Source organism: Plebeiibacterium sediminum (assembly GCF_026013605.1).
In the GTDB taxonomy this organism is placed as follows: Bacteria; Bacteroidota; Bacteroidia; order Bacteroidales; family Marinilabiliaceae; genus Saccharicrinis; species Saccharicrinis sediminus.
On record NZ_JAPDPJ010000049.1, the window covers coordinates 1 to 49,954 of the forward strand.

Annotated in this window: 28 protein-coding genes; 2 read left to right on the forward strand and 26 right to left on the reverse strand. The window is 34.7% G+C overall.

The features are described 5' to 3' along the window. Window positions 1-469: 469 nt before the first annotated feature. The 5 genes from OM075_RS17520 to OM075_RS17540 all read right to left on the reverse strand — a co-directional run bounded on the left by OM075_RS17520 (window position 470) and on the right by OM075_RS17540 (window position 11,047). Window positions 470-2,080, reverse strand: coding sequence for a hypothetical protein (locus tag OM075_RS17520; protein ID WP_301191835.1), 1,611 nt, complete (start codon window positions 2,078-2,080; stop codon window positions 470-472). Between the two features lie 170 nt (window positions 2,081-2,250). Continuing rightward, complete coding sequence (locus OM075_RS17525) at window positions 2,251-3,711, reverse strand: glycosyl hydrolase (protein WP_301191836.1); 1,461 nt, start codon at window positions 3,709-3,711, stop codon at window positions 2,251-2,253. A 1-nt stretch (window position 3,712) separates the two neighbouring features. Then, a complete protein-coding gene (locus OM075_RS17530; protein ID WP_301191837.1) occupies window positions 3,713-5,566 on the reverse strand; it encodes a RagB/SusD family nutrient uptake outer membrane protein in 1,854 nt (617 codons plus the stop codon). A 13-nt stretch (window positions 5,567-5,579) separates the two neighbouring features. Further along, on the reverse strand, window positions 5,580-8,711 hold the full coding sequence (locus OM075_RS17535; RefSeq protein ID WP_301191838.1) for a SusC/RagA family TonB-linked outer membrane protein: 3,132 nt from the start codon (window positions 8,709-8,711) through the stop codon (window positions 5,580-5,582). Window positions 8,712-8,860: 149 nt separating this feature from the next. Then, window positions 8,861-11,047, reverse strand: a complete 2,187-nt coding sequence (locus OM075_RS17540) for a cellulase family glycosylhydrolase (protein ID WP_301191839.1) — start codon at window positions 11,045-11,047, stop codon at window positions 8,861-8,863. A 593-nt stretch (window positions 11,048-11,640) separates the two neighbouring features. On the opposite strand from OM075_RS17540, the gene OM075_RS17545 reads away from it, so the two are divergent. Together OM075_RS17545 and OM075_RS17550 are read left to right on the forward strand one after the other, a co-directional pair. Then, window positions 11,641-12,198 (forward strand): RNA polymerase sigma-70 factor, encoded by a 558-nt coding sequence (locus tag OM075_RS17545; RefSeq protein WP_301191840.1) that lies wholly within the window; start codon window positions 11,641-11,643, stop codon window positions 12,196-12,198. Between the two features lie 62 nt (window positions 12,199-12,260). Then, window positions 12,261-13,250, forward strand: coding sequence for a FecR family protein (locus tag OM075_RS17550; RefSeq protein WP_301191841.1), 990 nt, complete (start codon window positions 12,261-12,263; stop codon window positions 13,248-13,250). Window positions 13,251-13,497: 247 nt separating this feature from the next. Here the strand turns inward: OM075_RS17550 and OM075_RS17555 are convergent, their stop codons facing one another. From OM075_RS17555 to OM075_RS17655, 21 genes are all read right to left on the reverse strand, one after another. Then, window positions 13,498-13,731, reverse strand: a complete 234-nt coding sequence (locus OM075_RS17555) for a putative signal transducing protein (protein ID WP_301191842.1) — start codon at window positions 13,729-13,731, stop codon at window positions 13,498-13,500. Between the two features lie 335 nt (window positions 13,732-14,066). Next, window positions 14,067-16,334 (reverse strand): beta-glucosidase BglX, encoded by a 2,268-nt coding sequence (gene bglX / locus OM075_RS17560; protein ID WP_301191843.1) that lies wholly within the window; start codon window positions 16,332-16,334, stop codon window positions 14,067-14,069. A 22-nt stretch (window positions 16,335-16,356) separates the two neighbouring features. Beyond that, window positions 16,357-18,111, reverse strand: coding sequence for a pectate lyase-like domain-containing protein (locus tag OM075_RS17565; protein ID WP_301191844.1), 1,755 nt, complete (start codon window positions 18,109-18,111; stop codon window positions 16,357-16,359). Window positions 18,112-18,127: 16 nt separating this feature from the next. After that, a complete protein-coding gene (locus OM075_RS17570) occupies window positions 18,128-19,777 on the reverse strand; it encodes an alpha-L-rhamnosidase-related protein (RefSeq protein WP_301191845.1) in 1,650 nt (549 codons plus the stop codon). Between the two features lie 20 nt (window positions 19,778-19,797). Continuing rightward, entirely contained in the window at window positions 19,798-22,050 is a 2,253-nt protein-coding gene (locus OM075_RS17575) for a beta-glucosidase (protein WP_301191846.1), read from the reverse strand. A gap of 593 nt (window positions 22,051-22,643) precedes the next feature. Continuing rightward, window positions 22,644-24,158: a RagB/SusD family nutrient uptake outer membrane protein gene (locus OM075_RS17580; protein ID WP_301191847.1), complete on the reverse strand. Its 1,515-nt coding sequence runs from the start codon at window positions 24,156-24,158 to the stop codon at window positions 22,644-22,646. 153 nt (window positions 24,159-24,311) lie between these two features. Further along, the gene (locus OM075_RS17585) at window positions 24,312-27,467 is read right to left on the reverse strand and encodes a SusC/RagA family TonB-linked outer membrane protein (RefSeq protein WP_301191848.1); all 3,156 of its coding nucleotides are present in this window, start codon (window positions 27,465-27,467) and stop codon (window positions 24,312-24,314) included. 712 nt (window positions 27,468-28,179) lie between these two features. After that, window positions 28,180-30,936 (reverse strand): substrate-binding domain-containing protein, encoded by a 2,757-nt coding sequence (locus OM075_RS17590; RefSeq protein ID WP_301191849.1) that lies wholly within the window; start codon window positions 30,934-30,936, stop codon window positions 28,180-28,182. A gap of 825 nt (window positions 30,937-31,761) precedes the next feature. Then, window positions 31,762-33,321, reverse strand: a complete 1,560-nt coding sequence (locus tag OM075_RS17595; protein WP_301191850.1) for a glycoside hydrolase family 32 protein — start codon at window positions 33,319-33,321, stop codon at window positions 31,762-31,764. A 155-nt stretch (window positions 33,322-33,476) separates the two neighbouring features. Beyond that, window positions 33,477-34,172, reverse strand: a complete 696-nt coding sequence (locus tag OM075_RS17600) for a T9SS type A sorting domain-containing protein (protein WP_301191851.1) — start codon at window positions 34,170-34,172, stop codon at window positions 33,477-33,479. 303 nt (window positions 34,173-34,475) lie between these two features. Beyond that, entirely contained in the window at window positions 34,476-36,056 is a 1,581-nt protein-coding gene (locus tag OM075_RS17605; RefSeq protein WP_301191852.1) for a glycoside hydrolase family 32 protein, read from the reverse strand. Between the two features lie 98 nt (window positions 36,057-36,154). Continuing rightward, the gene (locus tag OM075_RS17610; protein ID WP_301191853.1) at window positions 36,155-37,273 is read right to left on the reverse strand and encodes an SGBP N-terminal domain-containing protein; all 1,119 of its coding nucleotides are present in this window, start codon (window positions 37,271-37,273) and stop codon (window positions 36,155-36,157) included. A 2-nt stretch (window positions 37,274-37,275) separates the two neighbouring features. Beyond that, window positions 37,276-38,955 (reverse strand): RagB/SusD family nutrient uptake outer membrane protein, encoded by a 1,680-nt coding sequence (locus tag OM075_RS17615; protein ID WP_301191854.1) that lies wholly within the window; start codon window positions 38,953-38,955, stop codon window positions 37,276-37,278. Window positions 38,956-38,979: 24 nt separating this feature from the next. Continuing rightward, window positions 38,980-42,111 (reverse strand): SusC/RagA family TonB-linked outer membrane protein, encoded by a 3,132-nt coding sequence (locus tag OM075_RS17620; RefSeq protein ID WP_301191855.1) that lies wholly within the window; start codon window positions 42,109-42,111, stop codon window positions 38,980-38,982. A 542-nt stretch (window positions 42,112-42,653) separates the two neighbouring features. Further along, window positions 42,654-43,544: a carbohydrate kinase family protein gene (locus OM075_RS17625; protein ID WP_301191856.1), complete on the reverse strand. Its 891-nt coding sequence runs from the start codon at window positions 43,542-43,544 to the stop codon at window positions 42,654-42,656. 32 nt (window positions 43,545-43,576) lie between these two features. Next, on the reverse strand, window positions 43,577-44,917 hold the full coding sequence (locus OM075_RS17630; RefSeq protein WP_301191857.1) for a sugar porter family MFS transporter: 1,341 nt from the start codon (window positions 44,915-44,917) through the stop codon (window positions 43,577-43,579). Between the two features lie 675 nt (window positions 44,918-45,592). After that, window positions 45,593-46,660, reverse strand: a complete 1,068-nt coding sequence (locus OM075_RS17635; RefSeq protein ID WP_301191858.1) for a Kiwa anti-phage protein KwaB-like domain-containing protein — start codon at window positions 46,658-46,660, stop codon at window positions 45,593-45,595. Beyond that, window positions 46,660-47,214, reverse strand: coding sequence for an anti-phage protein KwaA (kwaA, locus tag OM075_RS17640; RefSeq protein ID WP_301191859.1), 555 nt, complete (start codon window positions 47,212-47,214; stop codon window positions 46,660-46,662). Before kwaA ends, OM075_RS17635 begins: the two co-directional genes overlap by 1 nt. A 217-nt stretch (window positions 47,215-47,431) precedes the next feature. After that, window positions 47,432-48,076, reverse strand: a complete 645-nt coding sequence (locus OM075_RS17645) for a Shedu anti-phage system protein SduA domain-containing protein (protein WP_301191860.1) — start codon at window positions 48,074-48,076, stop codon at window positions 47,432-47,434. A gap of 182 nt (window positions 48,077-48,258) precedes the next feature. Continuing rightward, the gene (locus tag OM075_RS17650; RefSeq protein ID WP_301191861.1) at window positions 48,259-49,242 is read right to left on the reverse strand and encodes a hypothetical protein; all 984 of its coding nucleotides are present in this window, start codon (window positions 49,240-49,242) and stop codon (window positions 48,259-48,261) included. Window positions 49,243-49,600: 358 nt separating this feature from the next. Continuing rightward, on the reverse strand, window positions 49,601-49,954 hold a 354-nt coding region (locus OM075_RS17655), incomplete at its 5' end, for a hypothetical protein (RefSeq protein WP_301191862.1).

Genomic DNA, 49,954 nt, shown 5'->3' on the forward strand with positions numbered 1-49,954 from the left:
ATTCTTTGAACCATATGATCAAAGTTAAGATTTTTAGAAGCTAAAGCAAGATGCACTAAAGTGCATAGTTTTAACTACTTTTGAGACCAATAAAACTATATATTGTTTATAATTAAGAATATACATTAAACAAAGCTTTTTACTAGATCCCAACCAAAATGCATACTTATTGATACGATTGAAAGTAATCATCAATATTAGTTCATTGTTAAAATCATCAAGTATCAATCCCCAAATTCAAAGGCTAAATTTAATAAAATCTCAAGCGAATATTTAAAAAGGTAAATAAATCTTAAAAAAAATATAATAGCTAATAACAAAGATAAGATACATAAACATAAACCACTATATAACAACACATTTCATTCACATCCTTATTTTCAAACATTAAGTTATTATAATACAAAAATCCACATGCATTGCTATAGTTGCATGCATGTGGATATCAATTAATGATCTAAAAGGGGATTTATTTTACAATAACTTTAGTTGAATTTACAATGTAAAAACCTTTATGTAATGGAATAAAAGTTTCTCCGGCTTTAATTGGGGCTTTATAAACCAAAGCTCCGGTAATAGAGTAAACATCAATATCTCCATCCTCTTCAGTGATAACTCTTATACCTCCATCTGTAGCAATAACAGTAAGTGGAAGTGTATATTTTTTAGAATTGAAACCAGTAGGAACATAGTTTGTAAAATCATAAGTTTCAACACTGGAAACGTTTCCGCTATAATCATATGCAGTAATATCAACTGAAGCTGCGAAAGAAGAAACTTCAAATTCTGGTAATAGAGAAACAATCAATCCATCCTCCTCACTTTCTGCTAAATAAAACACATCATCAGCATCTGTTGCAGTAACAGTAACTATAGTTTTTTCTCCTGATATGGTATGAGAAACATTTGTAATTACAGGAGCTGTTACATCTGATCCATCAGCACTATTGGCAACACCTACAGTATATTCAACTGTTTGTGTAGCGCAAGCTCCATCTACGCCTTGAATTAAACATAGGTTGTATATCTCTGTGATATTTTCATCAGGATACATTAAATTACCAATAGCAAAATTCATTGCATTGCCTTCCCATTCATCACCCTTTTTATTCCATCTTGTAGATTGTCCTTCATTTCCATTTGATAACCAATGTTGTGTAATACTTCCTTCTCCTGCGTTATTTCTTAGCTGACAACCATATGCATTACTATCAAAACTACCATTATCTAAATCTGTTTTAGCGTATACAATACCATTAACATCAACAATTCTGGTTGTTAAGGTATAACCAGTTACTGGTGATGATCCATTGGCATATTCTCCTTCTGCATTATAAACCTGAGCATTATCTATTTTCATTGAACCAATAGTTGTTCCAAAACTATAGGTTGCTTCAGCACTCTTATTACCAGAAAAATCAACAGCATAAGCCGTTAAAGAAGAAACTCCGGCTAATGAACTCAAGCTATAACGATTCTCGAATGTAACTCTGATTTCACCAGTATTATCTACAAAATAGAAAAAGCAATTACTTTCATCACAATCAAATACTAAATCACTTCCATCCACATACACCTCATACAGAGTTGGTGCTTCAGTATCCATAGGATCTTCTGGTTGAACCTGCCCTATTGCATAATCAAATGGAACAGTAAAATACATATCCCAAGGCCAGTCTCCTGGTAAAACATGCATCAAAAACAGACTAACCATACCATCCGAATTCTGATCATCGTATGCAAATCCATCGTTGGTCCAACGATTTGTTACATAACTGTCCATATGATCCAGCCAATATTGTCCAACTGAAGCATCTTCCTTTACTTCTCTTATCTGAGAACCAAAAGTTTCAGATAAAGTTGCCATTGAAGTTGTGGTCTTGGCATAAATTTTTCCATCAATATCAATAATTCTATAAGTAACCGTTTCTCCTGAAGCTCCATTAGCTGGATCTCCACCGGTTTCCTCCGCTCCGGAATAAAGGTCTACATTACTTTGTACCATAATACCAATGGTTTGAGCATTTATATTTAGACTAAGCAATACAATTGCCAATAGGGTAAAGATTATTTTTTTCATAATAATTAAAATTTAGTTTAACAATATATTATTTGATAATAAGTTTTTATTTGATCGTTATAAACAAGCACATTCAGCCAATATAAGTCTCTATTTACCTATACATTAAACCTTATAAATAACAGCTTATGCACTAAGCTTTATAAAAGATAGTTTCACAAAAATTCAGTTTAAATCACCTTTTCTGTATAAACCTGTCCATTACACTGAACTTTTAATATCAGAAATTGAGCTCCTTTTGATTGGTTGAATCTTACAACATTCCCTTCCTGATAATGAAGAAGTTTTCCACCAAGTGAATAGAAGTCTACTTTCATCGTATTACTGCTATTCAAAATGATTTCATCATTTGAACGAGATAATGTATAAGGCTTCTCTTCCGCACTATCAAGAGGATGAACACTAGTGTTAACAGTGGATTTTATTACGATATGATCGAGATTGACACCGCCCGTTCTGGCTTTAATTCGAAGGGTTGATTGTCCAGCCTGCAATGTGATTGTATTGGATACCGTAGTCCAGTTTTCCCATCCTCCTGTATTTGGTACTTCTATCAATGTAGTTGCTCCATCTTCTGCTGTTACTCTAAACGATGCTGCCTGAGTTGCTGCTACTTTAATTTCTATTTCATACTCACCATTATGCGGTACATCAATATTATAATCCATCCAGTCATCTCCATCAATATAACCTACATATACATCAGAAACATCAGTTGACAAATTACAAACAGAGATACCATTCATATTCAGATACTGTTCTGCAGGAATATCAGTATTTACCTGATGATAAAAGCTTGCATCATAAGATGACATTTTAGTATAAACGTATCCTAATGCTGTTAGCTGACCATAGGTTTGATCCAACAATGAAATGGATGGATAACCATCAGCTCTACCTAAGAACCATGCATAACGAAAAATATTTGGATTATTTTCAAGGTAATGAACTGCTTTAACAGCATAATCTCTTTGCTGATCAGCTGTTTCATCTGTTCCATTATCCATATTAAACTCTGTAAGCCAAATTTTCTTTCCGTATTTATAGAGCCTTTGAATGTGCTCATCCAATTGACTTTCGTTACTCATATAGTAATGAATACCAATATAATCCACTTTAGCTTCGGGATACAAGGCAAAGAAATCATCGTAGAAATCAACAGGATCATAATAAGTTACCCCATTTTCTGACACTGCATCTCCTGAATAATTCAATGCTGGCCCAACAAGTTCCAAATCAAAATCTTCAGCTATTTGCTCTAATGTTGGCCATAAATCAGCCACCTGTGAAGGCGTTAAATTAGACTGCGATAAAAAATTAGGTTCGTTAAATCCCAATAAATATTTTACATTGGGATGCGTGGTTAAAAAGTTACGCAGCGTTGTTTCATCAAAATTACCCCCCCATGTCATTGGAGCATAATCTAATCCATAACTTTCATAAGATCCACTAATTACACCTGCTGGTTGAACACCCCAATTATAAAACCAGGAAATACCGGTTGCTAATGCCCTTGCATCGCGGCTATTGCTTAAGTTATAGCCAACTCCTCGCTTGGGACTAACTGTTTGTCCATTGAGAGATAAACTCAACAGACAAACTGCTATTAAAAATATTATGTGATACTTCATGCTACCAATCCTTGTTTTGAACTAGTTGAGGATTATTGTTGATATAAGTCAACCTGATAGGCCATAAGTATTCTTTCTCCAGAAATACTTTTTTACCAGTATAGGCATCTGTTCTTTGGTAAAAATCGTCATCTGTTCTACCATAAACATTCATCCCAGTTGGAGTTTGACTAAATACCTCATCTGCAATCATCCAACGACGTAAATCATTGTATCTGATATCACGTTCGAATGCAAATTCTATTCGTCTTTCTTTGCGAATGTATTCTCTCATGGCATCCTGGTTACCGATAATTTCAGGATAAGTATCTTCAATAGAAGGAATTCCTGCACGCTCGTGGATTAAATTAATGTAATTAACAATCTCGGTATTAGTTGGATCTGATTCATTTAAAGCTTCTGCATAACCTAAATACATTTCTGCTAAACGAATCATGATACCCTGGTAATATGGTACATATCCATTTCTTGGTTGTGCATCATCATGTGTCATTTTAGAGATTAGATATCCACAAACCGGCATATCTAAACTTGGTAAACCATCTGCACCATTATATTTATAATTAACTCTGGTTCTTGTAAAAGGATAGTATCTTCCATTAAACATGATACTTGCATAAAATCGAGGCTCTCTGTTCACGTACATATTAAAGGTTCCTCGTGCAGCAACCAAACCAGGAGTAGCACTACTGTTTCCTCTGTTATACTCCGTTTCGGGACGGATATCATTGACAACAGATTTGCCAATTTCGGTATAAACCGAATTAGGATCATCAATTGCCAAACCATTTTTATCATAGAACTCATCAACAATCTCCTGTGTTGCACCGCAAAATCCATAACCACCACTACTTCGAGGTGCTGTTGCCATCATCCAGTCTGATATTGTTGCGGAAGGACGTGCCCAAACCACTTCAGGATTAGATTCAGATGAAGCAGTAAACACATGCATTAACGAAAGCAATGGATCTATTTCTCCCTGGCTATTATATTCTTTATATAAATCGTAAGTACTACCGGTTTCATCAAAGAATAGCTTAAATGCATCTGCCGCTTTTTGCCATTTTGTAGCATCATATTGCTGAGGAAATAATTTTGTTCCATCAGTATTCTCTACATCTTTATAATAATCAGAACCATTAAATATTGGACTGGCAGCAAATAATAACATATCTGCACGGATTGCTAAACAAGCCCCTTTTGTAGGTTTACCGTAGTTCGTTGCTTCCTCATCACGCACTAAAGGCAACTCTTGAGCAATTTCCAATAACTCAACATCTAAATAATCCACTATTTCTTCCAATGGAGTTCTTTCTGTCATTAAATCCTGTATAGAAGCATCTGTTTCAACCAGATCCTTAATCAAAGGAAAAGGACCATACATTTTCAGCATTTTAGTGTAATAGTACGCTTTAAGAAAACGAGCCTGCAGTTTCATATCCTGCAAACTATCAGCGGATAAGCCTTGTATAGGAAGTTCTTTGGCTTGTTGAATAAACAAGTTTGCAGAACGTACCGCTTTATAGGTATCGCCCCATACATCTGTTCCATAATTAGAATTGGAAGTCCAGTTACCTTGTTGAGCCTTTACTGCCCAACCACCCCATTCGGCCTGAGCTAATGGAATTTGTACATCATCAGATAAGGCTCCGTTACCATCATTATAAAACAATCCCCACATTGGGTCGCGCACATAACTATAAACCCCCATCAACCATTGTTCTGTCTGGTTTTTATTTTCAAAAACCATATCCATAGTCAATATATTATCCGGCTCATTATCGAGGTAGTCTTCACAAGAAGACATCGTAAGAGTTAAAATAATTACTCCTAATAAATATATAATCTTATTCATTTCTTCTTAATTTTTAAAATGTTAGTTCAACTCCAATAGTGTTGGTTTTTGATGTTGGATATGAAAATCCATTGCTTGATCCCAACTCAGGATCCCATAAATCAAAAGCAGCAAATGTTAACAGGTTAGTTCCGCGATAATAAATGCGGGCATTTGATATGAATGCTTTATCTCTCCATTTTTTTGGAATTGTATATCCAATTTCAAGATTTTTCAACCTTAAATATTTAGAGTCTTTTAACCACCAGGTAGACGCCTGACTATTATTAGAACTTTCTGTTGCAGCAAGCCTTGGCCAAAATACATCCTGACTTTCAGATTCCGGTGTCCATCTGTCATCTACATTATCATAGATATTACCAACACCACCTCCTCCACTACCAGGTATCAGGTATGAACCTGTTAGCATGTTAGTCATATTACCAGCACCCTGGAAGAAAAATCCAAAATCAACTGATTTATATCTTATTGAAGCTCCAAATCCATAAATTATTTCAGGTACCCATGGCTTACCTATAGCTGTTTTATCATTATCATCAATAGTACCATCATTATTTAAATCCTGGTATTTTATATCTCCAGGACGAACAACTCCATAACCTACTTCGGGTAAAGACTCAGATAGAATATATTCATTATTTTCTTCATCGATTGATGCGAAATCATCGTTTGTATAAAGACCTGTTGCAATTAATCCGAAATGTTGATTGATAGGATGACCGGTTTGAGCTAAAGTGGTATTTTTTAAAGCTGCAGGTTCATCAAACTCTGTAATTGTATTATGTGCATAACTGAAATTTGCACGAGCTGATACAAACCAATCTTTATTAATTGCTTTATTATAATCCACACTAACTTCAAAACCTTGGTTTTCAACTTTACCAAAGTTAGCGTATGGCAATTGGGTATAACCTGCAGTTTCAGGTATGGTTTTACGTTGCATAAAAATATCACTACGCCATTCTTTAAAAAGATCAACCTGCATATTGATGTCGTTAAATAAACCCAACTCAATTCCAATGTTAGCCTTTAAAGATTCTTCCCAGGTTAAATTATCAACAGCAGCATCACCTTCCTGATATCCATTTTTATAATATTGGGCTGTATATCCTAAGTTATAACCACCTATTTCATTAACAGTGGCTATATATCCAAACCTTCTGGAGTCGGAAATCTGATCATTACCTACTAAACCTAGAGACCCTCGGATTTTCAATTTTGATATTGTATTTGAAATACCCTGCATAAATTTTTCACCAGAGGCTAACCAACCAATGGCTGCCGAAGGAAAGAATCCATAACGCTGCCCCTTCTTAAAGTTTTCTGAACCATTATAACCAAAGTTAAACTCAGCAAAATACCGGCTTGCATAATCATAACCAATACGTCCTGCTAATCCTTGATTTCGATATGGAATTGCCATAATAGCATTACCTGCTTCTGAGTTTACATACTCACGGCGATTAAATAATAAAAGGGCATCAATAGTGTGTTTATCATTTATTAATCTATGGAAATTAGCCTGAGCTTCTAAATACTGGTTGTTATTACCGCCTGAAGCTCTTCCATATCCAAGAAATTCGCTTCCTTCAGAAATAAGAGAAGTAATCAGGTTTCCATTTTCATCTCTGGATGATGCCCAATAATAAGAAGGGCTTTTTGATCGGGTTAGACTGTTCCAGTTGTAGTTATCAAAAGAATAAGTGAATTTCACATTTAATCCTTCAAGACCTGACCAGATAGCACCCATATCCTGATTCACAGATAGCAATGACTGTACGGTATAGCTTTGTGTTTTAGCATACCCGGTTTGAGTAACCAAAGCATATGGGTTTCTACGATCGCCATATCTTGGAATCTGTCCGTTTGAATATACTGTTGGATGAAGAATTGGAGTTGATTTAAAAATGGCATCCATAATATCATTCGTTGAAGTTGCCGGAGAATTTTTCTCATTCTTATATCCACCAATACTAACGGTCATTAGAGTAGACGGCGTTAAGTTTACATCAACGTTAGATCTAACGTTAACTCTATTCAATGAAATAGCTGAATTGTAACCTACATTTGGTGCGGTTGCATAAATACCTTCTTCATCAAAATATCCTAAAATTAAACTATAACGTAAACGCTCTGTACCTCCATTAATATCAACAGAATACTGTGACTGAGGCACATTACTGGTGGTTAGTTCATTTAACCAATCCACATCAGGGTATAAATCCGGATCACTACCATTTCTGGTAATATCAATATCTTCCTGAGTATAAGTAGGTGCTAATCCGGAAAGAGTCATCGCATCATTCATTACTTCCATATATTTTGCCCCATTCACAAATTCGGGAAGTTGTGTAGGATTAGAAATACCGTGATTTGCTTTAAATGTTATCACCGGACGTCCGATTTTTCCTTTTTTGGTTTTAATTAAGATTACACCGTTCGCACCTCTCACCCCATATACTGCAGTAGCTGATGCATCCTTTAATATTGAAAAAGATTCCACTTCTTCACTGTTAATATCAGCCAGGTTACGCTCAATTCCATCAACTAAAACCAAAGGTGTTGCATTTGTTCCAAAGGTATTGATACCTCGAATCCAGAAGTCAGCGGCATCGCTACCCGGCTCCCCGGATTTTTGAACTGCAATAACACCGGTAATCTGACCTGCCAAACCATTTGTCATTGATCGGGTAGTGTTTTGAGTAAGTATTTTAGGCTTCATGGTGGCAATAGCACCAATAACACTTTCTCTTTTCTGACTACCATATCCAACAACAACAACCTCGTCCATATTCATCTTATCTTCTTCAAGCTTAATGTTGATGATTCTATTTTGAGGAATATCAACTTCAACTGCTTTATAACCAACATAGCTGAACTTAATTTTAGCATTAGAACTTTCAATGTTATAGAGGGTAAAATTACCATTAACATCAGTTATGGTTCCATTGTTTGTTCCAACAACCTGGATGGTAACTCCTATGAGGGTTTCATCGTTCCCTGCATCTAAAACCTGCCCGGAAATCTTAATATTTTCCTGACCATATACCGGAATAAAAATTCCAGCTCCTAATAACATAAACATGATCAATCGCCATGTTATATGACTTAAGAACAAATAATGACTGTTGATTTTTCTTTTCATGAGTTTATAATTTATTTAGATTGTCACATGTAACTCGCCCAATAACAAACCATAAGGCTCGTTTCACATTATCAATTGTTTACTGATTTATCCTTTTTAAGAAATAGCTAATCGTATCTTCTTAATTAATTCTGTAATTGATTTCTATTTTATTGAAGGATCATTTTTTCCTGATCAGTAAATCCTTCAGATTTTATATTGAGTATGTAATATCCTTTTGATAGACTTAATGCTGCACTTGAGTTTCCTTCGAGCGTAAGTTTATACACAAGCTGGCCCATATAATTATAGATACTTACCTCTTTAGAAGTAGACTCTAGATTTTTAATCATCCTGTCAAAAACAATAATTCCTTTTGGCTTATTTACTGAAGGAACTGCATTTACAACTTCTTCTGTCCATACAAATCGCTCCCAACCACTTAATGCAGTCCTGTCACAAACCAGACTGGCACCATTACCTCCCTGACCACATACAAAGCCAGAATGAGCAAACAATCCAAACTGATGATTTCCTAAATCAATCCATGTAAATCTCTCCCAGCCATCATAGCCATCTCTTGAACAGGTCATTGGTGCACTACCGCCTTCTGTGGATAAGTACTTATTATTAGAACCAATGATTACAACCTGGTTATTTTCAACTTTTTTAATGGTAAAAGAATTTGCCGATTGTATATCGTATGATGAGAAACCTAATTGTTCGTTATCCAATAATTCTAAATATTGATCATCATATTGCTGTATATAAATTTGTTTTCCTACAGGTAATTCTGGTTCTGTTGAAATGGCATTAGAAACTAAATTAATGAGAGTACTGTTTTCCATAAAATACTCTGATCCAAATTGATCCCACTTAGATTTTATGGTTGCTATGTCATCATATATTAAATCCGGATCTTGATTAAAATTGTCGGTATAAAAAGCAAAGTTATCCCTGCTGTCAATACTCTCTCTACATTTATACGACCAGTTTGTCCATGATATATTGGCAGAATTTAATCCTCGTAAAAACTTCTCCCATACATCCGTATGTTCCCAAAATGAAAACTCACCTGCAATAACAGGAACATTCCAATTGTATTGATACCACAGCATATTTGAAATGGCAGCCTCAGCGAAACCATCTTGTGAAGAATAATTATGATAGTCTGTATTATAATAATGCGCCTGATACATAACATTGGTCCATCCATGATTTGCAGGAGACGTTACATAATCAAAATTTGGAAATGCCTGAACACAAATGGTATGATCCGTATCTTTGGCACGAATTGCATCATACAAAACATCATAAAACTGATCTACTGTCATTTCAGCAGAATTGCTCCACGACTCGTTTAAAATATCGTAACATGCAATTGCTGGGTTTCCGGCATAATGCGTAGCGACTTCTTCCCATATCTTTGCGGTGAGATCCTGGTAATATGTATTTGACCAAAGATCGTTTGACACAGCCATTCCACTGGTAAAATAACCATCATTACCTCCAGGTGAACAGTGAAGATCAAGTATTATATAAATACCTCGTTGAGTACATTTTTCAACGAGCCAATCCAAATGACGAAAAGCATTAGATTTAATGGTTCCATCTTCTCTCATGATTTCCATCCAAAAGAAAGGAACACGGACCACGTTCATTCCCATCCCTTTAATTTGATCCAGATCACTTTCTGTGATCCACATTCTGCAATAATAATCAATTAGTTCATCGGCACCTTCTTCGCCAAATCTGTTTATCAGTGCTCGTCTAACATGAATATCATCGTTCATGCTTATATTTAATTCTGAAATAGACCAGTTTTCAATAACCTGTTGTGTTTGTACAATTCTTATATATCTGCAACATGCTACGTCTGTATATGCCTGTATGTCCCCGTTATTACTACTAAAACTTCCTAACAATGTCCACTGAACACCATTAGGAGACTGATAAATTTCAAATGCTCGAGGATATTCCGAAGTATTTTGAGTTGTTTTAAATTCAACACGATTAAAAATTTCAGCCTGGCCCATATCAATAGTTATCCACTGATTAGTGGTATATTGAGAACGCCCGCTATTCCATGCTGTATTTAAATCGCCATCTATTATGTTTGAGGCATTGCTCCCCACTTGAGAATATTGAGCTGTTACACTCCAATTAGTTCTATTAATAGCACCATAACCAGATGGTCCCATCCAATTTTCAAAAGAAAGCCATGCACCCAAATTGGTACCTCGAAGTAAAATAGTGTCTCCTTTTGTATTACAAAGAACCTGTCCGTTTGCAGAAAGAAAATCCTGTTCTGTTATTTGGGCAGCACCTATAAACGAGAAAAAAAGTAAAATGATCATTAACTTTACTCTCGCTGATATTATTAAAATCTCCTGTCTCATATACGTCTCTCAACTAATTTTAAACGCTTCTTTGTTTAATTGAATATGAATAACTTAAGAAAGCCTTAATCAAAATCAGGATTCAAAAATCTTCCTCTATCCAAATTGTATTACACGTTATTTATTTAGATCTTTTAACATGTGGTTACAATTATTAGTAAGTAATGACAGAAAACACACACAGTGGAAAATCAATATTTTTTTACATTCTTTAATTTTTAGTTTAGAAATAGGATATTTACCTCAACAACAAATAACCATAAATGACTGATTTAATGCTAATTTAACACTCACATACACTCACAAAAAAAATTTATCAAAAATTGTTTATTGATGACCATTGAGAATATTTACTAATCCCTTTTTTTTTAGCAAAAAAATCCCATTCTTTGCTTTTTATATTTAAAATACCATCATTTACTTTAATTAACTCTTGCTGCATTTAAGTTCAACGAGAGGTATTTATCCCCTTATAGAGACTGACACCATAGTAGTTTTAGATACCAGCATTTTGAAGTAATGATTAAGAATAAGTTTTTTTACTACAGAAAATGAAAGATAATTGGGAAGTTGATACATTAAAAGCAATTAGCAATGGTGATTCAAAAGCTTTTGAATTACTCTATCTTCATTACCAACCTAAACTACTATATTTTATAAACGGATTTATTAAAGATATGGAGGTGTCAAGAGATATGGCACATGATATATTTTTAAGTATTTGGAAGAACAGAAGTAACCTTAATCAGGTTAACTATTTTGGTTCGTATCTTTTTAAAATGGGTAAAAATGCAGTATGCAATTACTTTGACCATTCTATGGTTGATAAAAAATATACAAAAGAACAATTAACAAATCCGCTTGAAGTAGAAAACCTGGAAGAGAATTTATTTGCTAAAGAACTGCAATCATTAATTGATATAACAGTAAGCCAAATGCCTGCGCAACGAAAATTAATTTATACAATGAGTCGTGTTCAGGGGTTTAAAAATAGTGAAATTGCAGAAAAATTAGGTATCAATAAAAGAACTGTTGAAAACCACTTAACAGCGGCTTTAGCTGACTTAAGAAAAGTTATAAAAATGATTATTCTACTTTTTTTTATATAGATATAAAATATTACTGTGTGTAAAAAGCTCTTTAGCTTACTTATAGTTATAAAGGTATACAAATGGCTGAAACATTTTTTAAAAATATAATATCCCGGTTTACGAAGAAAAAATATTCTGAGGAAACGGAAATGAAGTTCAGATATTGGCTTTCGCAGAATAAAGAGAACGAGGAGGTTGAAAAAGCTATGTTTGAACTTTGGAACGAAACTCCAAATCAAATTACTGACCAAACTTTGGAAGATCTTGCTATTTTAAAATCAGAGATAGCCAACGAAGCTACACCTAAAAAGTCAGTTCGATTTTTACATAATCCAATACTTAAATATGCTGCTGTATTCCTTTTATTATTAACAACATCCATTATTACATATATTTCAACTCAGCCAAAAGAAATTGCGTTTACTGAATATACTGTGCCTAAAGGAGAAACTAAAAATATTACCCTTGCAGATGGTACTGTAGTAAGTATAAATGCAGGTTCGTCTTTAATTTATCCTAAAGAATTTGTGGCTAATACCAGATCAGTATTTTTAACCGGTGAGGCCATATTCAGAGTTGCAAAAAATCCTGATAAGCCTTTTATTGTGAATACCAATCACATTTCTGTTAGAGCATTAGGAACAGCATTTAATGTGCAGGCTTATGCCGAATTTGATAATACAACAACTACTCTTATTGAGGGAAAAGTAAGAATCAAAGACAACTACTCACCTGAGCATTATGACCTGGATCCAAATCAGCAACTTATATTTGATAACTCAAATCATAAAATTGAGTTAAAAAAGATAGATGCTGAAAAAGCAACTATGTGGGAAAAAGGATATTTGATTTTTGAGAATGTTGCTTTCTCTGAAATTATTTCAACTGTGGAACGTAAGTACAATGTGCAAATCAATTATGATGAAGCTCAATACATTGAATATGCCTGTAATGTAAAGTTTAAACCTGACGAATCGATATCTGATGTAATGTCTGTATTATGTGAGTTAACCACACATGCAGAATATGAAGTGAACAACAATCAAATTATAATACATTCGGTTGAATAAGAACAACCTTCTATAAAATACAAACAAAGCCTGCTTTGAGATGATTATCTGAAGCAGGCTTTGTGGTTTAAAACCAATGTTTTTATTTTCTGAAGGATTTCAGAATTTACAGGTAAGCTTTACCTTTTATAAAGCTTGTTTCATTATTGAAACAGAAAATCCTGTTCATCTTGTTAATCCTGTCCAAGTCCTAAAACCATTTACAAGTAAATAACCTTATGATTTTTTAAGGTATTAAAAATTATATTCAAATGCTTTTGATCAAGTCATTTATAATTGGAGTCGCTCGTTCAACATCTTTACTTTCAATATAGAGATCAATTGCAGATGGAACTCCACCAGAAAACCCTGCAGCTATACCTGATTTAAAATCACTTTTTATTAATGAAGATATTCCCTGATTTTCTAATTCTCCTTTAATCATAGCTACAGTTACTTCACTACCTGTAAAAACTTTTATCGTATCATTCATTTGAGTCATGTCAAGATTTTTTGATTTGTTAATAAAGATATTCTTTTTATCAACAATGCGTATATATATTAATCAGATGTATGATTTTTTTCATAGGCTAGTTATAGTTTTATAGGTACTATTTATTATCATACTCCTAACCTCCTGATATTATGTACTCAAAAAACAATTATCCTTAAAAGGATATAAACATATCTCTGGTATAAACACGTATTATTTCCTTGCCAATTAGATTACTTTTCTCGAACTAAAAACAATCCTTTCATTTGATAAAAATAAAAAAAATCAGACAACAACACTTAAAAAAGTACGTCATCTGATTTCTCATTACTAATAGTTAATTCTTATTTTAATTTGTAGTGGAAATTCTGAGTTTTTACATCTTCTGAATTAGGTCCTATTGATATTTGGAATTCTCCAGGTTCAACTAAATATTCTAGTTTATCATTAAAGAATTTTAAATCTTTATCAGAAATCTGAAATTCAATTGTTGTTTCTTCTCCTGGTTTTAAATACACTTTTTTAAAGGCTTTTAGCTCCTTTAATGGACGGGTAACACTTGCAACCAAATCTCTTATATACAATTGAGGAGTTTCTTCTCCTTCGTATTCTCCAATATTTTTTATGGTTATTGAGGCTGTAATTGTATCCCCCTGATGCATCACATTATCATGTATTGTTAAATCTCCATATTCAAATGAAGTATAGCTTAAACCATAGCCGAAAGGATAAAGTGGTTTGTTTGAAACATCGATAAACTGAGATGTATATTTTATTCCCGAAATCAGTGGGCGACCGGTATTTTTCATGTTATAATAAACCGGAATTTGCCCCACTTTACGAGGAAATGACATGGTTAACCTGCCAGAAGGATTATAATCGCCCCATAAAACATTTGAGACTGCAGGTGCAGTTTGCGTTCCTCCTGACCAACATTGCAGTATGGCAGCACAGTTTTCGGCCTCCCACTCCAAAGTTAAAGGCCGGCCGCCTACCAATACCAAAACAACCGGTTTACCCGTTTTGACTAATGCTCTTAATAACTGTTTTTGTGTGCGCTGTAAAGAAATATCAGCCATACTGGAAGCTTCGCCCGACATAGCAGCAGACTCTCCTAAGACAGCCACTACTACATCTGACATTTGCGCAGTTTGAACTGCTTCTTTCAACATTACTTCATCAACTTTGTTTCCTGGATTATAATTAATCAGCTTTCGTAATTCTTTATTATCTGTGAGTTTTGCTCCCTCGGCATAAAGAATATTACCCTTTTTTTGAGCCGCTTCTTTTATGGATTGTACTTTATCCATTTCTCCACTTAAAACCCATGTTCCTAATAAATCCTTTTTAGAATCAGCCAGAGGACCGATAACGGCCACTCTCTGGTCTGATTTTAAAGGAAGTGTATTATTATTTTTTAATAGGACGCATGATTTTTGAGCTGCCATCAGTGATAGCTCCATAAACTCAGTTTCTTTAAGCTTATTTACACTATCCTTTTTCAATCGAATAAATGGATCGTTAAATAACCCTAGTTTATATTTTGCTTCGAGCACTCTTTTACAAGCCTGATCAATTACACTTAATGATACAGCCCCTTCGTCTAAGGATGGTTTTAATGTATTAACAAAGCCCTCACTCACCATATCCATGTCAATACCGGCATCAATAGCCAGAGCCGAAGATGTTTTTAAATCACCAATACCATGATTGCCCATTTCGCTAATTGCTGTATAATCAGTGACAATAAATCCATTGAATCCCCAGTTTTTTCGAAGCACATCATCAATCAACCACTTATTAGAAGTTGCAGGAATACCATTAATGTCATTAAAAGAAGTCATCACAGAACCAACTCCGGCATCAACAGCTGCCTGATATGGAGGAAGATAATCCTGAAACATTCTGATTTTACTCATATCCACAGTATTATAATCTCGTCCTGCTTCAGCGGCACCATATAACGCATAATGCTTAACACAAGCCATCACAGATTCATCTGTTGCCATATTGGTACCCTGATATCCTTTTACCATTGCCTCTGCAATAAGAGATCCCAGATAGGTATCCTCTCCGGCACCCTCTGCAACTCTACCCCAGCGTGGATCACGAGATATATCAACCATAGGCGAAAATACCCAGTCAATACCATCTGCACTTGCTTCATAAGCGGCTGCCTTAGCTGTAAGTTCTATTAAATCCAAATCCCATGAGCACGATAAAGCCAACGGAATAGGAAAAATGATATGGTGTCCGTGTATCACATCCTGTCCAAACATAAGCGGAATACCTAATCTGGATTGTCTTATAGCTAACTCCTGAATTTTTCGTCGCTCTTGCAGGGATTCAATATTAAACAAACCACCTACTAATCCATTAGCTACTTTCTGGCTAACACCTGTATTTGCAGCTGCACCGGTAGTTAAACTACCATCCCAGGCTAATAAATTCAACTGCCCTAATTTTTCATCGAGTGTCATTTTCGACATCAAAGAGTCGATATAACTGAGCATTTCTTGAGCCACTTTACCCGCTTGATTCTGTGTTCTGTTACACATCGGCAAAAGCAAAATGATTGCTATAACTATAAAAATATTTATTAACCGTTTCAATTTGTATCCGAATTAAATTGTATTACCAAACAGCCTTTCTGTTATTTATATTTACAGATTGACCTTTTCCATTAATTACACTTCTAACTTCACTACTTTCATTTCCACCAAGCCAAATCGTTGTTATATGATTAAGTTTCTTTTCGATATGAGAAGGCGTCTCAACAGCCTGATCAACAATTACAGGACTCTTAAAAAACACATTATAGATTCCCATGCCCCAGACTTCATGATTATTTACATTTTCAGCAACTTTATAAGATGCGTAACCATTCGTTCCATCATGTTGCCATTCCTCTGGTGAAGGCACAAAATAGGGCATCTCACTTTGATAGAAAAAAACCTTTCCATTTTCTCCATTCCACACAGTATGGTATTCCTGAAAATGCTCATTAAACAAACCATAAGCTGTTACATCATCTCCATTTACGATAAGTCCGCTTGCTGCTTTATTTAAATCCCAACCGGCCCCATTTCCATGATCTGCTCTCCATAACCAAATATGATCGATTACAACATTGTTACTGTTTATGGTTAAACAATTGTGAGTAGTTCCCTGTATATATCCGCCAACACGTACAAAGAGATCAAAAATATAGGAAGGATTATTATTGTGGTTATGATTACTTTCCGGAGTTCCAAATTGAATCAGGGTTTCTGACTTCTGTAAACCTGCATCAACCAATAGTCCGGAAAGTGTTGTTCCATCAATATCAGCAATTTCCATAACAGCATTCCCATTTTCAGGAATTAAGGTTGGAAGTCCAATACCAATTAGCATTGTTTCTGGATTTGTAACCTGTAAACTTTCGTTCAGTTTATAAATTCCTGGAGTAAACAATACATGCTTGCCCTTTTGTAAAGCGGCATTTAAAGATTTTGAGTTATCTAAATTTGAATGTGCAATATAAAAATCTACAATATTTACTTCTGTATAATCCTTATCTTCTGAATTTAGCCAGCTTATCCCATGCATTCTCTTACGCTGAAGAGGCTTTTTAACAACCAACTCATTTTTCTTGTTAAGCGCTAAAAAAGGTTTTTCCCTAATTAAGAGTGTATCTTCAAGAGAAAGGTAAGGTCGTTCTGGCCATTGATGTTCAGGCGCACCCAATACATCTAATGAAACAATATTCCATAAACCTCCGGAACAACTATTCCATAGACAATTCCTGGAAAACCATTGTTGCTGCGGACCAAAATCTACTTTACCATCAACTTTTGAATCAGATAAATAACCTCCACTGGCAGCACCATGATCATGCAAACGTAAATTACCTTTGATATGAACACGCCTCATTGGGGCAGCTTGCGAAACCGCCCAAACATTTGTTGAATCTTTAGTTGGAACAATAGTTAAATTTTCAACTGAACGCCAAAAATTGATTAAAACACTTCCATTATAAGTTGGAGGAGCAAATGCTTCCACTCCTCCATTTATAATTACTTCGTTGGGTGTTTGCCCCAAACCTGCCACTGATGTATAATACCCAACCTTAATATTCAGATTGTATTCGCCAGGCATAAACAAAAGCGCAAATCGGTTTTCATTAAATTCACTGTGTTTATCGCTTTGCAATACATAAACAGAATCTGCAATATGTTGTATATGCTCCATCTTCATATCGGGAGAAAAAACATAAACATTTTTCCCAAAATCAATTTCAGATAAAACACTTTTGTTTTGAGTATTACAACCTCCTGTTAGAATCAATAACAACAGAAAATATAAATAGATACTATGTTTGGTAAATGAATTCTTATTTATCAAAATCATACAATCTGTATCTTATTTATTTTTGAAATATTTCAGGGTATTTTCTGATAAAATATACAGGAGTACAACTCCATGCATGACAATAACTGTTGATTGGAAAAAATCCATATGGAGATATTAAATCATTGGTAGGATCATATACTTCCCAAAATGTATCAGCTCCCTTATCAACCATTCCTCCCCAAAAATCTGTTAACACAGTTTTAGCCTCATCATACATATTTGATTTTACGAGAGCCTGTATAAAATAGTGATACATATAAGGACCTCCAGGTTGGAGCGCTTCCTGATGTTTCATAACATTAGCTAATGCTTTTTGACTGGCTTTTTCAGAAAGAACATCTCCCATAATCATCCATGCCTGAGATGCATAAGAAATCTGATGATCATCGCCACATTCAAACAATCCGGTTTTAAAGTTGTACATATTTTTTAATGCTGCTCGTTTCATCTTTTTAATTAAAGAAGGTACTTCACTGATTTCGTTCTCAACATTTAAAAGTTTAGCCAACTCATAGGTTTCATTTAACGCAAAAATCATTAATCCCTGTATTCCTGCAGCTTTATTTAAACCATCTTTCCAATCGAAAAATAACCACCATTCTCCATTAGCCCTTTCATAATCTACCAAACCATTATCAGAAACATATTGATTAATAATAGCCAATTGTCGTTTTGCTACTGGCCATAACTCCTTTGCCGTTTCCATATCGTTGGTAGCTGCTAAATACTCTTTTAATGTGGCATTATAAAGTAATGAATAATCCATTAATCGCTGACCAGCCTGAGCATGAGGCTCTGGCGCTTCAAAAACAGTTCCTAATACATATCCCTCATCATCACTTAAACCAGCTAACATATACAAACATCTTTTGGTTAATTCATGATTTTCAAATGAATATACATTGGCCAATGACTCCAGATACATATCTCCTACCCATAAACGCCGATCGCGTTTTGGTCCGTCTTCATAAACTGTTTGCATACATTCTTTCAATGTATTTAAACCAATCTTATCAATATTTTTAATCATTTCCGGTGTAGAAGCCGGCAATTCTTTTGGTGTATTTTTTGCCGAAGTAACTGCTTTAAACTTTAGATTATTGATTTTAAAATCGAAATAAGGAGAACTACCAATCAAATCAATTTTTATATATCGGCACGCCATTCGTCGATCAATTTTATAAGATCCTGGAAGATACATGATATTGTATTCCTGATCCTGCAACCAGGCACGACTAATACCGCCATTAAATGGCTCATAAGGAGTTACTAGCTCTGAAGGTACCTCACCAAAAGTAAAACGAAATCGAACCGGTGAATCGGGAGATCCCCAGATAGTTGCCAGATCAAAAGAAAAATATCCGGTATAATGATCTCCTAAATCAACGATTACACTATTTAGTTTACGAATAGATTGATCGTATAAAGAATCGATTGGGGCTACAGCTTTAGCCTCCCAACCTTGAAAAGCATCTTTATTTTTTACTATTTCAACAATACTTTTAGGCTCAATAATAGTTTCTTTTAAAACAGGTTTTAATGCCTCTGCTTTTGTAACCCAGGCCTTACCATTCTTATAGTAATTCTGTGCCGTTACCGAGCTAATTGCCAATAATATTGACAAAGCTCCAGCAGCTATAGTTTTTTTCAATAGAGTGTTCATATATCAGTTTTTATTTATTATTACTTTAGCTCAACATCTTTTGTAAACCAAATATTCTCACATGAATTTCCAATCATAATCTGATAAGATCCTGGTTGAACTTCCCAATGTTTTTTCTCGGCATTATAACTGGTAAAATCATCGTGTGTTAAAACCATATTTATTTTAGATGACTCACCTTTATTAAGCGTATTTGTTTTAGCAAAATCTTTAAGTTTTACTATACCTTCCTGATTTTTAATATACAGTTGAACCACTTCTTTTCCACTAAAATTTCCGCTATTAGTTATGGTAACATCACAATCATAAACTCCATCTTCTTTTGCAGAAACAGTAATATCTTTTGCTTCAAATGAAGTATAGGAAAGTCCGAATCCGAATTCATAGGAAGGTTTAATTCCTTTAGCTAAATAGTATTTATAGCCAACATGTAACCCCTCTGTATATGTAACTTTTTTAGGATCTTTTGAAGCATCAGGAAAGTATGTTGCTGAAGGTACATCAGTATATTTTTGTGGGAATGTCATACTCAATTTTCCTGAAGGAGATACATCGCCTTTTAAAATTTGAGTAATTGCAGTTCCTGCTTCTTGCCCTGGTTGCCATGCCAATAAAATTGCATCAGCATACAATTTCCACGATGCTGTTTCTACAACTCCACCAACGTTAAGAACTACAATTAATTTTTTATTTTTTGCATGAAATACTTTTGATAGCTTTTTAAGCATATTTTGCTCTTCCTGAGTTAATGCAAAATCATCTTGTATTTTTCTATCTGCAAATTCACCTGAGGTTCTTGAAATAGTAAATAAGGCAATATCACAAGTTTGGGCATATTTACTTAAATCAGCTGCAGACCAATCCTTTTCCTTTAACATGATGTCCGGTTGGAAATAAGAAGACTTTTCTCCTACTCGTTTTTTCTCGCTTTCAACATGAGCTTCGTATAAACCTTTTAACTCTTCAGGAATATTATAACCTTGAGCTAATAATCCTTCATTTAACGAAATGGTATAAGCTCTGTTTACATTACCACTTCCGGTTCCTACAGCTATGGTTTGGAACGTTCCTATTCCAAAAGCAGCTATGCTCTTAATATCATTGGTAAAAGGAAGAGCATCATCTGAATTCTTAAGAAGCACCATACCTTCTAATGCAATCTGTTCTGCAATTTTAGCATGAGCTTTTAAGTCTGGTGTTTCGGAATAAGTATAATGATTAAAACGTGGGGTTTTTTTAATGACATTTAAAATTCGGTCCACATTTCTATCCAATAATTTTTCATCTAAAGTTCCATTCTGCACTGCTTCAGCAATTTTTTCTGCGATATAAGAACTTCCCGGCATTAACAAATCATTTCCGGCAATAACTTGTTTTATTCTATCTCTCCCGGCAAACCAGTCGGTCATTACCAATCCATCAAATCCCCACGATTTTCTTAGGATGGAATCCAACAAATCAGGATTTTCAGAACAATAAACACCATTAATTTTGTTGTATGCCGACATCACTGTCCAGGGATGAGATTTCTTGACTGCTATTTCAAAACCTTTTAAATAGGTTTCATGAAGGGTTTTGTCATCAATTTTTGCATCAATAGACATACGGTTGGTTTCATTATTATTAGCTGCAAAATGTTTAATTGAAGTACCAACACCCATTGACTGAACACCATTTACCATGGCCGCAGCCATTTCTCCAGAAATCAATGGATCTTCAGAATAGTATTCAAAATTACGACCACCCAAAGGATTACGATGGATATTTAAAGCCGGAGCTAAAAGTATATCTACTCCGTACTCCAAAGCCTCGTTTCCCATACACTCTCCAACTTTTCGCACTGTAGCCGTATCCCAGGAACAGGCTAAAAGGGTTTCGATAGGGAAAGCAGTGGCATAATAGGTTTTAGAGGTATCCGGACGTTGAGGTGCTATACGAACTCCTGCCGGACCATCAGCTAAAACAATAGCTGGTATTCCTAATCTCGGAATAGGATATGTTGTTCCTGCTGCTCCCGGAACAATTTGCTTAGTTTGCCCAACTACAGGTGGTTCTGAATTAAATAAGGTATCAGCTCCACCAAAACCTGATGGGTATCCCCGGGGAAACCCGGGGTCGTTACCCACCAGTACCTGAGCTTTTTCTTTTAATGTCATTGCTGCAATCACATCCTTGTTTGAACTTGTACCTAATTCAATTTTTTTAGGACTACAACTGGCAATAACAAATGCGCCTAATAACAAATAAATATTCCTTCGGCTTACTAACTTCATCTGTTTATATTTTTAAAATGTGCGATTAAAACTCATCTGAAAACATTCCCCACATAATGAAATTGTGCTTTCTTTTGAGTTCTTTACATCTGTTTTAATTCAACTTCATATTCTTATTCTGTGTAAACGATATGGGCTAATTAATTCCATACTGCAATACATAAATGAATCTTAAAATCCCCATTTTATTGCTTCGCCACATTTATGATTGCTTTACAAGTGCTTACGTTTATTAGTAAGTTTTAACGACTATTACACACAGTTAAAAATCATCTTTTTTGATAATGATTTTGTGTAGTTACTTTATGATTATTTTTGTGTATATCATCAACACTAATGATATGCATTAAGGTATCCAAATTTGAAATTATTAAAATTACATTTCTTTTAACGCATGGTAATTTATTGGATTGGCTAATGCGTTATAAATTATAAATTGGGAATAATTTAATTCAGGGAATATCAAAAAGACGTATCAATTGGTCTTGACTGCAATGGACCAGAATATTACAACTCGTTTTTGTTTCAATTACATTGTGGATAATGCAATCCTGGTGCTTTTGATATGCACCAGGATTACAACCTATTAATATTTAATAACCATCATTTTGAGTTAACAAAGGATTGATTTCTATTTGTCCATTTGGAATTGGGAATAAAAGTCGGTGTGCATCAAACTGATAGGAATCAGCGGAAGGATAAACTCCTTCAGGATAATAGTAAGCCTGAGGATTAGCCAATACTTTAGCGCACTGTGCTTGCATTACCTGAGTAGCTCTTCCTGTTCTTACAAGATCTAACCAACGTTTGTTTTCAAAGGCTAATTCAAATTGTCTTTCTAACATAATCGCATCCCTTAACTCAGCTTGATCTGCAATGGCAAGTTCTGATAATCCGGTTCTGGAATGTGCATGCACTGCATTTAAATAAGCTAATGCTTCTCCTGCTCTACCTCCTTGTTCATTAACGGCCTCAGCTAGCATTAAAAGAACTTCTGCATATCTGTATACCGGCCAGTCTTCATCACAATGCGGAAATATTTCACATCCATGAGAAAACTTCTTCACATAAGGTTGATTTTCATAGATTTCTCCTGTAAAAAATGCAATTGAAGCTTCAAATCGTAAGTCATTTACATCAAATAAATCAACCAGATCAGGTGTTGGTGCATTCCATCCTGCATATTGATTGTTTCCACTATTTTCGGGATAACCTGCAAGAACACCGGGACTGCTTAATGAAGGTAAAAAGTTCACACCAAAATAACTGGATGTTCCCTTGGTATCATCTGCTGCATACTGAACCTCAAAGATCATTTCATTATTATTCTTGTTTGAAGGATTGAAAATTGAGGCATAATCATCCATTAAAGAATAACCGGTTACATTTAATAAGACATCCTCCGCATTAGCCCACTCTTCCAAAACCAGGTAAACATTTCCTAATAAAGTATAAGCTGCACCGTTTGCTACATAACCCGTTGCTTGCTCTCCAACAGAAGGCAATAATCTTGCAGCTTCAGTAGCATCTTTAATTATTTGCTCATAAACTGCACTGGCACTTGTTCTTCCTACAATGGTTTCATCATAGGTAGTTGGTGCTTCAATTACCAAGGGTACATCTCCAAAATACTGCACCAGGTCAAAATAAGCAAATGCTCTCAAAAACAAGGCTTGTCCCTTGTAATTATTTCGGGCACTTTCACTAATATCAGCCTCTTCAACGCGAGCTAAAATCTGATTTGCTCTACCAATGATGATATAGTTATTGGAGTATTTTGTAGAAACTCCTCCTCCATTAGAGTCATCAATAAATTGATCAATATACTCTCGATCAGCATACCCCCGGTTGTTCATGTTATACATAAAACAAGTGTGATCTGAGCGCATTTCTCCCATAGCCCATGCGCCATAATCAGCTACTCCATTTCCGTATAAGGTTCGTAAGGGAACGTACATTCCTACATTAGCCAATTCAAAATCGGACTCTGTTTGATAAAAACTTTCAGCTGATACTTTGGTCTCATCGAGGTTTGTTAAATATTCATCATTACATGATGAAAAACAAAGTGAACCAACTAATAATGATGTTAATATATATTGCTTCATATGTCTAAAATTTGCTTTTAATTGCCATAAGGAACGCGCCATGAAAATAATTATCCTTTTAGGTGTAAATATCTTCTCATGGCTCGTTTCATGTATATAAATTTTATAACTACGAGAACTTGATAGTTCTTTATTCTTAATTTCGAGAATCTTTTACAAAGTCACGTTTAGTCCAACAGTAAAAGTTCTTGGCACAGGGTAAGTGGTATAATCCACACCAGAATCAATTCCTCCTGCAGAAGAAACTTCAGGATTATTATCAGGGTAATCAGTAAATACATAGGCCTGCTGGATACTTCCGTAAATTCTTAGGTTTTTCACAACTTTACTACGGATAGGTAATTTATACCCTAACGTAATATTTTTAATCGTAAAGTAACTTCCATCGTATACAAATTTAGAACTCATCCAATCACGTTCCTGCCCTGTTGTTCCGGCAATTACTTTACCATATCGTCCATCACCAGGATTTTCTGGTGATCTCCAACGTCGGTCAACAGCTTTATAAGCATTAAAAGCTCCATCTAAGTTTGTTGTAAAACGTTCCTGATAATTAATAATATCATGACCAAAAGCACCAGAACATACAATCGACAAATCAAAATTCTTATATGAAAAGCTATTGGTGAAACCTAAAGTAAAATCCGGAGCGGCCTGACCAATTACAGTTTGATCTCTGTTATCATTAGTTACTTTACCATCACCGTCAATATCCGCATATTTAACAGTTCCGACTTGTGCTCCATCATGATGAGGAGAATTATCAAAGTCTTCCTGATTCATATATACACCTTCCCATTTCAATCCGTATAATTGACCGATTGGTTGACCAACTTCTGTAATGGATGCACCACCATAAATTGCCGCATTAGCAGTACCAAGTGCAACAGCTTTATTACGAGCAAATGCTATATTAAAATTGGTAGTCCAATTAAATTTACCAACCATATTCTTGGTTGTTAAAGCAAATTCATGTCCCCAAAACTCAAACTCCCCAATGTTTGTTATATAATTATAAAAACCGGACGAGATAGGAATAGATACAGAATACAATAAATCTTCTGTATTACGTTTGTAATAATCGTAACTTAAATAAATTCTGTCGTTATACAAACCAATATCAGCACCTAAATCAATTTCAGTAGTAGTTTCCCACCCTAGTTCTGTGTTATTTAAACCTTCCATACTTTTACCGTTGGTATAAATACCATTTACCGGATTGTTGGTTTCTGTCATATTTGCATATTGTGTATAGTTACCAATATTATTATTACCGGTAACACCATAACTGGCACGTAGCTTTAAGAAAGATACTTTTTCAAACTTCTTCATAAAGTTTTCTTCTGTAACTACCCAACCCACTGAAGCTGAAGGGAAAGTACCCCAACGATTATCTGAACCAAAACGGGATGAACCATCTCTACGAAAAGCTGCAGAAACAATATATTTACCATTATAATCGTAGTTAAGACGACCTAATACTGACATTAATGACCACTCTTCAATATCAGTAGATCCAGTAATTGTTGTTGCTGCATTAAATGTTTTCACATCGTTATTTGCATATCCTCTGGCTGTAAACGATCCGCTTTCTCCATAAGCACTTTGAGCTGAGGTACCAAATAAAACTTCGAAATTATGCCCTCCTGATAAAGTCTTTTGATACGTAGCTGTATTTTCCCATAACCATGAATATCCGAAATTACTTCCATGAGTAGCATAAATTCTGTTAGCATCAGATTCTGTTGGAGGATCAAAAATACCACCTGCTGTTGATGGATGCCAGTAATCAGATGTACTATTGGCTAAATCGATACCACCGGATGTTTTAAATGTTAAGCCCTCAATAGGTTCATACTCGAAAAAGGCAGTAGACATTAAGCCAATATTCTTCCCTTTGTTTTCAACTTCTTTTACCTGGCGGTACCAGTTTGGTCCTGCAGAAGCACCATAAGGATTATATCCCCAGTTACCGGCATCAATTGGAAGTGTACCATCTTCATTTTTATATGGCGCTAAAGGTGACTTTAATAATGCACCTTGCACCACACTTGGTGTTTCATACCAGGTTCCATCACTTTGAGGAGATTTATTGGTTGTAATTGTGTTAGCCACATTAACACCTATTGTCATTTTATCATTGAATTTATATTCTGAATTTACCCTCAATGAATAGCGTTTATAATCAGAATTTAAAAGTACCCCTTGTTGGTTAAAGAAACCTCCAACTACTGAGGATTTAAACTTATCTTTACTTGCACTGTAGGATACCGAATAATTTTCAATAACAGCATTACGGGTAACAACATCAAACCAATCCGTTCCTTTTCCATATTGTTCCGGATTCTGGAATGCTTCAGGTACAGCCCAACCATTTTCTTCTGCAATTTCCTTTTTAAACCTTGCAAACTCAGTGGCATTCATCATATCCGGTTTGGTTTCTTCAGGAATAACCTGAACACCACGGTACATATTTACTGAAAGTTGTGACTGACCCGCTTTTGCTTGTTTAGTGGTTATCATTACCACACCATTGGCAGCACGAGAACCATACAACGCTGTTGAAGAAGCATCTTTTAAAACTGAAATACTTTCAATTTCATCAGGGTTAATATTGGCAATATCCCCTGTAATAGGAAAACCATCCACCACATATAAAGGATCATTACCTGCATTAATAGAAGCCTGACCACGAACACGAATAGACATACCCTGTCCTGGAGTTCCTGTTGTTTGATTAATCTGAACACCAGCTAATTTACCTTGTACTTTTTGAGTTAACTGAGCAGTAGGTATATCATCCAGTTCTTCAGTCTCCAGACTTTGTACCGCACCAGTTACATTTCTTTTAGATAGTTTACCATATCCAACCGCAATCACTTCATCCAATCCTATAGTTTCCTGACTTAATGAAACATTGATCACACTTTTACCTGAAATAATAATTTCCTGTGATTTCATTCCTATAAACGAAAATACCAAAGTTGCACCTTGAGGAACATCTGAGATTGTATATTTACCATCTATATCGGTTATCGTTCCAATTGTTGATCCTTTTAAAACTACAGATACTCCTGGTATTACTTCTCCTTTATCATCAGAAACAACACCAGTAATTGTCATTAATTGCTGGTTCATTTCTTTACTATTCTTAATATTATTGGACACTCTTGTTTTTTGTGTATCCGATGATTCTGCAAATGTATTTGCAACTCCAAGAATTAAAAGCAAAACAACAACTCGCATCATTCTGAAGATTTTTTTTAGGGCATATGAATCCCATACCCATAATAAATGGATTTTTTTCATAAATTTGTAATGTTTAATGTGAACGAATAAAAAACTCTTTTTCAGGGAATTGTTGCCGCATTTCCCTGTTTTTTTTCCTAAGGATATCGTTGAGGTTTCATTGTTAATTTTTTCATAGATTTTTCATTTCTATATAATTAACATTAAGCTGCCAGCTAATTACTCAATATTAATTACATGTTGGATTTAACACTGATTTATTTACTTCTCAAAAACCACTCTTAATAAGTGGTTACATTTATTAGTAAGTTTTAACATATAACACACACAGTTGAAACTCACATTTTTTTTTATTTTTTTTAAAAATCTGTCCCAAATAAAAAAAGATTATCCTCCTTTAGTAGATTAAACATTATCCTCAGCCAATGAACAAATGAAGTTGGGTCTGTGTGTTCCACCTTTTAAATGAAATATTTTAGATAGTAATGAAATAAAATTGAAAAGTTCGTATTGTTATTGCATAAAAAAAGCCACTGTCAAACGTTCTGACAGGGGCTTTTTTATTGATTTATTGTTCTTTAATATAGAGATACAATATACCATTGGTCTTCAATGCTAAATCATTTCAAAATGAATAATACCTATTGTATATCAAGAACTATACATTTTAATAAAACAAGGAATCAAAAAAATCAATAGTGATTTTTTAACATATAAAATATTGTCTATTTATAATATAGTCCCAACAAGGTTATTTGCCATCTTATAAATTCTAAATGGATTCTCTGTAATCACTTGGTGATATTTCAAAATGATCTTTAAAACACTTGGTAAAATAAGATGGTGTTGAAAATCCTACTTTATAAGCAATCTCAGCAATAGTGCTATCTGTATTTTTAAGTAATGTCAGTGATTGCTTCAATTTAGTTTGAGTCACAAATTCACTTACCGATAAACCGGTTATCTTTTTGATCTTTCTGTATAAATGAACCCTTGACAGACCTACAAGATGACTTAATTCTTCAACATTAACTTTAGAATCTAATTTATTGTCTATGATTACATTGCTTATTTTAGAAAGGAAATTTTTATCCATCCTACTCATTCCTTTCTCTTCTTTAGCCAACTTTATGGGTTCCTGGTATTTCTCCCTCATCTTAGCCTCAGCTTGCAACAATTTTTTAACTCTTACTTGCAGATGTTCTTTATTAAAAGGTTTGGCAATATAACTATCTGCTCCTTCTTCCAACCCCTCAAGTAAATGCTCCAGTGAGGACTTTGCTGTTAACAAAATCATTGGAATATGACAATATCTGAGATCGCTCTTAACCTTTCTGGTTAGTTCTAATCCATCCATTACAGGCATCATTACATCCGAAATGATGATATCAGGACCTTCTGTTTCCACCAGTTTTAATCCTTCTTTTCCATTTTTTGCCTCCATTATGGAATACATTGTTGACGAAAAACATGATTTGATATATTTCCGGATATCAGGTTCATCTTCCACAATAAGCAGTAATGGTTTTTCCCCCTCTGTATTACTTGTTTCTTTTGTTATATCTTCTATTAGCTTGTCGCTCTGCTCAAATTCAGTAAAATCTACCATTACAGGATGCTCTTTCATTTTAGCATCTGACAGTATCTCATCCTGAGCAAAATGTTTCTTACCTAAAGGAAGTAAAATCTTAAAACTGGTTCCCTCTCCTAATTTACTTTCTACTGTAATTTTTCCCTTATGCAATAAAACCAGTTCTTTTGTCAAGGACAAACCAATTCCTGTTCCTTTATAGGAAACAGTGGAATCTGCCTGATAAAAACGATCAAATATTTTTTCAACTTCATGCTGAGGTATTCCTTCACCATTATCTTTAACCTCTATTTTTGCATAGTCTTCAGTATCATCTGCACTCAAGCGGTCTAAAATGATTTGAATGCTTCCTCCTTTAGCTGTATACTTAAATGCATTTGACATTAAATTAAACATCACTTTATCCATTTTATCCCAATCAAACCAAAGAGATAACTTAGCACTATTGTTGACAACCTCAACATCAATTTGTTTTTCTGTAGATAAACTGAGAAATGCTTTTTTTATGCTATGCATAAACTCATCCAGATTATAATGGCCAACCTTTAATTTCATTTTGGTTGTCTCAATTTTTCTGAAATCCATTATTTGATCTACTAATCGCAGTAAACGTAGAGAGTTACTATAGATAGTCTTTAATTCTTGATTTAAGACTTCATCCGTTTTATGTGTCTTTATAATGTTTTCGAGAGGTCCAACGATTAAGGTTAATGGAGTTCTGAACTCATGCGAAATATTGGTATAAAATTGCATTCTGGCCTGGGTTGCCTCCTTAAGCTGATCTGACATCCTGGTGAGTTCATTATTTTGTTTCGATATGGCTTCCTTTTGTTCTTCAAGACTTTGGTTTGCATTTTTTTTATTCTTGTAAGCTTTAAAAAGCAGAAAAATTAGAACAACCACTAATGCAAAAGAAAATAAGGTGATAAAAAGTAATAATTGCTGCTTTTTATATCTTCCTCCAAGCAGATCCAGCATTCCTTTAGATCGGGCAATATCATTTTGCAGGTTTTCAATATTATTATACTGCAAACGGGTTATCTTAACATTGCGCTCGTCAATTAAAGTGGTTGGTAACAGGTTATTTTTTTTGAATGGACTATCAGATAATATTTTAGATGCAAGGATGATAGCCTCTTTTCCTCCTGTAGGATAAATCAACGTAGCATCAATTACATGGTTTTCAACTAATTCAACTCCACCTCCAACACTAGGAGAACCATCAACACCAATAATTTTAATATTTCGATTTGAAAACTCACGGGTAATAACCTCACTGGCTGCAGCAGCTAAAAAATCAGCATGGGCAAATATGGCATCCACATTAGGATTAGCCTTTAAACAGGATGATAAACTATCCAATACTACCTGATTACTCCAATTTGAATAAATTCTATCAACAATAGATATTCCTGTATTTTGAATTAAAGCATCTTCAAAGCCTTGCATTCTTTCTTTTGCAGGGGAAGAACTTAAGGCTCCTAATATTTCAATAACATCACCATGTTTATTCAAAATATCTGCAATATACATACCGGCTGTATAACCAATTAAAAAATTATTTCCTCCAACATAGGCAGTATATTTATCCGATTCAATCTTTCTATCAATTAAAACAACAGGTATTCCTTTTTTATATAAATCTTCTACAACTAGCTTTACTGCTTCAATTTCTATGGGAGCAATAATTAATAAATCAATTCCTTCTGTTACCAGTTCATTTATTTGCTGAATTTGGAGCGAAGTATTATCACCTGCATACTTGATGGTTAACTCTAAATCAGGATGAAACATCAACTCCTGTTGCATCTCCTTCTCCATTTGTTGTCGCCAATCACCACTTGAACATTGAGAAAAAGCAATTCTATGTATTTTTTGAGCAAATGATGTGAATGAAAACAATACCACTATTATAACAAGGATTAACTTTTTCCCCATAGAAAGCTATTTATAGAATTTGTTATAAAGATAACTAAATGCAGCAAGAAAAGTGCTTACAGCATTGGATATAAAGAGTACATCAGTTTTTTAAGCATATCTTCTTTTTCCGTGTTCCCGAATACTTTCTGCTTTCTCCATTCCACTCTTGCTCAAGCCTCAAAGGCTTTTACTTTCTTCCTGCTGCCGAAGAAAGTAAACAAAGAAGACCACCGCTTGCATATAAAAGCTAAAATTAAGTGCTCTCCGCTAAAAAAAAAGAACTCACCCAATTAAGAACCTTGTGGAATTTGTTACTCAAATCCCTACAAGTTCTAAATTGTGCTCAAACAGCTTTTCTTTTTTAAAGCTCCTTTTACTTATTTTCTTAACGCTTTAACATGCTAGGCGGTACTAAAGACCCAATACAACTTTTCTTAAGTGAAGATTTCTAATGGTTTTCATTAACCAACTTGTTCCCTTTTCCCTTCTGCCTTTTCCATTTATTTTGGCTCACCAGCTGATGCTGGGGTTCCCAGTCGTAAGAGGGTATCTTTTTCAACTATAAACAATGTTTTTAAAAAAAAGCTTTACATCTATTATTATATCTGCATCATGTAAATCAACTCTCCTCCTTTTTTCAAGGAGGAGTACGGTGAGGCACGAACCGGGAGGTGGTTGTAGACCTATTTGAAAAATCACTAATACCACTGTAAATGTAAATAAGTATTAAAACCACCTCTCTGCTCCTTGTTCCCTGATTACTTTCTCCTATCAAAACACCTCAATGCCATATGCACTCAGCCCTATTTCTCTACGCTCTCTGCTCTCCGCCACATCCAACCCCTACTCCACATTAAAAAACATTGCTGATTCCAGCTCTACAGATCCTAAACTTGAAAAAAGTGACAATTCACTAAATGGTGATTCGGGAAAAACAATATTTGTCATGGCTAATTTTCCTTCATCAACAAATACCTCTACAGAAGAAGCATCAATGATAATTTTCATTTTGATTTCCTCTCCAATAGAATATTGTGCCACATCCTCACTTAAATAATTTGAATCTGTAAACTGTGTATTAATTTTTGTTCTATCTATAAACACTTGTTTTGACAACATATTATAGCCAATTTTCAACTCCTCATCTGCATCATTTTTTAATAACAAACCAAAAGCTGTTGTATGACCATTTAATGATCCTTTCTGAGGTTTAAAAACAAAATTTAATTCGCAAGAACTCAAATCCAAGTCAATATTATTGATATCCGACTTTCCTGAAAACAGCATTTTATTTATCTGCATTTTCAATACCTTGGAGTCTTCAAACTCCTTAACAGGGAAAGTTGTAAGTTTATATTGATCATCTTCTTTCACAAGTTGTATTTCTCGTGGTAAAGTCATCGCACTTCTCCACTTTTCAGTTGGAACAGTTTGTGCATAAATCCAATTACTCATCCATCCTATAAACAACTTGCGACCATCTTCTTTTGGAATATCAGACCATGTTACACCTGCATAATTATCTTTTCCGTAATCCAGCCAATCGCTCTCATTCTTTTCTGGAGTAAAAGTTTTGCCATCAAAATCGCCAACAAAATATTGTGTTGCCGAACCTCCATTAGGTCCTCCTGGATTTATACTCACCAACATGATCCATTTCTTGTCTTTAGTGCCCTTAACCTGAATAGGAAACAAATCCGGACATTCCCAAACACCTCCATGAGCACCTATTCCTTTTCCAAAATCACTTTCAAAAGACCATGATTTCAGATCTTTAGACGAATATATTTTTGCTATATCTCCGGCAGCTAATATCATTATCCATTTTTCAGATTCCTCATGCCAGATTACTTTGGGATCACGAAAATCTTTTATACCCGGATTAGGTAAAACAGGATTGTTTTTATACTTGGTCCATGTTCTTCCTTTATCTAAACTATACGCAAGCGCCTGATATTGATAATTATTTCTACCGGCTCTTTCTCCATCCATATTATGATAGGTATAGATAGCTACCATTGGCGGATTATCTTTTGATCCAAATCCTGTTGTATTTTGCCAGTCAATCACTGCACTTCCTGAAAAAATATACCCCAATGAATCAGGATATAAAGCTATTGGAAGATGATCCCAATGAACTAAATCATTGCTTACCGCATGTCCCCAATGCATCGGACCCCAAACCGTACTATCAGGATAATACTGGTAAAACAAATGATATTCTCCATCATAATAAACCATTCCGTTGGGATCATTCATCCAATTTGCCTCAGGAGTAAAATGAAATTGTGGTCGAAACTTCTCAGTTTCTATAACCTCCTTGGAAGTTTCAGTATTCTTACAACTCATATGTAAAAAAACAATTAGAAAAGCTGCAATTACACAGGCTATTTTATTTTTCATTATCATTTTCTCTTAAATTTTTCTTTTAATTAAAACACGATCTGTTTAACCTGAATTCGACATAAAAACTAAATCGAATTCAGGTTATAAAACAGACTTCAAGGGACCTGTATTAATAAACTAAAACTTCATTAACAGTAAGACTATGGAATTAATTAGTGTATCATTATTTTCTTAACGATATCACTATTTTCAGTTTCAACTTTAATAATATATAATCCGCTACATAGGGATTGAGAACAATCCATTGTTAGTTCACTTCCTACACTCTGAACAGTCTTAACTATCTTTAAGTTACCCTGGATATCATAAATACTCACATTAACCGTTCCTTGATCCAAATCTTTTATCATCAGCAGATTGGAACTACTTACAAAGACTTCAACTTGATTTGTTTTAACATCTGGTGCAATTGTTGGGTTACAACTGATACATTCACATGATTCCCAGCTAATGGTGGGTAACACTATATCTTCTGTAACTTCATACCAATGCACGTTTGTTTGATTGCCATCCCAAGGATTTGTAAAACAAGATCCTTCTCCTGTTACTTCAGCTCCGGTAGCTTCATCACGAAATTCACAGTTCCATCCAACTACTCCTCCCGTAACTTCAAAACGGTAATCGATCCAGCCTTCTTTTTGAACCGTAGTTGACCATATATTTGTTCCAGGTTCATTTGTTAACGTTAGTGCACCATTCCATCCATTAATACCTCCTCCAATTACTACTGCATCATAATCCGAACCTGTATAAGATGTCATATCTATTGAAATGGTAACATTATAAGGTTGTGCATTAACAACAAGACTTACTACAATGAATACAAGGGTAAATATTAGATTTTTCATTTTTTTACTTTTTAAAAATTAAACATAGATATTGATGTTAGCTAGCTAATTTGTTTTGAAGAACTTATAATACAATTCAAGGATTGAAAATGAACACAAAGGCACTGAGACTCTGAGCTTTTTTAATGAAATTCATAAAATCCGCAAAGATTTACCTCTGTGAACTCTTTGTAATTTCATAATAATAGTGTTTGATTACTTCTCTTTTTCTAATTAGTGCAATTTATAAGTGTTATATATACTACTCTCTGTGCCTTTGAGTCTGTGTTATTCATTTTTTCAACTATTGATTTGCATTTATCATTAATCTCCTATTTTGTAAACAGAGAGATTTGAAACGTCAATTGTTCCGTTGTCTACAAAAATGGTCCATGGATTCTTATCCATTTTGTAAATACGGTTGGTAAAGGCTACGTTATCATTCACATAAACCACACAAATTGATTTTTCAATGACAATCTTTATATCGAAAACCTTATCATCCGGAACAATAAGGGGAGTAAAATTTAATTCTGTCGTATATGAACCTGTTGAGTAATTAGTCTCTTTATTCATAAACAGACTCGGCATTGACCACTTGTTTGAAGAAGTCAAATCAAAAGCAACAGAATACACTTCAGACATATCATCACATGCACCAAAAGAAAATCCAAAACCTGTAGATTGTGATGCATCAATGGTTAATTCAATCTTTACAGGAACGGTATTTCTATTAAATAATGCATATGATCTCTCATTCTGATAATTGAGAACATAGGAACCCTCATCACCTGTTACATCTCCCTGAGACTTTAACATTGAATATGGAGCCGGCGTGTTAAATTTATGATCCACTGCTTCGGGTATCATAGGATATAACTTTCCACTGGGTTGTTGAACCAGTTTATGGGTAATTAAACTCCCAGCCCAATCCAATTCGTTATTCCCATTTACCTCCTGACCTGTTGAACACCATCCTGAGATATAACGATCAGTACCATTTGAAGCCGTTTTTCCGGCATAGAAATACAATCCATCTATAGTTTCATGGTGACCGCTTGCATCTTCACAACGTACCCAAGGACCATCAGGACTATCGGATACTCTGTAAAATGTTTTTCTGTGTTCATCCCTGTTAATGCGTGAAAACACCAAATACCATTTATCACCCATTTTAAAAATATCCGGGCATTCCAGAATTTCAGCATCCGAATTGAAATCTGTTAAAGGAGATATTAAATCCCAGTTTTCAAGGTCTGATGATGAATATCGAACCAATACTCCTTTCCCATCCTTAATGGAAGTGACTAACATTACATAGGCCGATCTGGTTGGATCGTAATACACACATGGATCACGGAAATTATTTTTATCATATCCATCAGGGGCTTCAAATGTAAATGAAGGAACTTTTGTAAATGTCTTCATATCATTTGAAGTAGCCAGCATTACTTTCTCAGCAGGATATAAACTTCCATTGTGTCCGGTATAAAAACCGTAAAGCCTTCCCGCTGCATTTTTTATAAAGCTCCCGGTTCCCAAATACGCTTCCTGCGAATCGGCTGTTTCTGTAGGTATTGCCTCTGTAAAACCTGTAAAAGTGCTATAATCACTTGTTGTTGTACAATAAATTGGGTGTTCTGTAGGCGAACCATTTCTCCAATCTTGTAAATAAAACAAATAATACTTATTATCATCCGAATTATAATAAGGCATCGGATCTCCAACATACCCGCTTTGAGGTTTGTAAAAGGTTGAATAACCACTACTTTCAACAACTGACCTGCAAGTTGTTGTTGTGTCTACAACTATCGGAACCTCCTCTGGATCATCTTTCTCATCCTTAGAACAACTGGTGTTTAAGAATAGCATGAATTGCATTAATAATAGTGGTAGAATCTTCATATTCGCTATAATTTTGTTTGATTAGCGAACGGGAATATCCCGTCCGCTTATTTCAATTACTAACCTTAATTCAATTATTTTTTAAGAATTCAGATCATTTACTCTATTGGATGTGCTTTTACCTCATCCCAATACATGGTTTGTGTTTCAAAACCTGTTTCAGGAGTATGAGGCATAACAAGAATATTATTAATCACAGCAGTACGACTCTCCGGAATTACAAAGGTTAGCTCTTGCCATTCGCCCACATGATCAGCAGAATAGTCGGCGTGCAACCAATCCTTGTTCAGTTCACCAGCTTCCTGTATTTCGAGCTGTACATCGCCAGCAACATCTTTCAATACCATTACAGTTATACTTCCATAAATAGCCGGATCAACATTTACCTGATTGGCATTCCATAGCGCACCGCTTGTCCATGGTCGTCCACCTGCATCAGTTCCATCGTTTGTTCGAAGAAGTGATACACAAGTTGATGTTGAATTTATACCATCTGTTACAGGATTTACTGTTCCATTATTAACTGAACTTGCAATTGATTCCCATGTTGGAGATACATCCTCACCATTGTAAAGCACAAGAATTGGTGTAGGTGCTTCTCCCAATATAACAGTCACTTCATAATTAAATACAGATCCCAAATAATCCAATGAATACGTTACCGGATTGGTAAAATCAACTGAAGTACCAGCTTCTGGCGATATAGTTGCACCATCTGTATATTCTATAATTGGAATTAACGAGGTTACATCAGTACCTTCAGGCAAATAGATTACAATGGTTTTATTGGGTTCGTTGATTGTACCTTCAACCGATCCTATTTTAAAACTCGAAATCTTAGCCCTGGCAACATCAACATTTACCGTATATTTTTGATATAAATCAGAATTGGTAACGGTATAGGTTACATCCAATAAATTTCCGTTTGCATCCGCAAAATCAACAGTCTCACCACTAACCGGGCTTATATCTGCTCCATTTGCAATCGTAATTTCCGGTGATAAGCCTGTAAGATCCGAACCCGAAGGAAGAATAACCGAAATGGTTGAGTTCTCTTCGTTAATAGTTCCCTCTACTCCATTCACAACAAATGAATGAATACTTGTATCTCCTGTAAAATCAAGACTATCTTTGGCATCCTCTTCACAAGAAAATAAGGCTACTGATAACAGGATGATGATAAATTTATAAATATTGGTTTTCATAATATTCTTCATAATTAAAATCCATAATTTTGCTTATAACTACCTTTACTATAATTAATTTGTTGGATAGGTACAGGGACATACTCATTCTTATTTTTTTCGAATTCAGCTCCCTGATAATAAGTATGGTCAGTAGCTTCGCCCAAATAATAAGCATTCATTACTTCATCAGCGATACCCCAACGAACCAGGTCAAAGAATCTGCTGCCTTCCATAGCCAGTTCAAGACGACGCTCCCACCTTAAAGCTTGACGGGCAAAGTCTTGCGTCCATACACAATTCACTCCGTCCTGATAGGTTTGAATGTCAAGATTAGTAGCAAAACTGATTAGTGAAGTACTCACTTTTGCTCTTGTTCTCACCTGATTTATTAAAGGTAATGCTGCAGTATAATCTCCCATTTCAATCAAGGCCTCTGCTCGCATCAATAACACATCTGCATAACGAATGATGATGTTATTTTTTGAGTTGGCATACCAGGGTCCTGTTTTTACATAGTAGTCACTTGCCGGATCAACATTTTCTTTTAACGATGAAAAATAACCATACATATTAGGATTACGGGATTGGTTTTCTTCGTAATTGATATCAGTATATTTATATGGTTTTCCGGCAATAGCCACAGTATGAAAAAGTCTTGGATCAACTTTATCTGTACTCTCGCTGTAGTTTGCATCATTAAACGTATCAAACATTGGTAAACCATTTGATGTTTTAAAGGCATTTACCAGATTCTGACTTGGTTTATTAAAATCACCACCCGGAGTAGGTGTGGTAAGCGCATTGCCCATATTCAATCGTCCATAAGTTGTTCCGTCATCTTGCGAATATTGAACTGCAAATAAAGATTCAGCACCATTTTCATATTCTCCCGGTAAAAAGTTGTAAGCAAAATCATTTTCCAGTTTATAAGGAGAAGTCATCACATAAGCTGTTAAATCCAATACCTTTTGTAAATCATCCTGATCAACAGAAACCACGTTATTCATTTCATCCTGTCGGTATGCTTTGTATAGATATACTTTAGCAAGGTAGGCCGCAGCTGCATATTTGTTGGCGCGCCCTGTTTCATCCTGTTCTTCGGGTAAGTTATTGTACGCATATTCAAAGTCATCGGCTATTTTTTGCCATAACTCATCATTGGTATAAGCCACATTTGAAAGGCTTGAAATATCTTCTGGTGACATCGTTTCATCGACATACGGAATTTTATTAAAAATAATTTTCTGAATAAAATGCATGTGTCCGCGTAGAAATCGCATCTCTCCTATTCTGACATTCTTGTTCGACATCTCATCTTCACTGATTTTATTAAGCAGACTTAGTGCAAAATTAGCTCTGGAAATAGCCACATAGTTCCTGTACCAAAATACATCGGTATACCAGGTTTCGTTACCAATTGAAGGAGAAGAGATTTCAAGAAAGTGCAAAAAGTCACCATCATTCTGATCATTACCTCCCTTGTATGCATCATCAGACCTTACATTACCATAGTTCCATAAACTTAACGGACGGTTGATTTCATCGTTTCCTATAGCTGCATAAGCAGATATCACTTCATTCTCTATTTGCGCAGCACCGGTAAGGTTGTCTTCAGTCAGAGTTCCGTAAGATGGTACTTCTAAAAAGTCATCACACGATACCAGATTTAAGGCAATTAGTGAAAAGAATATTAATTTATATGTTCGTTTCATGATTTTTTATTTTTGATTTAGTTCTTAAAATGAGATGTTCATACCAACAGTAAAAGAGGTAGAAATTGGATAAGCCAAAGCAGGGTTTTCCGGATCCAATCCTGTAAAATCTTTACTCTTTATGGTCATCAAATTTTGTCCGCTGACATACAATCTGGCCTTCGACAATTTCATTTTCGATAACAAATCCTTAGGCAGTGAATAACCCAATTGAATCAGTCTCAATTTCAGGTATGAACCGTTTTCAACATAATATGAAGAAGTTCGTTTTTCATTGTTTAAATCACTGTACGATAATGCCGGAATATCTGAACCTGTGTTAGTTGGACTCCACGCATCTAAAACTCTTGTTCCCTTATTAGAACCTAACTCATCTACAGCCCAGAAATCTGTAAAACGCTTTACCGAATTATAAACATCAATACCATAAACTCCCTGCAAAAAGGCAGTCATATCAAAACCTTTCCATCCTAGCGCAATATTCAATCCGTATTCAAAATCAGGATGCGGATTTCCTATCCAGGCTCGGTCATTTTCATCAATAACCTCATCATCATTCATGTTTTTATATCTGATTCGGCCAAGTCCCTTACCAGTTTGATCCACATAACTATCCACCTCATCCTGTGATTGAAATAAACCATCAGCCACATAACCATAGAAAGAATTCAGCGGTCTGCCTAAAATATTATCGGTAGTTCCGTTACCGCCATAACTATTCACAACACTTTCAGGTAGTTTTGTAATTTTATTTCGATACCCTGATACATTGGCCATAATATCATATGAAAAACCATTTGTTGTTTCGTCCCTGTATCCAAGAGAGATTTCCAGACCTTTATTCTCCATGGAAGCACCATTCACCCAGTGGTCTCCACCTTCACCAATAGCTCCCAGATAAGGCGGTTTCACCAAAATATCCTCAGTGTTTTTTAAATACGCTTCAATGCTTCCGTAAAGCGCCTGGTTATAAAATCCAAAGTCCAGTCCGATGTTTGTTTGAGTAGTTGTTTCCCACTTTATTTCATCATTAGCTCTTTGAGTCAGCGAATAACCAGATGGCAATATTCCTGAATTGGAACCTGTGATATCGTAAGCTGTTCCTGTATTAATTCCGGCTCCGGTTTCACCAATATAATTAGCATATATCAAGGTCCTGTTGGCATAGTTATCAATTTCCTGGTTACCGGTTTGTCCCCATCCAGCTCTAAGTTTCAGGTTTGAAATAACACCCTTTAGTCCTGCCATAAAGCCTTCCTGATCAATACGCCATCCGGCAGAAAAAGCAGGAAACGTGGCATATCGATTTTCCTTACCAAACCTTGAAGAACCATCTCTACGTAATGTTACCGAAGCCAGATATTTATCGGCAAAACCATAATCAATCTTACCAAAATATGAGTTTAAAGTATATCCCGTTGCACTACCTGTAGCATACATTTCTCCAACACCTGCATCAGGCCACATGTAATCAGGATCTTCAACTTCGTAGGTTCTTCTTTCTGCTGAAAAGTTAATATCTGAATGATCAATCATTTCTGTACCCACTAAAAATGAGAACCTGTTTTTACTAAGTTGAACCACATAGTTTGCAGTGTTGGTCCAGTTCCATTTTGTTGAATGGCTTTGTATCATTTTTGAAGAAGTAAGATCTGAACCTAATCTTCCGGTGAAACTATAGGTAAGTGCACGTTGATAATAATTAGAATAATCAAGACCAAAACTACTTTTGATATGCAGATTTTTAACAGGCTGAATATCGATATAAGCATTACCAAATAATCGCCAGTAGTTGTAAGGATTATCTTTATTCGCATCCAGAATTCTGGCAGGATTATCTCTGTCTCTCATACCGGATGTTACACTTCCCCAATCTCCATCAACAGTTTTTACAGGCATTACAGGAAGCGATAAAATAGATAAATCAAGTACGCCTCCCGGAGTTTGTAACTCTGATGTATTATTAACCGTAAGGTTTTCGCCAATGGTAATTAAGTCGCCTAAAATTTTTCTGCTGGTATTAATACGCGAAGAAAAACGTTTAAAGTAAGTCTCATTAACGGTACCTTTATTGTCGTAATAACCCAGTGAAAAGAAATTATTAGATTTATCGGTACCGTTACTGATTGACAAATTGTATGATTGGGCAAATCCGGGACGGGTTATTTCGTTAAACCAGTCTGTGTCTGAGGTCAACATGGTATTGGTACCATCTCTAGCATCAATATATTTAGGCAGTTTCATTCCATTCAGAACGGCATTACCATTATTATCATAGTTATAATCATATACATATCCAATCTGGTTGTTATTCGGATTAACACCACTGTTAATCATGGCCTGCCATTGCGCCTGTCCAAATTGTTTTGTATTCAGCATATCGATAATCTCTCCATACTGAGAAAAAGTTTGAAACATGTCAAAGTTAACACGGGTTTTTCCTTCTTTCCCCTGCTTTGTGGTAATGATAATAACACCATTACCTGCTCGTGAACCATAAATACTGGCTGCAGAAGCATCTCTAAGCACCTGTATGCTTTTAATATCAGAAGGATTCAGTTCGTGCATGCCACCTTTAGTTGGAACACCATCAATGACATACAAGGGATCATTATTATTTAATGTACCAATACCCCTGATTCGAACAGTTGAAGCACCACTTGGACTACCATCCCCACTAATATTAACACCAGGAATACGACCTTGCATGGCTTTAATAGGGTTATTTTCACCTTGCTTCATGAGTTCATCCACCTCAACGATTGAAACAGCACCGGTTAAATCAGCAATTTTTTCTGATGTATATCCGGTAACAACTACTTCATCCAACCCCACTAAATCACTTTTCATATCAACATTTATAGTCAACTCATTACCCACAGTAATGGTCTGAGTCATCATTCCTATAAATGAAAATTCAAGTTGGGCATTGGTTTTTACTTTTATAGTAAAATTTCCGTTAATATCAGTAATTGTTCCATTGGTTGTACCAACCTCCACAACGGTAACTCCGGGAATTGCGTTATTTGTCCCAGCTTCAGTCACGCGTCCTGTTATATTTTTCTCTTGCGCCATGGCAAGAGTAGAAATAAAAGCTATTAGAAACACTGCAATTAGTTTCTTAAGCCAATTAATTAAACCATCAGATTTTTTCATTTTTCTTCATTTAGTTGCATATCTCTCCCTGGTCATCCACTGTAAAGCCACTATACCCTTTACAAACGGACTCTCAATGTCAATCAAGTGTTGGATTTATCGTATTCAAAAGGCTGAATTGAAAATCGATGAAATCAAAGCCTTATACATCACAACTTGGTGTATCGCCTTCTAGTGTTCGAAAAGGCACTCTTAATAGTAATTAACTGTGCACCACGGGAATAAACTCTCCTCCTTATTCAAGGAGGAGTACGGCGAGGTACGAGTCGGGAGGTGGTTTTCAATATTTAGATCCTATTATTATGGACATTCCAACTCCAAAGGTATGAAACCACCTCCCCTCTCCTTTGTCGAGGTACTCCTCCTTCTTAAGGAGGAGAGTCGATTTACAGCTTATAAATTACTCTTAATGACAACATTAATATCTTTTAGAACACTCAAGTGTATCGCCTAAAGTTGTGATATTTCAGGCTCAGCCTTTTAAAACCATTACTTCCAACCTTAATGCACATTATGATGTGGAAACAAAATGCTTGTTTTAGTTAACAATTGATTTTATCACAAATTTTATCTAAAGCGTAAGAAGGCGTAGCGCCCTTTTTTGTGCACACAAACGCTGATACATTTACAGCCATTTGATGAATTTCGGACAAGGGTTTATTTTGTAACTTCCCTATGATCATTACACCGGTAAAGGAATCACCTGCTCCAACAGTATCAGCAACTTCAACTTTTGGGGTTTCTAAAAAGGACTGTTCATTGATAGTAAATAAGTAACTGCCTTTTTCGCCACAGGTAAGTGCCAACATCTCTAATTTGTAATGATCGATAAGAAATTGACATTTCTCTATATCAGATCCTTCCCAGCCAAACATGGCCGAAAGAATATCCAGCTCCTCATCATTTATTTTAAGCACATTGCAAAGCACCAAAGACTTCACAATAACCTCCTTAGTATAAAAATGCTGTCGTAAATTGATATCAAATACTTTTAGACATTTATCTGAAGTGTAATTGATTGCTTTTTCAATTTCATTTCTGGATACTTCATTACGCTGTGCCAATGAACCAAAACAAATGGCATCCGCTTTATTCAATTCGTTTTTAGCATGATCAGAAAGCGTAATCATATCCCAGGCAACATCTTCTACAATGTTATAAGTTGGAATACCATTACTACTAAGCTTTACTGCGACAGTTCCTGTAGGGTAATCAACTCTTGATATTAATGAATCAATATTTAGTTTTTCAATGTTTTCACATATCTCATCACCCAGAGGATCATTACCCACAGCACTTAAAATAGCTCCTTTGGCTCCCATTTGTTGTGCATGGTAGGCAAAATTTGCGGGAGCTCCTCCAAGCTGCTTTCCATCGGGTAACATATCCCATAAGAGCTCACCCATTCCAATTACATATAGTCTCTTTTCCATTGTGTATTGTATTTAGTTTCCTTTCAATCAGATTAGTTTAAAGCCAGGTCTACTTCAAGCTGTTCCAGTGTTTTACCTTTGGTTTCGGGTATATATATCAGTATAAAGATGAAGGCAATAAGACTAAACAGGCCGAAGAAACCAAAGGTGTATGCCCCTCCTAAATTATTGAGCAACCATGGAAAGAACTGTACCGTTAAAAAGGTACAAACCCAACTAATTCCTGTGGAGAAAGACATGGCCAAACCACGTATTCTATTAGGATAAATTTCGGAAGTAACTACCCACATAACAGGCGCTAACGAAGCTGCAAAAAATGCAATATACCCTAGTAGTGAAATCAAAACGCCAAAGCTACCAGCTGTATCAAAGGTGAATGAATAAACCATATACATCAGTGAGATGGTCATTCCTACCGTTCCCCATAACAAAAGAACCTTACGCCCTTTTCTGTCCACTAACCATAGGGCCACAATAGTAGCAACCAGGTTAACCACTCCTACTAATACGGATTGCAACAGCGCCTGATCGCTACCTACATTGGCCTGACTAAAAATTGTTGGTGCATAACTAATTACTGCATTAATTCCAGTTATCTGCTGAAATGCAGCCAACAAACTTCCCAACAAAACAACTTTTGCTACTTTCCCCTTAAATAGTTCCTTAAACTTTACCTTATTGTTATTTCCTGTTTTTCTAAGCGCACTACTAATATTATCAAACTCTGTTTTAGCATTTTCTTTTCCTACCAATCGGGTTAATATATTCACTGATTCGGCATGTCTCCCTTCCTTTGCCAACCAACGGGGACTCTCAGGGAAAGAAGTCAGTAACAACACCAGAAAAATGAATCCGAACACTACCGGAACTGCCATCATGTATCTCCAGCCATTAACTACATCAACTAACCCAAAGTCTATTAAGTAAGCCAGTAAAATTCCTATTACAATTGCAAATTGATTATTAGCAACTAACCTACCCCGTATATTTGCTGGTGCAATTTCCGATATATAAGTTGGTGCTAAAACAGACACAGCCCCAACCCCAAGACCTGCGACAAATCTGCTCGCAATAAAAAGTTCTATTGATTGCGCAAGCGAACAACCTAATGATGAAATAATAAATAGAATGGCTGCAAGAATCATCATTGGTTTTCTACCATATTTATCACTCAACGTTCCAATAGCCAATGCTCCAATTAAACACCCTATCATTATAGATCCGACTGCTGCGCCTAAACTAACATCACTCAAAACAAAATAATCTTGTATAAAAGAAACCGCTCCCGAAATTCCAGCCATATTTAAACCAAAGATTAATCCGCTTAATACAGCAATAAATGTTATCCAATATAAATACTTGTTTGTCCTCATTTCTAACTTTTAAAGAGTTTACACTTTATTGTTTTTGAGTATTAAAAACTCTTAACAAATGTAAATGGGGATATCAAATTGGTGTTGCATTTATGATACATTACCTATCAACAATAGTACATATAAGCCTTTATTTTAAAGGGATGTCACTTATGTTACAGGATTATCATTTTTGTTACATGAGTAGTAGAAATGATTTAAGATATTAATAACCTTACGTAGGATATTTTAACGAAGTAAAGACGGATTTTAGGAATTATGGACAGTGCAATAATTGAATATCGATTGAAATAATAATAAAGTATTAACCAGAGTTTGTTCAGAAAGGGACCGGAATGCAATTCCTTATTTTTGTGCTTAAAAGATAATAACATTCAACCTAAAACCTCTGCAAATGATTTACAGCACGCACATTGCACGGAAAAAATTTCCGCGCTAACAGCCGTGAAGGATAGACATATCCGGGCCTACGGGTGTGTTGGCTAGATGAAGCGTATGGAGATTAAACGAGCTAAACTATCTAAATACCATTGAGCCAAAACGCATATTTTGATTTATTTTTTCTTTTAAATCAAAATATGCGATTTGGCGGTGTTCAATAACCTCACTCAACTTTCTAAATATCACGAACTCCATATATGCTTTATTCTAGCGTGTTGTATGTTGGTGTTTATACTATTTAGTTTCTTTTTTCTTATCATCAACATTCTCAAAATCTTTTTGAACCTCAGCGATATAAGGTTTTTTTGTTAATAGTGAAATAAGATATTGGTCATTCAATAATCTAACAAAGTCGTCTGCTGCAACCTTTGTTTTTACTTCAAACTTATTCTGTTTAGGAATATATTTAATCCGTTTTGCAAGACTATATTTTCCGTCCTTCGTTTTAAACTCATCTAAGAAACTCTTCATTTCTGCAATCGGAGTTTTTAAAACTTCGTTATCTGCAGAAACTTTCATTAATTTCTTTGCAAAACTTACTTTTGTTACTAAATCATCAAGAACCTTTGTGTCTACAAGGATATTCTTGCTTTTAATAAAATTTAAAGACTCAGCACCTTTGGTTAAATAACGCTCATTAAAACCAAACTTTGATTCTAGTAACCTTACATTCAATATAATATAACTATCATCAATGAAGATAAAATCAAATTTGTCACTAATCTGCAAAAGAGGAGCATCCTCTAATTCAAATTTAGTACGATGACCTACCTCATGACTTAATAGTTTCAAAACTGTTGAGCGTGACAAAATATCAAAAGGGTATTTGTTTTTATACAAGATAACCTGTTCATTATCTATCTGAAGTCTAATTAAAAATGCAAAAACATCATCTAACAAATGCTTGCTAAAATCAAATAATGAGAAGTCCTCATATTTCTTATCTTGTAAAGTTTTCATTTCTTCAAACTCCACTGGAATGTGATAACTATCATCTTCTGACTCTTTATTTGGGAAATGATAATATACATTCTTCAATTCATCAATCTCGTTAATGTGTTTTAATTGCCAATCAATACCTGTCGGAATTTCCTTTCCTTCATTGTCCTGATTGAAAATTTGGCTTTTTATCTTAGTTATAAAGTCTTGTTCCAACTTAGTTTGTGTAACTGTTCCTTCTAGGTTCGCTCTTAATATCTCAATATTATCCTGTGATTTTGGACGATATAAAAAATACAATTCTAATCCGATTTGTTTATCAATTACAAATTTTAGTTTTGAAAGTAAAGTTGATTTTTTCATTATTTCACAAAGTATATGTTTTCTTCAATTAATCGTCTTTTAACAATATCGCCAGATTTTAATTTCCCTCTAGATATTGCAATAATTTTCGAATCGTCACTTTCAAAACTTACATTATAAACATAAACACCAAAAAGTGACAATGTTGGATTTGTATAAAAAAAGTTGGCTTTAACGTAAATAATTCCAATTACTACCAGCATAAATATTAATATAATCCAGTTTCTTTCATCTTTAAAATCAAAGGTTACGAATGGCAAAATATATGTAGCCAAGAATGAAAGATGGTTATTACTTATATTTTCAACGGTTTTTATTGTTTTAGGGTGAGCAAATTCTCCGTTAAGTTCTTTGAAATATAGCTTATAAATGATAAGCCCAAGTAGAATGAAAAACAAACAAATTAATGTTGGAATATTATGTTTTGCATATTCAGAAACGCAATCCCATGAGCGGCAAAACTCAAATGAAGCATGGTAATATGTTTTAATAATTATACTTACGAATAAAAGTATCAATGAAACGATATAAAGTCCTATTTTATATTTTGTCATTTTTTCATCATTTTATTTAGTGTCGAAATCTTTTAACGGATGTAATTCTTATACTTACACACAACAGTGAAAACTTGATTTGTAAGGCACTTTGAAAAGTAAATCTGTCTAACCATTGCTTAGCCGAAGCTTTTGCTTCGGCGAACTTATTAAAATTGCTAAACTTCCAAAATTACACTGACAGCCTATGTTATTTATTGTTGGCATTTCGTTGTTTTTAACTTAAGTACTTTCTCCAATGCTCTATGTACTTACACTCTTTCCAATATTCTTCTAAACTCGAATGATTTTTAGAAATAGGATTTTCTTCAAAGCTCCACAATTCCTGATATTGCTTTTTTGCGACTTCTAATGGTCTTAGAAAAACATCTGAACTTCTGATTTCAATTTTACTTTCATTATTATGTTGAATTCTCCACTTTGCAGCGGCTTCTTTTTGCCATTCTTCTTGCATTCCGCCCACTAACACAAATCTAAATCTACTTACTGCACCAAAAATCCTTGCTTTTTCACTTGGATTCTCAGAAAAATACCTGTCCCAAGATTTAACTTGCTCAATAGCATGATTTAAATCAGCCGTAGGATCACCGTTTTTATTAAACAACTTCATACTAGGCTTTTCAACTTCTAGTAAAACCCATTCTGGACCGTCAGAATTATCATTTAACCAAGCAAAGTCACAACGAAACTTATTCCCGAATGCAACTTCTTTAAAGTTTGGTCGGATTCCATATTTTCTAGAATAAAGTTCATAAAATAAAAATGAATTGTTTTTCAATATTGCAAGTAATTCTGTTTCTGAATTATTGTCGTAAGCTGTTTGTAATTGTTCTTCAACTTCTTTAATATTCCAAGTACTCATATTCTTAGTCTAATTTTTGTTTGCTTAAGCTACTACATCAATGAATGCCAACGGTACACATAAATTTACGGGGCTGAATACGAACTACATTCCTGTCAGGCTAAACCAAAGCTAATACGAGTTACAAAACTTCAAATAATTACTAACCAGCCCTTAAATTTATGTCCTGTTGTGTACTTTTTTTAATTTTTTATCAACCTAAACTCCTTATTATCTGATATTACTATTAAATCCCCACCGAATGCATGCTTTTTACCTATAATTTCACCTTCATCATAAATTAATGTAATTGGGTCTATAAAAGAATATGATATTACTTTATAATTTAAATCATAAAGTCCGTCTTTACTTATAGGGTAATTTTTAAACAATTCCTTATTGTAATTAGGTTTCATTGCCTGAATAAGTGCTTTTTCTGAGTCAAGAAAAATTGTTTCCTGTTCTGGATAATTTTCTCCAAGTAAAGCAGATGTCATACTTTTAATATCAGAATAACTTCCGAATGTTTGCATTTGTATATTTTCTTCAAATTCAAAGGATAATATTACAATTTCATTTGCCGGAAGTTGTTTTTCAGTAACGGATTCTTCCAATGATAAAATATCTTGAAAAGTTGAGTGACCTGTTAATCTCTTTAAAATTCCTTGTTTTGTAGCTTTTCCAACATAATGAACTTGATATCTTAAAAAAGATTTATAATCGCCTTCTATCTCACATTCAATATAACCTTTCCACCAATTTTGAAGTAATTTTTCTGGAGAAAACCATATTAAAAATTCTTCTTTTTCTTTTTGTTGTTTAACAAGCGAAAATCCATGGATATTAAAATAAGGTGGAAAATTCTGAGTGGTAGATTTATCTAAATCATTAAAAGCTATTAAAATAGTATCATTTTCATTAGTGTTAACAATTGATTGAGCTAAAGGTAATCTACATTTTAAAATATTAGGATTCCCTTTTTGATGAATTTCAAAATTCAACTTGTATTCATTCTCATCGGGAACTATATTTTCAAAAGTAATTACTGCTCTTTGAGCAATCAAATAGAGGCTGGCTTTAAAAAGAGCTTGTTCAATATCCGTATCATTTTTTGTAACAGCAAATTCATAAGCTGTCATAGGAGCATATGCTAATTCTAATTTATTTATTAGTCTTTTATCATCCATTGGAATTCTTATTTGTAGTCTGTCAAATTGTACACAACTCATTTCTATACGCACCCTAATTCAGTAATCGTAATTAATGCTCTTTATATAACCATATTGGTATTGTAACCGTCATTAATCTACTCTTATATCCTTTATGGATTACATTATTTGAAATAACTAAGTATGGAATATACTCCAAAACTATTCAAATGTTTCACATAATGGGTAAAATATATTTGTAAATAGACGAAGAGAGGATTTTAGTAAATGAATAATTAATAATGTGTGATGAGTAATTAATGGGTAGTTACAAGATATACTAGTTATTGATTTATTTTTGGGTAATTGTTTTAGGTATTGCTTATTAGTTTACTTTTCAACCATATCGCGAAAAAGAGCAACAATAACAAACTACATAAAAACACATATTTAACTGATTTACATACCTCCCTGCAATTTTGTGAGAGCAAATTTCCGCTAAGAAATATGCCCGTGCAGATTTGCGAGAGCAAATTTCTGCTAAGAAATATGGCCCTGCAGTTTTGCGAGATGAGATTTCCGCCAAGAAATATGGCCCTGCAATTTCGCGAGACCAGATTTCTGCTAAGAAATATGGCCCTGCAATTTCGCGAGACCAAATTTCCGCTAAGAAATATGGCCCTGCAATTTTGTGAGAACAAATTTCCGCCAAGAAATATGGCCCTGCAATTTTGTGAGAACAAATTTCCGC

What these genes read in the sequence shown, in the direction of transcription:
- OM075_RS17610 (WP_301191853.1), bottom strand. Translation starts at nt 37,273, where the DNA reads ATGAAGAATATTATGAAAACCAATATTTATAAATTTATCATCATCCTG.
- OM075_RS17595 (WP_301191850.1), bottom strand. Translation starts at nt 33,321, where the DNA reads ATGAAAAATAAAATAGCCTGTGTAATTGCAGCTTTTCTAATTGTTTTT.
- OM075_RS17575 (WP_301191846.1), bottom strand. Translation starts at nt 22,050, where the DNA reads ATGAAGTTAGTAAGCCGAAGGAATATTTATTTGTTATTAGGCGCATTT.
- OM075_RS17535 (WP_301191838.1), bottom strand. Translation starts at nt 8,711, where the DNA reads ATGAAAAGAAAAATCAACAGTCATTATTTGTTCTTAAGTCATATAACA.
- OM075_RS17645 (WP_301191860.1), bottom strand. Translation starts at nt 48,076, where the DNA reads ATGAGTACTTGGAATATTAAAGAAGTTGAAGAACAATTACAAACAGCT.
- OM075_RS17555 (WP_301191842.1), bottom strand. Translation starts at nt 13,731, where the DNA reads ATGACTCAAATGAATGATACGATAAAAGTTTTTACAGGTAGTGAAGTA.
- OM075_RS17620 (WP_301191855.1), bottom strand. Translation starts at nt 42,111, where the DNA reads ATGAAAAAATCTGATGGTTTAATTAATTGGCTTAAGAAACTAATTGCA.
- OM075_RS17615 (WP_301191854.1), bottom strand. Translation starts at nt 38,955, where the DNA reads ATGAAACGAACATATAAATTAATATTCTTTTCACTAATTGCCTTAAAT.
- OM075_RS17580 (WP_301191847.1), bottom strand. Translation starts at nt 24,158, where the DNA reads ATGAAGCAATATATATTAACATCATTATTAGTTGGTTCACTTTGTTTT.
- OM075_RS17545 (WP_301191840.1), top strand. Translation starts at nt 11,641, where the DNA reads ATGAAAGATAATTGGGAAGTTGATACATTAAAAGCAATTAGCAATGGT.
- OM075_RS17525 (WP_301191836.1), bottom strand. Translation starts at nt 3,711, where the DNA reads ATGAAGTATCACATAATATTTTTAATAGCAGTTTGTCTGTTGAGTTTA.
- OM075_RS17605 (WP_301191852.1), bottom strand. Translation starts at nt 36,056, where the DNA reads ATGAAGATTCTACCACTATTATTAATGCAATTCATGCTATTCTTAAAC.
- OM075_RS17520 (WP_301191835.1), bottom strand. Translation starts at nt 2,080, where the DNA reads ATGAAAAAAATAATCTTTACCCTATTGGCAATTGTATTGCTTAGTCTA.
- OM075_RS17540 (WP_301191839.1), bottom strand. Translation starts at nt 11,047, where the DNA reads ATGATCATTTTACTTTTTTTCTCGTTTATAGGTGCTGCCCAAATAACA.
- OM075_RS17590 (WP_301191849.1), bottom strand. Translation starts at nt 30,936, where the DNA reads ATGGGGAAAAAGTTAATCCTTGTTATAATAGTGGTATTGTTTTCATTC.
- OM075_RS17565 (WP_301191844.1), bottom strand. Translation starts at nt 18,111, where the DNA reads ATGATTTTGATAAATAAGAATTCATTTACCAAACATAGTATCTATTTA.
- OM075_RS17630 (WP_301191857.1), bottom strand. Translation starts at nt 44,917, where the DNA reads ATGAGGACAAACAAGTATTTATATTGGATAACATTTATTGCTGTATTA.
- OM075_RS17585 (WP_301191848.1), bottom strand. Translation starts at nt 27,467, where the DNA reads ATGAAAAAAATCCATTTATTATGGGTATGGGATTCATATGCCCTAAAA.
- OM075_RS17635 (WP_301191858.1), bottom strand. Translation starts at nt 46,660, where the DNA reads ATGAAAAAATCAACTTTACTTTCAAAACTAAAATTTGTAATTGATAAA.
- kwaA (WP_301191859.1), bottom strand. Translation starts at nt 47,214, where the DNA reads ATGACAAAATATAAAATAGGACTTTATATCGTTTCATTGATACTTTTA.
- OM075_RS17530 (WP_301191837.1), bottom strand. Translation starts at nt 5,566, where the DNA reads ATGAATAAGATTATATATTTATTAGGAGTAATTATTTTAACTCTTACG.
- OM075_RS17625 (WP_301191856.1), bottom strand. Translation starts at nt 43,544, where the DNA reads ATGGAAAAGAGACTATATGTAATTGGAATGGGTGAGCTCTTATGGGAT.
- OM075_RS17650 (WP_301191861.1), bottom strand. Translation starts at nt 49,242, where the DNA reads ATGGATGATAAAAGACTAATAAATAAATTAGAATTAGCATATGCTCCT.
- OM075_RS17570 (WP_301191845.1), bottom strand. Translation starts at nt 19,777, where the DNA reads ATGAACACTCTATTGAAAAAAACTATAGCTGCTGGAGCTTTGTCAATA.
- OM075_RS17550 (WP_301191841.1), top strand. Translation starts at nt 12,261, where the DNA reads ATGGCTGAAACATTTTTTAAAAATATAATATCCCGGTTTACGAAGAAA.
- OM075_RS17600 (WP_301191851.1), bottom strand. Translation starts at nt 34,172, where the DNA reads ATGAAAAATCTAATATTTACCCTTGTATTCATTGTAGTAAGTCTTGTT.